Raw genomic sequence first — 56,218 nt, forward strand, 5'->3', positions numbered from 1 at the left:
TCATCCTGCCGCAGCTCATCGTTCCGGTGGTGATCATCGTCTACAAGCAGTTCTTCGACTCGGTGCCCAAGGAATACCGGGAGGCCGCCCAGATGGACAGCGCCGGCCCGTTCAAGATCCTGTTCCGGATCTACCTGCCAATGAACTGGGGCATTACCAGCGCGCTCGCCATCATCACCTTCATCGGTGCCTGGAATGCCTTTCTGTGGCCCTTCCTCGCCGCCACTGGCGAGGCCACCATGACGGTCCCGGTCGGCATCACCCAGGTCAAGGACGCCTATGGCATTGTCTATGCCCGCCTGATGGCGTCCGCCGTCATGGCTGGCCTGCCCGTGGCAGTGGTCTACCTGCTGTTCCAGCGCCGCGTCACCCAGGCCATCATGCTGTCGGCGGGTGTGAAGGGCTAACGTCGCCACGCGGCGCCGGACTTACCGGCGCCGACAATGGCCACTTACTTATAAGCGCTGCACGCGGCGGTGCCGACGCCATAATAGCCTTCGCATTCGTCCTTGGTGATGTCGGTCCGGCCCTTGAGATAGCCCGCCACATAGGAGGCGATGGCATCGAGTTCCGCAGGCTTGAGCGGCAGGCCCTTGACCGGCTTGTCGGCCCCGATATCGGCCGAAGTCATGCCGTAGCAGCGGTCGTCCGTATAAGCGAGCCGGTCATGCGACGGCATATTGGTGCCGGGCCGGCCGCACTGGATGACCTCGCGGATATCCACGAATTCCAGTTCGGTCGCCCGCAGCGAGGGGCCGGGCGGGACCGGGCCGGTATCGTGGCCATTGCCCGACCAGCCGTGGCAGCTGGCGCAATCCGATTTTTGCCAGGCTGCACGGTCGGTGGCGATCTGTTCGGGCGTCAGCGAGCCTGGCGCGACGTCGGTGATCGCCGCCGCAGCATCCTGAGCATAACTGCTCACGGTCAGCGGCAGCGCGCCCGCTCCCACAATCGCCAAAGCCCATAGAACGCGGACGGGTGCCGCTGCAAATCGCGCGAAAATCACTTTTCTCTCCTGGTCGACCGGACATCCGGTGCATTGCTGGCGCATCGGGAAAATCCCATGCGGTATCGTCTTACCTCGTCTGCCGCGCCGCCCTTCGTGGCCAACGCATCTGATCGTTCACCCCGGTTCAGGGATGCGTCGTGCCATCCGGCATTGTCACCCCGCTCAACACGGCCTGGTCAAACTTCGCTCCGGTGACATGGGCGCGGCGCAGGGTGGCGTCGTTCAGCTTGGCCCCGCTCAGATCGCTCCCGCGCAGATCGGCACTGTAAAGGCTGGTGCCGGTCATGGTGCTGCCTGCCAGGCTGGCCCCGCGCAAATCCGCCCATGGCAGCCGCGCATCCACCAGGCTCGCCCACGCCAGAATCACGTCGCGCAGGTCGCCATGATCGAACATCGAGCCATCGAGCTGCGCCGCGCCGAACTTGACCCCGCGCATCGCCGCTTCCGAAAAATCGGCCCCCACCGCGGTGACCCCGCTCAAGTCGGCCTGCGGCATCCGCGCGTGGCCCAGCATGCCCTGGCTCAAATCGGCACCGGTGAAATTCGCCTTGCTCAGATTGGCCGCGTAGAACATCGCCCCCACCAGATGGGAGCTACTCAGATCGGCCTGCGACAGATCTGTGCGGTTGAAATTGGCGCCATTCAAACTGGCCCCGTCAAACTTGGCATTGCGCAATTCGGCGGCATGAAAATTGCCATTCTGCGCGCTGGCGCGGCTCAGCACCGCCCCGGTGAGGTCGGCGCGTTTCAGCCGCGCTCCATCCAGATTGCATCCGGTGCAATCCGTGCCCACCAGTTTTGCCGCATAAAGATCGGCGCCCTTCAGATTTGCCCCCGCCAGATTGCCCCCGGACAGGTCGCGATGCTTGAGATCGGCATTGGCAAGCTCACACCCGACGCAGTCCTTGCTGGCGCCGGACAGGAATTGGCTCAGCGCATCGGCCTGTGCCGATACCGGCATCAGCCCGCTCCCCACCAGCGCCACGACCAATGCCATGGCTCTTGCGACACCGCTAATTTTCATGGATTTCAAACTCGGACGAGCTTTCAAACTGCCCGCGAACCACCTGTCCGGTAAACCGGTTGGTCTCGGTCTCGCCACGCCGCCGGAAGCGATGCGCGTTGACCGCCACGGTTGCGCCGTCCACCACCTTGCTGCAGCTCTTGTTGACATATTGCCCCGCCAGCGGCTCCTCGCCGCGGCTGGCCGGCACATCGACACAGGCCCAGCCCGCAAGGCCAAACCGGTTGAGCACGGCCTCGGCCATCTGATAGGCGGAGGCGCGGTTGCGCAGCGTCGTGCGATCGTCGGTGACGGCGCGGACCCCGCGCAACACGCCCTCGTCGTCAAACAGCGCCGAAGCGATCACCGCATAGTCGTAAACGCTGGTGCCGCCATTGGTTTCGGCACCGTGCAAATCGCGCCGCGCCAGCAGGCGATATTCCAGCTCGTCATCATAGCGAAACGCGACTTCGTGCAAGCCGTCCGCTTCGGGCGCGCACAGCGCGAAATCGACAAATCCACCCAGCGGCGTTCCCGGCGGTCCGCCATTGGTGCCGCAGGCGTAGTCGATAAAGGCCTCTTCCGGCAGATCCGCGGCGGCAGACCCCAGCTTGAGGTCCCAGATATCGAGGCGATGCTGGCTGTCCTCTTGCGCCTGCGCGGGGCCAACAGCGCCGCAAAGTGCCACGAGGACCGCGGTAAAAATCAACGCCAAGGACGCCCGGGCGCGGCGCACGCGCCACGGCTCAAGGCGCGAACGGTACGCCGCTAAACTTGAACCTGGAAACCGGCCGACAGGCATAAGACCTCAAAAAAATGGTAGGGGCGGCCATGGACCGGCCGCCCCCTTTGGATCACAGAGCGAAGAAATAGACGGTCGCGGTTGCCTGCATATTGGCGGCCGCGTCGGGATCGGCACCCTTGGCGGTGTAGCCCAGCAGAGCGTCGATTGGCGACGCGCCCACTTCGATGGCCACATATTGCTTGCCATTGACCGAGTAGGTGATCGGCGGCGCGCTGATCTGCGAGCCGAGGTTGACACTCCACAGCACGTCCAGCGTCTCGGCATCCATAGCCTCGAACGAGCCGTCGATCTGGCTGGAGAACAGCACATTGCCCGCCGTCGCCAAAACGCCGCCATAGGGTGCGAAGTCGGTGGCGCGCTTCTTGGTCACCTGACCGGTCACCGGGTCGAGTTGCACCACACTGCCGCGGATCACGTTATCGACCGTGGCGCCTGCGGTGCTGTTGAAGTTGGCACAGCCTTCGAAGGCCACGGCGTAGAGCCGGGCGGTCTTGGGGCTATACGACACTGGGAAGTAGTTGGTGCCGCCCTGCAGCATCGGGCAGGTTGGGTCGATCTTGCCATCCAGGCCGCCCGGACGCGTGGTCGGGATATAGGTCTGGACCGGCAGGCTGGCGTCATATTCCACCGGCATCCCGGTCTTGGGGTCGAGCCCCTTGGTCCAGGTCACCTTGTCGACATACTGGCCGCCATTGATGAAGGCGCCGCTGGCGCGATCGATACCGTAATAGAAGCCGTTGCGGCCGAAATGGGTGACCAGCTTGCGGCTTTCCCCATCGACGGTCGTATCGACCAGCACATGCGCGCCGATTTCGTCATAGTCCCAGGCATCGTTGGGCGTGTACTGGAAGTGCCAGTCGAGCTTGCCGCTGGTGGCGTCGAGCGCCAGCAGGCTGTTGGTATAGAGATTATCGCCGGGACGCGCTGCCGGATCATAGGCGGGGAACGGATTGCCCACACCCCAATAGGTAACATTGGTCGCCGGGTCGTAGGTTCCGGTGTTCCAGGGCGCGCCGCCGCCATTCTCCCAATTGTTGGTCTTGTCTTTCCAGCTATCCCCGCCCGGCTCATCGGGGCCGGGAATAGTGTTGAACTGCCAGTTGAGATCGCCCGTGGTAGCATCGCGCGACTGGATCCAGTGGCGCCCGCCACTATCGCCGTTCGCCGTGCCGATCAGGATGGAATTGCCGATCGCCAGCGGCGACATGGTGAAGGCCTGCTTGGGATCGGTCTGCACCAGCTGTTCCCAGACCACATCACCGGTCTCCGCATCGGTCGCGGTCAAACGGCCATCGAAGCTGAGCGAATAAACATTGTTGCCCAGCAGCGCCACGCCCTTGTTATTGGGGGGCTCGACCACGCCGGGAGCGAATTCCGCCTGCGGGTCCATGATCCATTCGATGGTGCCGCGCTTGCCGCTCGTCAGGTCGATCTTGTAGACCCGGCTCAGCCCGTCGGTGAGATACATATGGCCGTCGCGCACCAGCGGCGTGCCTTCAAGGCCGGCGAATTTGAAATTGCCCAGCGCGCCGGTGGGCGGCGCCAGCGCCACCGTATAGGCCAGCTTAAGGCCCTTGACGGTGTCGCGGTTGATTTCATCCAGCGGCGAAAACCGCTGCCCGTCATAGGTGCGGTTATACATCAGCCAGTTGGCGCTGTCGGAATTGGCATCCAGTAATTGCTGGGCCGTTACGCCCGCATCGGCCACCGGCGCGGCATCGGCAGCCGGGGCGGCGTCTTGCGCCAGCGCGGAGCCCGCGCAACTGGCGAGCAAGATTGCCGCCATGGCGCTGATGGAAAATCGTGTGTTTCGGCCTGGTGCTGCCAAGGTCCTGCTCCCATTTTTATCGACTTTTACCGGCGAAGATCAGCCCGCCGGACCTGCCATTCATGATCTCAAAGTCGCATTTGCACTATAGTGGGGAACCCAATGTGGCTCATAGGCAACCTATGGGATGTCTCAGCCCCAAACGCCCTCCGCGCCCGGGCCTGAACTGCCATGCTAGTGGGCCCCTGAAATTCTACGCCGGCCGGTTTGCGGCGGCCGCTGCAAGCTCTGCAACCGCTTGTCCATGTCTTCGGCTTCGATGCTGCTGAAGCGCCCCCAGCGGAAGCCCTCGACAATGGCGTCGATCTCGGCTGACCGTCGTCGGAGGTCGGCCTCCGATTCGCCTGGAAACGACTTGGTCTGGGTTTTTGACCACTTATGATAGACAGCCATTTTGCCTAAGGTGCGCCACTACTGGATACGATCTCACCTGCTTTGTATCATGACATACAATTGGTGCCAGCAGTTTGTATGCTACGCTACAGCCTTATGAACGCTTGCAAGGAAGGGACTCTGCCGTGCCGCAGGACAGACTCGAAAGCGCCGGCGCCGAAGCCATCCGGCTCAAGACGCTCTCCAAGCCCGGCTATGTGGAACACGAGGAGCTGTTCTACCTGATCGTGGAACTGTCCCGTCACATCAGCACCCAGTTCGACAAGCTGATGCTGCGACACCAGTTGACGCATTCGCAGTGGTGGGCGCTGGCGCACATCTACAAACAGGAAGGCCTGACCCAGTCGGCTCTGGCGACAATGATGCAGATGGGAAGGGCCTCGGCAGGCGCCTTATTGGAAAAGCTCTCGGCCGCCGGCTGGATTGAGCGCCGTCCCGACCCCACCGATAGCCGCGTCCGCCGCGTTTTCCTTACCCTGGGCGCCATCCCGATCTTCGAGCAGATGCAGGCCGAAGGCGAAGCCCAGTTCAAGGTGTTTCTGAAGGATGTGAGCCTGGCCCAAGAACGGCAACTCATCGATGTCCTGCGCCGTATCCGGACGAATTCAGAACAGCACTCTACCGCGCCGACATCCTAGCAGGCAGTCCGCCAGCTCAGAAGATGCCGGGGATCAGGCGGTACCGCACGCGCGCCGCAAAATCACGGTACTTGCTGTCGGCGCTCAACAGCTTCTCTTCGGCAAGGATACGGCCAATCTGGGCGATGGAGCACACCCCATAGGCCAGCGCGTTCCAGGCGCTCGGATTGGTCAGGAGGAAGCCGATATGGGTCATCAGGTAACCCGCATACATGGGGTGACGCACCAGCCGGTATGGGCCGCCGATCTTGACGCCGCGATTGGCCGCGACGGCCCCGAAGCTGCGGCGCAGCGTGAGCTTGGCGGCGAGCTGGACGATGAGGCCGGCCAACATCAGGATAGCACAGAACGCCGCCAGGGCGGCATTGCCGCCGGCACCAGTCGGCTGCACCAGCAAGGACGCGGACGAGCCCACCAGCGCCAGCCCCCAATCGGCGGGACGAAACGACACATTCTCGGTAAACCGGCGCAGGAGCACGAAGACCAGCACCGCCCCCTCTGAAACCAGCACGATCGCTGTGGCAATCGAGCCGCCTTCCAGCCAGTCCAGCACGAACGTCCACACCATATAGCCGAACAGCGCGGCCAGAATAATGCGCTCTCCGATGTCGAGCAGGCGCGGAAAACGCATGGCGCCGAGCGCGCGCAGAAAATGCGGCGAGTGACGGATAGCTGAAAGCATACGGCCTGTCCGGGTACTGATTCAGTCCAGACTAACCCGCAGAACTAAACAAAGCCGCCGAGGCCTCACCGAAATCGGCAATGATGTTGAATGAAAGTTTAACGACCCCGACCTCGAGGCCCGCAGTTGACGAGTGCCCAAGGCTTCGGCGAGACGACAGCGCCCAGCGGATCGAATATGGCCACGATCGCCACGAGACGTTCGAGGCTGGGCCGAATGGCAAGCCTTTCCTGCCCCGCAGTCTTCATTTCAATCTGTCCCGCACGCGCCAGGCGGCGATGGCGGCGATTTCCAACGCGCCCTTCTCAATTGAGGAAATCGTCCCGCCCCGGGTGTCGCCCCCGGCTCGAGGCGACTATGGTCGCGCCAGCCAAACCACAAAGTAGATTTATGTCCGCACTCGACACTCGCATTGCCGCCCAGATCGCCACCGAAGTCGCTGCCCGCCCCGAGCATGTGCGCGTCGCCTTGGAATTGCTCGATGGCGGCGCGACGGTGCCGTTCATCGCGCGCTACCGCAAGGAAGTGACCGGCGGGCTGGATGATACGCAACTGCGCCTGCTGGCCGAGCGCCTGACCTATTTGCGCGAACTGGAAGCCCGCCGTGCCGCGATCCTCAAATCCATCGACGAACAGGGTAAGCTCACCAGCGACCTCACCGCCTCCATCATGGGCGCCACCACCAAGGCCGAGCTCGAAGACTTCTACCTGCCCTTCAAGCCCAAGCGCCGCACCAAGGCCGAAATCGCCCGAGAACGCGGCCTCGGCCCATTGGCCGACGCCATCCTCGCCAATCGCAGCGCCGCCCCCCTGCTCCTCGCAGAAGCCTACCTCACCGAGGAGGTTCCGGGCACCAAGGAAGCGCTGGAAGGCGCGCGTGACATCGTCGTGGAAAGCCTGTCGGAAAATGCCGCCCTGCTCGGCCGGCTCCGCGCCTATATGCGCGACAAGGCCATGCTCAGCGCCAAGGTGCTCAAGGGCAAGGAGGAAGCCGGCGCCAAGTTCTCCGATTATTTCGATCACTCGGAACGTTGGGCCAAGGTCGCCGGCCACCGCGCCCTGGCCATGATGCGCGGCCGCACCGAGGACTTCCTCAGCCTCGATATCGAAGTGGACGCCGACGTCACCGACCCGATCAAGCCGGCGGAACGCTTTGTGGCCGGTGCGCTCAATGCCCAGGGCAATGGCGCTGGCGACACATGGCTGCGCGACGTCGCCGGCTGGGCTTGGCGCACGCGCCTGCGCGTTACGCTCTCCATCGACCTGATGGTCGAACTCCGCGAACGCGCCGAAGTCGAGGCCATCAACGTCTTTGCCCGCAATCTCAAGGACCTGCTGCTGGCCGCCCCCGCTGGCGCCCGCGCCACAATGGGGCTGGATCCCGGCATCCGCACCGGCGTCAAGATCGCCGTCATCGACGCCACCGGCAAGGTGCTCGATACTGAAACCATCTATCCCTTCCCGCCCCGCAATGACGTCATGGGCTCGCAGGCCGCCATCCAGGCGCTGATCAAAAAGCATGGCGTGCAACTGATCGCCATCGGCAATGGCACCGGCAGTCGCGAAACCGAAAAGCTGGTCGCCGACCTCATCGAGCGCCTGCCCGCGCCAAAACCCACCAAGGTCATCGTGTCCGAAGCCGGCGCGTCGGTCTATTCGGCCTCCGAACTGGCGGCGCTGGAATTCCCCAATCTCGACGTATCGCTACGCGGTGCCGTCTCCATCGCGCGCCGCCTGCAGGACCCATTGGCCGAACTGGTCAAGATCGAGCCCAAGGCCATCGGCGTCGGCCAATACCAGCATGACCTCGACCAATACCGCCTCGGCCGCTCGCTCGATGCCGTGGTGGAAGATGCCGTCAATGCCGTGGGCGTGGATCTCAATACCGCATCCGCGCCACTGCTCGCCCGCATTTCGGGTCTTGGCCCATCGGTCGCCGAAGCCATCGTCACCCACCGCGATGCCAACGGCCCGTTCCGCTCCCGCAAGGCACTGCTGGAAGTGCCACGCCTCGGCCAACGTACCTTCGAGCAAGCCGCCGGGTTCCTGCGCATCACCGACGGCACCGAGCCGCTTGACGCCTCCTCGGTGCACCCCGAAGCCTATGGGATTGCCCGCAAGATCGTCGCCGCCTGCGGTCGCGACCTGCGCACCATCATGGGCGACAAGTCCGCCCTGTCGGGCCTCGATCCACGCAGCTTCGTGGATGACCGCTTCGGCCTGCCGACGGTGCGCGACATCCTGGCCGAACTCGAAAAGCCCGGCCGCGATCCCCGTCCGGCCTTCAAGACCGCGACCTTTGCCGAAGGCGTGGACGATATCAAACACCTCAAGCCCGGCATGATGCTGGAGGGCACAGTGACCAATGTCGCAGCCTTCGGCGCCTTCGTCGACATCGGCGTGCATCAGGATGGCCTGGTCCACGTCTCCCAACTGGCCGACAAATTCGTCAAGGACCCCCACGAGGTCGTCAAGGCCGGCGATGTGGTCAAGGTCCGCGTGGTCGAAGTCGACGTCCCCCGCAAGCGCATTGCCCTCACGATGCGCAAGGAAATCGACACCGCCGCCCCGCGCGAACGCCCCCGCGACCCACCGCTCCGCGCCAACCAGCGCCCGCCCGTGGAAGCCCCCCGCAGCACCGGCTCCCTTGGCGACATGCTCAACGACGCCATGCGCAAGAAAAAATAGCCTGCGCGAATGGGTACACCTCAGCCAGGCGCGGCGCCGCATCGCCGATGTGACGCGTCAGCCGTAGGGGTAGGCGGGCACATGTGCACCGCGCAGGTATCGGCGATGGCCGCGTGCAGGACGCGCAGCGGCGAATGGCCGTGCGGAGGTCTTCAAGCGGAATGAGGTGACTGCGCAGCACCATTGCCTCGTCGACCTGTCCTGCCCGCAGCGCTTTCCATTATAGCCCATGACCTGGCCCAGCAGGTCAGCCGGATCGGGCGCCGTATAGACCCTGAGATAGACCATGAGTTCCTGGCTCGAAAAACACACGCCCGACGCCGACGGGACACTGTGACAGAATCCGTTTGCCGATTCGGTTCAACGCCAACAATTTCAATGAGGTAGAAGTGGCGGAGAGGGTGAGATTCGAACTCACGGTGGAGTCACCCCCACGCCGCATTTCGAGTGCGGTGCATTCGACCACTCTGCCACCTCTCCGCGAGGTCGTAACGCCCCCCTTGCGGCGGGCTCGGTCGACATGGCCGGGCTTATGGCATAGCAAACACAGACCTGCAACTCCCCATCGACACCCGCATCAAAACGAGATGGATTTTGAGCGCACGACCCCTCTTTGTCTACGGCACATTGCGCGATCCCGAGGTCCTGAACGCCCTCCTTGGCCGTAGCCTGTCGGCATCCGAATGCGCCGACGCTTGCGCGCCCGGCTTCCACGCCGTCCATTATCCGCAGCGCGTCTATCCCGCGCTGATCGCCGTACCGGACGGCAACGCCCCCGGCCTCCTGCTTCAAGACCTCAGCGCAACGGAGCTCGCCATCCTCGATGCCTTCGAGGGCGACGAATATCGCCGCGCTACCATTTCGGCGCTGGCGCCGTCCGGCATGGTGGACGCCGATGTCTACCTGCCGGTCATTGCCATCCCGGCCGATGCCGCGCCCTGGACGCTGGACAACTGGACCCTTTTGCATAAGCGCACCGTGCTGGATGGCGAACGCCGCACTGCCGCAGCCCTGCGCGAGCGCCTCAGCGCCCGCAAACCCAGCCTCTGAAGTCAACTTTTCGGGAGCCGGGGATTATTTTGCGCCCACAGGTGTTTCACTACCGGATAACCCTGCGCAAAAAAGGATTTGGACATGACCAACCGTCGTAACCTTGTCATCGGCATGGCTGCATTACCGCTCGCAACTTTAGTCGCCGGGGCACTGGGCCCCGTCTTTGCCCAAACGGAGGCCGCTTTGGACGGCGATACACTCACCACCTCCGATGGCGATGTCACCATCCATCCGGTCAGCCATGCCAGCCTCCTGCTCGGCTGGAAGGACCAGGTCATCTATGTCGATCCCGTCGGCGGCGCCGCAGCCTATGACGGCCTGCCCAAAGCCACCGCCATCCTGATAACCCACGGTCATGGCGACCATTTCGATGTGCCCACGCTCGAGGCCATTGCCGGCAGCGCCCCGATCATCACCACCAAAGAGGTGTTCGATAAGCTGCCCGAAGCCCTCAAGGCCAATGCCAAGGCGCTCGCCAACGGCGACAAGGGCACGCTGGTCGATATTCCAGTCGAAGCTATCCCGGCGCACAACACCACGGCCGACCGCATGCAGTATCACCCCGTCGGCGTCGGCAATGGCTACCTGCTCACCTTTGGGGACAAGACCGTCTACGTCGCCGGCGATACCGAACCCACCCCCGAAATGCTGGCGCTCAAGAACATCGCCGTCGCCTTCCTGCCGATGAACCTGCCCTATACCATGACCCCCGAGCAGGCCGCCGAGGCCGTCAACACCTTCAAGCCCGCCGTCGTCTACCCCTACCACTACAAGGGCAGCGACGTTGAAGCCTTCAAGGCCGCCGTCGGCCCCGACACCGAGGTACGCCTGCGCGAATGGTATCCCGCCGGGTCGGGTGCTTGACGCTTCAGAGTATTGACTCTTGGGGCTTTTGCCCCGATAAGCCGCCTCGGAATGCGTGCCAATTCAACTTGGCGCGCTTCTTTGGTTTATCAAACCGCTGCTTGAGGCTGCCCGCCGGACCCGTCCGGCACCAGTTCGAAGACCGCAGGACCGGACGAAAGTTCAAGGGCTCATCTGCGGCGCCGTAAAGCGCGACACAAAGGGACCGGGCGTTTGCAACGCCTGGCGCAGATATGACTTTCGCCGTGATCAAAACCGGTGGCAAGCAGTACAAGGTTGCCGCCAACGACGTTATCAAGATTGAAAAGCTCGATGCCGAAGCCGGCTCCATCGTCACCTTCGACCAGGTGCTGATGATCGGTGACGAAATCGGCGCTCCGCTGATCGAAGGCGCGCTCGTCGCTGCCGAACTGCTCGATACTAAGAAGCAGAAGACGGTCATCATCTTCAAGAAGAACCGTCGCCACAATTATCGCCGCCGCAACGGCCACCGCCAGTTGCTGTCGACCGTGCGCATCACCGAAATCCTGACCGGCGGCGCCAAGCCGACCGTCCAGGCCGCCGCCAAGGTGGAAGCCCCAGCGGCCGTTGTCTCGGTCAAGCCGGCCAAGGCCCGCGCAGCCGCCAAGGCCGCCGCTGCCCAGACCGAAGCTGCAGCACCCGTCGCAGCCAAGCCCGCCAAGGCTGCTGCCGCGCCCAAGAAGGCAGCGCCGAAGAAGGCCGCCGCCACTGAAACCGAAGCCGCCGCTGAAAAGCCGGCGAAGAAGGCCCCGGCCAAAAAAGCCGCTCCCAAGGCCGATCAGGAATAAGGAAGAAGCACCATGGCACATAAGAAAGCAGGCGGTTCATCCCGCAACGGTCGCGATACCGCCGGCCGTCGTCTTGGCGTCAAGAAGTTCGGTGGCGAAGCTGTCATCGCCGGCAATATCCTGATCCGCCAGCGCGGCACCAAGTGGCATCCCGGTACCGGCGTTGGCCTGGGCAAGGACCACACCATTTATGCACTCGTCGACGGCAAGGTTGCGTTCCGCACCAAGGCGAACTCGCAAGTCTTCGTGTCGGTCGAGCCGGCAATGGCCGCCGAATAACCCGGCTTGGTCTGACAAACCGCGGCCGGGTGACCTGTTCCCCGGTTTGACGTTTGCCAAACCCATTTGATTGAGGGGAACCGGTCACCGGTTCCCCTCTTTCGTTTTGGATGCATCCCATGGCGAGCCTGCGCGACACACTTCCAGCAACGATCCGCACCGAGCGGCTGCTTTTGCGCGCGCCGCGTTCGAGCGATCTCGCTGATCTGGTTGCGCTCGCGAACAACTGGAAGGTCATCGAGCCCACCGCCGTCATGCCATTCCCCTACGGCATTGCGGATGGCGAGCTGTTCCTCTCCTCGCTCGATGACCCCGCCAAGCCCCGCGCCTATGCGATGACCGGCACCGATGACCGCCTGATGGGCATCATCAGCCTCAAGATCGAGCCCGGCCAGCCGCCCGAACTCGGCTATTGGCTGGGTGAGCCCTTCTGGGGCCAGGGCTTTGCGCCCGAGGCCGCCATCGGCCTGCTCGACGCCGTGCGCGCCAGCGGCCTCGCGCCCGTGGTCAAGGCCCGCGTCCTCGCCAGCAACCCCGCCTCGGCTCGCGTGCTGGAAAAAGCCGGCTTCACCATCACCGAGCACACGCACAGCGTCGTCGAGCGCCATCGCGGCAAGCCCCTCCTGGTCCTGAGCTGGAGCGCCGCGCCATGACCAGCCTCGCCACCCGCCGCTTTATCCTGCGCCAGCCCGCCACGGGCGATGCCGAACCGATCGCGCGCTATCTCAACGACTTCGACGTTGCGGGAAACCTGGCGCGTGTGCCTTTCCCCTATCACCTGGCCGATGCCCGCGCCTGGCTCAAGACCCGGCGCCCCGGCCTGCCAATCGAAGAGACCAATTTCGCCATCGACCTGCCCGGCATCGGCTTTGCCGGCCAGATCGGCTTTCATCGCGGCGCCACCGGCACCATATTGGGCTATTGGCTGGGCAAGCCGTTCTGGGGCCAGGGCATCATGACCGAGGCGGTGATCGCCAGCCTCGACTGGTACTTTCGCGCCTCGGGCGCAGCCGAAGTGATTTCCGGCGTCTTTGCCTTCAACGAGGCGTCTCTCGCCATCCAAACCAAGCTCGGGTTTACCCAAACCGGACGCTCCACCCTGCTCTGCCTTGCGCGTAACGCCGAGGTGGAGCATATCGACACAATCATCACGCGGGCCGCGTGGACTGGAAGACCGCAATGAAATTTCTCGATCAAGCCAAGGTCTATGTCCGTTCGGGCGATGGCGGCGCCGGCGCCGTCTCGTTCCTGCGTGAAAAATTCGTCGAATTCGGCGGCCCCAATGGCGGCAATGGCGGGCGCGGCGGTGACGTCGTCATCGAATGCGTCGACGGCCTCAACACGCTGATCGATTACCGCTACCAGCAGCATTTCAAGGCCAAGATCGGCACCCATGGCATGGGCAAGGACCGCGCCGGCGCCCATGGCGAGGACACGGTGCTGCGCGTCCCCGTCGGCACCCAGATTTTCGAGGACGACAACGAAACCCTGATCGCCGACATGACCGAGGTCGGTCAGCGCGTCGTGCTGCTCAGTGGCGGCAATGGCGGCTTCGGCAATGCTCACTTCAAGACTTCCGCCAACCAGGCCCCGCGCCATGCCAATCCGGGCATTCCGGGGGTGGAAAAGTGGATCTGGCTGCGCCTCAAGCTGATCGCTGACGCCGGCCTCGTCGGCCTGCCCAATGCCGGCAAGTCGACCTTCCTCGCCGCCGTCTCCGCCGCCAAGCCCAAGATCGCGGCGTACCCCTTCACCACGCTCCATCCCAATCTGGGCGTCGTCTCCATCGGTGAGCGCGATTTCGTGCTAGCCGATATTCCCGGCCTGATCGAAGGCGCCAGCGAAGGCGCCGGCATCGGCGACCGCTTCCTCGGCCATGTCGAGCGCTGCGGCGTGCTGGTGCACCTGATCGACGGCACCGAAGCCGATATCAAGACCGCCTACACCACCATCCGCTCCGAGCTCGCCGCCTATGACGAGCGCCTGGCCGAAAAGCCCGAATTGGTCGTGCTCAACAAGATCGACGCCATCGATCCCGACGAGCTCAAGGAAAAGCTGAAAATCCTCAAGAAGGTCAGCAAGCAGGACGTCATGCTGGTCTCGGGCGTCACCGGCAAGGGCACCGACCTCGTGCTCTACGCCATCGTCGACACCCTCGACGCCACCAAAGCCGCCAAGCTCGAGGCTGCCCGGCGCAAGGCCGAACCCAATTGGGCGCCGTGATGCAAGATCGTGCCATCACGCCCTCCTACCTCCCCCATCGAGGGGGAGGTTTCTCTCCACTCTTAGGACTGGATCGGGCCACATCCACCGGCGGACACCTCCCCCTTGATGGGGGAGGCTGGGAGGGGGTGACTCGCGGTTCCCACTATATGCAATGAATCCCCTCGCCCCCTACCGCCGCCTGACCATCAAAATCGGCTCCGCTCTCCTCGTCGATAGCGCCAGCGGCAAACTCCGCTCGTCCTGGCTCGCCGACCTGTCCGAGGACATCGCCGCCCTCAAAGCCGCCGGCACCGAGATCGTCATCGTCTCCTCTGGCGCCATCGCCCTTGGTCGGCGCCTCCTCAAGCTCGACGCCATCGCCCTCCCCCTTGAGCAATCCCAAGCCGCCGCCAGCGCCGGCCAGATCGCCCTCAGCCAGGCCTGGGCCGAAGCGCTCGGCCGCCACGGCATCGTCACCGGGCAGATCCTGATCACCCCCAATATCACCGAGGAGCGCCGCTACTACCTCAACGCGCGCACCACCATCGCCACCCTGCTGTCGCTCGGCGCCGTCCCCATCATCAACGAAAACGACAGCGTCGCCACCGCCGAAATCCGCTATGGCGACAACGACCGCCTCTCGGCCCGCGTCGCCACCATGATCGAGGCCGATTGCCTGGTGCTGCTGTCCGACGTGGACGGCCTCTATACCGCCCCGCCCGCCAAAGACCCCAACGCAACCCACCTGCCCGAAATCGCCAGCATCACCCCCGCCATCGAAGCGATGGCGGGCGGCGCGGCGAGCCACCTGTCGCGCGGCGGCATGACCACCAAGGTCGAGGCCGGCAAGATCGCGACGCAAGCCGGTACCGCCATGATCATCGCCAAGGGCACCGAAAACCACCCCCTCAAGGCCCTGACCGAAGGCGCCCGCCACACCCTGTTCCACCCCGCCCAATCCCGTGCCCAGGCGCGAAAACGCTGGATCATGGGCACGCTGGCCGTCGCCGGCACCCTGCAAGTCGATGCCGGCGCCGCCCGCGCTTTGCTCACCGGCAAGTCGCTGCTCCCCATTGGCGTCACCCAGGTCAAGGGCGCCTTCGATCGCGGCGATGCCATCGCCATCACCGATCCCGATGGTCACGAAATCGCCCGCGGTCTCGTCGGTCTCGATAGCGAGGAAGCCCGCCTCGTCATGGGCAAGCGCGGCCCTACCGTGGTTGAACTGCTGGGCGTGGGCAATCGCAGCGAGCTTGTGCATCGCGACAATATGGTCATGGTATCAAAATCAGGAGAGGTTCTATGAGCGCAGTGTCATCGGTGACCGACATCGCCTCCACCATGGCCGAAATCGGCCGCAATGCCCGTGCCGCCGCGCGGGTGCTGGCCATTGCCTCGCCCGCCGCCAAGCGCACGGCCCTGCTCACCGCCGCCGGCGCCATCAATGCCCATCGCAAGAAAATCCTTGCCGCCAACGTCAAGGATATCGAGGCCGCCACACTCAAGGGCATTTCCAGCGCCTTCCTCGATCGCCTGACCCTCAACGATGACCGCATCGACGCCATGGTCGAGGGTCTCAAGACCATTGCCGAACTGCCCGACCCCGTCGGCACCGTCATCGCCGAATGGGACCGTCCCAACGGCCTGCATATTTCGCGCGTTCGTACCCCGCTCGGCGTCATCGGCGTGATCTTTGAATCGCGCCCCAATGTCACCGCCGATGCCGGCGCGCTTTGCATCAAGTCCGGCAATGCCGTCATCCTGCGCGGCGGTTCGGACAGCTTTCATTCCTCTCATGCCATCGTCGATTGCCTGCTCGATGGTCTTCACCTTGCCGGCCTGCCCACCGACGCCATCCAGCTCGTTCCCACCGTGGATCGCGCCGCCGTTGGCGAGATGCTCAAAGGCCTCGATGGCAATATCGACGTCATCGTCCCTCGCGGCGGCAAGACCCTGGTCGCCCGCGTCCAGGACGAAGCCCGCGTGCCCGTCTTCGCGCATCTCGAAGGCATCGTGCACATCTATATCGACGAGACCGCTGACCTGGAGAAAGCCGTCCCCGTCGTGCTCAACGCCAAGATGCGGCGCACCGGCGTCTGCGGTGCCGCCGAAACCATGCTTGTGCACAGGAACGTGGTTAGAACGCACCTCAAGCCCATCATTGATGCGCTGGTGGAAAAAGGCTGCGAAATCCGCGGCGACGCTGCAGTGATGCGGCTGATCCCCGAAGCCAAACCCGCCACCGAGGAAGACTGGCACACCGAATACGAGGACGCCATCATCTCGGTGAAGGTCGTCGATAGCCTCGAGGAGGCCATCGCCCACATCGAACACTATTCCAGCCACCACACCGAGGCCATCATCACCGAGGACCTGGGCGCGGTCGAAAAGTTTTTCAACGAGATCGACAGCGCCATCCTGCTCCACAACGCCTCGACTCAGTTCGCCGATGGCGGCGAATTCGGCTTTGGCGGCGAGATTGGCATCGCCACCGGCAAGATGCACGCCCGCGGCCCGGTCGGGGTCGAACAGCTCACCACCTTCAACTACCGCGTCCGCGGCGCCGGCCAGACGAGGCCGTGAGTGACTGCGTTAATGTTTGACGTCGATCCGCGAGAGCCCCGATCCGGTCCCCTCCCCCTTGAGGGGAGGGCTAGGGTGGGGGGAACTGACAGCACGAGTGGAGATACATCCAAGTTGCCGCCACTCCTGCCGAACCTTCCCCCACCCCAACCCCTCCCCTCCAGGGGGAGGGGCCAAGAGGCGTCCTGCCCCTTTGACCCACCGCCCCATCCTCCGCATTCCCGGCATCACCGAACTGCCGCCGTCTGGCGCCGGCATGCGCATTGGCCTGTTCGGCGGCAGCTTTAATCCCGTCCATGAGGGCCATCGCCTCGTCGCCGAGCAGACGCTGCAAAAGCTGCAGCTTGATGCCCTGTGGATTCTGGTCACCCCCGGCAACCCCCTCAAGAACCATGCCGATCTCGCCCCGCTGGCCGACCGCGTCGCCGCCACCCGCGCCATGATGGATCACCCCCGCATTCGCGTCACCGGCTTCGAGGCGGCCCACGGCTTCACCTATTCGTGGCAGACCATCATGTTCCTCAAAAAGACCATGCGGGACCGCCACTTCGTCTGGATCATGGGCGCCGACAACCTGGTCAATTTCCACCGCTGGGAACGCTGGCGCGATATCGCCGCCATGCTGCCCATCGCCGTCTATGTCCGCCCGGGCTCCTCGCGCCGCGCCCCCGCCTCGCTGGCCGCCACCGCGCTGGCGAAATACCGCGTCGACGAGACCGATGCCGGGCGCCTGGCCATGCATGACGCCCCCGCCTGGACCTACCTGCACGGACTGACCTCCTCGCTCTCCTCCTCGGCCATTCGGGCCCGTCGGCGCGGCAAGCAGACCATATGAGGCCGCCGCCTTGCACAAAGGCGCTAAAAAGCGCATATTGACGAAGTGTGACGATGATCACCAGAACGGGAACAGATCGCTTGTCGTTTGAAAAGACGCGCGTACATTCCGATCAACAACCAAGGATGCTACCCCAACGCATGACTCATGCTCTTATGGCATGGGCGGAAGGCCATTGCTGATGGCCGGTTTGCCCAACAATTCCGCTCCGGACACCGCGCCCACCATGGCGGCTCCCCTGCGCCCCCTGATCGATGTGATCCTCGACTGCCTTGACGATGCCAAGGCCGAGGAGACTGTTGCCGTTGATATCACCGGCAAGTCGTCGCTGGCCGACCATATGGTCGTCACCTCCGGCCGCTCGCAGCGCCATGTCGGCGCCGTCGCCGACCAGATGGTCACCGCATTGCGCGAAGCCGGCTACGGCAAGCCGCGCATTGAAGGCCTGCCCCATTGCGATTGGGTCCTGGTCGATGCGGGCGACGTGATCGTCCACATTTTCCGCCCCGAAGTGCGCGAGTTCTACAACATCGAAAAGATGTGGCAGGCCGATTTCGCCGCCGACGCCCACTGATCTAGCCGGTGCGTCTCAGCATCGCCGCCATCGGCCGCATGAAGGCCGGGCCCGAACGTGAACTGGTGGCGCGCTATCTCGATCGCGCCATCGGCGGCGGCAAGCCGCTGGCGCTGACCGGCTTCGACGTCATCGAACTCCCCGAATCCCGCGCTTCTTCATCGGCCTCCCGCAAGGCCGATGAAGCCAAGGCCCTGCGCGCCGCACTCCCCGAGGGCATAATCGTCGCCCTCGACGAACGCGGCAAATCCATCGGCTCCGAGGCTTTTTCCGCCCTCATCGCCCGCTGGCGCGACGACGGCCGCCCCGCTGCCAGCTTCATCATCGGCGGCGCCGACGGCCTCGATCCCGCCTTCGTCGCCTCCGCCGACATGACCCTGAGCTTCTCCCCCCTCACCTGGCCCCACCAGATGGTGCGCATCATGCTGGCCGAACAGCTCTACCGCACCACCACCATCCTGTCCGGCCACCCCTACCACCGCGGCGATTGACCACCCGAAATCCCCGCATGGTTAAATTTCATTAACCTGCGGTTTTCCTCGGTCTTGCTATGGTGCGAACACTGATTCGGGGCTGCGCCCCATGGATGGAGTAGGCATGTCGGTGCGTTCCGGCTTCAGGATTGGCATTGTGGCGGGCGTCGCGCTCGCCGCGCTGTCGGCCCTGCCACTGCTGGCGCAGACCGAGACCCCCGCGCCCGCCACACCGGCACAGGCCGAAACGGCCCCTGTCGCGGGGCCCCCAGCCGCGCCCCCCACGCCGGCCGCCTCTGAACCCGCCCCTGCTGCTGCCCCGGCGCCTGCCGCCGGCGCTGCGCCCGCCGCTCCTGCCACCACGCCACCCGACGCCGCCGCCAGCCAGGCCGATCTCGACGCCGTCATCTCCTCCATCAGTCTCAGCAAGGAGCGCTCCGACGCGCTCAAGAAAGAGATCGCCGATATGGAGGGCGATCGCACCAAGCAGAACGCCGCCCTGATCGCCGCCGCCCAGCGCGTGAAACTGGCCGAAATCGAGGTCGCCGATGTCGAGGAACGCCTGTCCGACCTGATCGTCTCCGAGCTTGAGGTGCGCGGCCGCCTCGATGGCGCCGATAGCCAGATCGCCAATGTTCTGGCCGCCTTGCAGCGCATCTCCCTCAATCCGCCGCCCGCTCTCATCGTCGATCCCGACGACGCCCTTGGCTCCGCCCGCAGCGCCATCCTGATCGCCGCCATCGTGCCGCAGTTGCGCGCCAAGGCCGACGCCGTTACTGCCGATCTCAAGCGCCTCACCGAAATCAAGCAGGCCGCGCTCGATGAGCAATCGGTGCTCGAAGCCAATTATTCCGTGCTCGAAGAAGAGCAATTGCGCATCGCCACGTTGATCGTCGCCCGCAAGCAGGGCGTCGCGGTGATGACCACCCAGCTCCAGGCCGAAGAAAAAGACGCCATGGCGCTCGCCGCCCGGGCCACCTCGCTCAAGGAGCTGATCGACACCCTCGGCCAACGCATGACCAGCGTCTCGACCGCTGCCGCCACCTCCAACTCCGAAGCCGCCGGCGTCGCCATGACCCCCGCGGCCATCCAGGTCGCCCTCGCCAATACCGCCCGCACCGAACCGGCTTTGCCCTTCGGCCAGGCCAAGGGCTACCTCACCCTGCCCTCCAACGGCGTCAACGTGGTGGAGTTCGGCGCCGGCGACGGCTATGGGGGCATCAGCCAGGGTCTCTCGGTGGTCACCCGCGCCCAGGCCCAGGTGGTCGCGCCCGCCGATGGCTGGGTGCTCTATAAAGGCCCTTACCTCAATTACGGCCAAATCATCATTCTCAATAGCGGCCAGAGCTACACCGTCCTTCTGGCAGGCCTTGATACAGTGAGCGTCGATATCGGCCAGTTTGTCCTGATGGGCGAGCCCCTGGGCACCATGGGATCACGCACAATTGGCCGCACCGTCACCACCAGTGCTGGCAACTCCCAGCCGACCCTTTATATAGAACTGCGACACGACAACGCGCCCATCGATCCGACCGGCTGGTGGGCCGCCCCGTCCAAAACGAGCTGAGAGTGGATAAACCCTGATGCGCTTTCCGACCATTCGCGCCGCCGCAATGACCTTGGCGCTGCTGCTGCCTGCGTCCACCCTCGTTGCCCAGGAGCAGCCGGCTGCGCCCGCACCGGCCACCGATCCCGCCGCCCCGGCCCCCGCTCCTGCTGGCGAACCCTCCACTCCCGCCCCCGATCAGGCACCGGACCAGGCCCCAGCGGCCGATCCTGCACCGGGCGGCGAAGAGCCCGCCCCGACCGCCGCTGAAGCCGCCGCCGCTCCGCGCGATCCGCTCCAGGTCTATTCGGACCTCAACCTGTTTGGCGAAATCTTCGACCGTATCCGCGCCGAATATGTCGATCCGCCGGATGAGCAGAAGCTGATCCGCGCCGCCATCCAAGGTATGCTGACTTCGCTGGATCCCCATTCCGGCTATCTGCCGCCGGCCGATTACGACGCCATGCGCGAGGATACTTCGGGCGAATTCGGCGGCCTCGGCATTGAGGTCACCATGGAAGAGGGCGTCATCAAAGTCGTCTCGCCCATCGATGATACTCCCGCCGCCAAGGCCGGCATCCTGTCCAACGACTTGATCGTCAAGCTCGACGACATCGAAGTGCAGGGCATGACGCTCGACGCCGCGGTCGACAAGATGCGCGGCCCGCTCGGCAGCTCCATCAAGGTCACCGTGATGCGCGAAGGCGTGGCGGACCCGATCGATTTCACCTTGCAGCGCGCCACCATCGCCATGCAGGCCGTCAAGTGGTCGATGGAAGGCGATGTCGCCGTGTTGCGCCTGTCGCGCTTCTCCGAACAAGCCTTTGTGGGCATCGAAAAGGCCATCAAGCGCATCTATGCCGATCGCAAGGATGTGCCGCCCAAGGGCATCATTTTGGATCTGCGCAACAATCCGGGCGGTCTGGTCGACCAGGCCGTGTTCGTCTCCGACGCCTTCCTCAAGCAGGGTGCCGTGGTGCTGACTCGCGGCCGCCTGCCGGCCGAAAGTGCCCGCTATGACGCCCAGCCCGATGCGCTCGACGCCTTGATCGCCGATGTGCCGCTGGTGGTGCTGATCAATGGGGGTTCCGCTTCCGCCTCCGAGATCGTCGCCGGTGCCCTGCAGGACCACAAGCGCGCCACCCTCATCGGTAGCCGCTCGTTCGGCAAGGGGAGCGTGCAGTCGATCATCTCGCTCGGCCCCGATGGCGCCATGCGCCTGACCACGGCGCGCTACTACACGCCGAACAACCGCTCGATCCAGGCCCTCGGCATCCAGCCCGATATCGCCATCCAGGAAGTCGTGCCCGCTGAATTCCAGGGCAAGGACACTATCGTTGGCGAAGCCGGGCTTGCCGGCCACATCACCATTGCGGGCCAGGAAGAAACCACGGCTGGCTCCTCGGTCTACGTGGCGCCCGAAAAGGCCGACGATACCCAGTTGCAATATGCCATCCGCCTGATCGACGGCAAGGAGACCGACCCGGCCTTCCCCGCCAAGGGCGACTAAAGCAACGAGCTTTCTGCCGAACTCGCTCCCTCCGCGTCGTCACCACCGGGCCTGTCCCGGTGGTCCAGGGCGCGCGGCAACATGGCTGGATTGCCCGGCCAGCCGGGCAATGACGGCAATCCGGGTTCGGGCGCCCTTGAACCCGCGATGCTCTAAGCCCAAGCCGGTCTGTGTTATGTTTTGAGGGGATGAAGCCGGTGATTCGCCGCCTCTTCCCTTCACTATCTGAACCCCCGTGGGACCCCCAATGGCCAATGATCTCAGCACGCCGCTGACCAGCCGCAAACGCAAACCCAGTTCGGGCAAGCCGCGCAGCTTCCCATTGGCCCGCGTTCTGCTGGGGGTCATCGTTCTGGCGGTCGGCGGCTTCGTGGCGCGCCTGATGCTGGTCGACGATCCCGATGGCGGCCGCCCCACCGAAGAGGTGAGCATCACCTCCACCCGCAACGGCAATGCGCTGGCCAATGATGTCGCCACCGGCCCGGTCACCATCACGGCCGACCCGCAGCAATATCCGGCCGGCGAGGCGCCGCTGACCCCACTGGCGCCCACCGCCTCCACCGGCGATCCCTACGCCGCCCTGCCCGATTTCAGCGAAGAAACCGCCAACGGCCCGATTCCGCGCATCTCCACCACGGGCGAAACCCCGTTCAAGACCTATTCGACGCCGCTCGCCACGCCCCTCGCGCCCGGCAAGCCCGCCATCGCCATCATCGTCACGGGCCTGGGCATCAACGAGCAGGGCTCGCTCGATGCCATCGACCAGCTTCCCCAAGCCGTGACCCTAGCCTTCGCGCCTTATGGCAAGACCCTGCAGTCGACCGTCTCGGCCGCCCGCTCAAGCGGCCATGAAGTGCTGCTCGAAGTCCCGCTCGAACCTTTCGATTATCCGCAGAACGATCCCGGCCCGCAGACCCTGCTCACCGGCGAGCAGCCGCGCGCCAATCTCGACAAGTTGTTCTGGCTGATGGCGCGCTTCGGCGGCTATGTGGGCCTGATCAACAATATGGGCGCGCGCTTCACCGCCTCGGCCGCCGACTTCTCCCCGGTGATGGAGGAATTGGGCTCGCGCGGTCTGGGCTATGTGGACGACGGCTCGTCCAATCGCTCGCTGGCCCCCCAGCTTGCCGCCGGCAACAAGGTGCCGTTTACCCGCGCTGACCTGGTGATCGACACCAATCCGGCCCGCACACCCATACTCGCTGCGCTTGGCAGCCTTGAGGCCAAGGCACTGCAGAATGGTTCAGCTATTGGTATTGTGAGCGCCCTGCCCATATCAGTGCAAAGCGTGGCCGAGTGGTCGCGCGAGCTGGAGGCGAAGGGCATTACGCTCGTCCCCATCAGCGCCCTGATGAAATAGAAAGCCGTTCGCCATGTCCGCACGCCCCGCTCGTGAAGCCTTGCCCTATCGTGATTGCGCGGGGATTGCCGTCTTTAACGCCCAGGGCAATGTGTTCATCGGCCGCCGCAAGTCCGAGGGAAATCCTGAAGCCAGCGCCGAGCATGGCGCGCCCTGGCAAATGCCCCAAGGCGGCATCGACAGGGGCGAGGACCCACTGAAGGCCGCATTGCGCGAGCTACACGAGGAAACCAATATTTCCTCGGTGAGCCTCCTCGCCGAAGCCCCCGAATGGATTTACTACGACCTGCCCGATGACGAGCTGGGCGTCGCCCTCAAGGGCAAGTATCGGGGCCAGCGCCAGCGCTGGTTCGCCTTCGCCTTCACCGGCAATGACAACGAAATCGATGTGCTGACCCCCGGCGGCGGCAAGCACCCCGCCGAATTCGATGCCTGGCGCTGGGAACGCCTCAGCCGCACCCCCGCCCTTATCGTCCCCTTCAAGAAAGACGCCTACGACAAAGTCGTCGCCGCCTTCTCCGACATCCCCCAGCGGTTTACCCACGCCTGAGGCGACGCACTTTCTTCACCTCTCCCTTTGGGGGAGAGGTCGACCCTCTCGGGTCGGGTGAGGGGGCCTTGCTTTGATCTTGGCCGACGATCGCTCATCCAGTAGACCTCATGGTGAGGTGCGCGTGAAACGCGCCTCGAACCACGAAGGTCGTGGTACCTAGGGCGGAACAACCATGAAAACCATCGGCCTCATCGGCGGCATGAGCTGGGAATCCACCGCCCACTATTACCGCGTGCTCAATCATGAAACCGCATCCCGCCTCGGCGGCCTGCACTCGGCCCCGCTCCTGATCCATTCAGTGGACTTCGCCCCCATCGCCGCCATGCAATCGGCCGGTGACTGGGACGGCGCCGGCGCTATCCTCGCCCAAAGCGCCAAGACCCTGGTTGCCGCCGGCGCCGAGATCATCGGCCTCGCCACCAACACCATGCACATCGTCGCCGATACCATCACCGCCGGCCTCGACGCCCCGTTCGTGCACATCGCTGATCCCACCAGCGACGCCCTGCTTGCCGATGGCTTCGACACCGTCGGCCTGCTCGGCACACGCTTCACCATGGAAATGGGCTTTTACCGCGAGCGCCTCTACGCTCGTGGCCTCAAGGTCCTCATTCCGGAGGTCGGCCGCACCAACCTCAACGGTATCATCTACGAAGAACTCTGCCTCGGCATCATCCGCGAGCAATCGCGAACCATCTATATCGACGCCATCGCCCAGCTCGCCGCCCGCGGCGCCCAGGCCGTCATCCTCGGCTGCACCGAAATTGGCATGCTGATCGACGACAGCACCAGCCCCCTGCCGGTCTATGACACCACCGACCTTCACGCCAAAGCCCTGGTGGCGGCGGCGTTGGCTTAGGCGACTTAGCTCGCCATCCGCTTATTGAGAGCCCCGATCTGGTCCCCTCCCCCCTTGAGGGGAGGGTTAGGGTGGGGGGAACTATCCCTAAGAGTGGAGCTTGGCTCAGCGAGGCGCCATTCCCGTGGCGCTCCCCCACCCCGACCCTCCCCTCAAGGGGGAGGGGAAGAAAGTCCTAAGCTGCGCGCCTCATCCGCCCACCCTGGGCATTGCCCAGCTTGAACACATCCACCACCCGATCCAGCTCGACGGCCTGCGCCTCGGTCTGCTCGATCGCCGCATTGGTTTGCTCCACCAGCGCCGCATTATGCTGGGTCATCTCGTCCATGGTGCGCACCGCTACGGTCACTTCCTCGATCGAGGAAGCCTGCTCGCGGCTGGCCCGGGCGATAGCGTCCAGCGCCTGGTGATTGTCGCGCACCGCCGACAGCATCTGCACCAGCTTGCCCGCCGCGTCCGAGACGAGCTTGGAGCCGCCCGCCACTTCCTGCGCGCTCTGTTCGATCAACAGCTTGACGTCCGCCGACGCACTGGCCGCCGATTGCGCCAGCCGCCGCACTTCCACCGCCACCACCGCAAAGCCCTTGCCCGCATCCCCAGCCCGCGCCGCTTCCACCGAGGCGTTCAGCGCCAACAGGTTCGTCTGGAAGGCAATGTCGTCGATCATGCCGATGATGTTGGAAATCTTGCCCGAACTCTGGGTGATCCGCTCCATCGCCTCGGTGGCCTTGGCCATCACCACGCCGCCCTCTTCGGCGGTGCGCGCCGTATTGCCGGCCTGCTTGCTGGCCATTTCGGCCTTGCCGGCATTGTCCATCACCGTGCCCGACAATTGCTCGATCGCCGCCGAAGTCTCCTCGATCGTCGCCGCCTGCTTGGTGGTACGTTCGCTCAAGTCATTGGCCCCCGACAGGATTTCCCCCGTCGCGGTCTTGAGCGCTTCCGAGGTGGTCTTGAGCTGGGTGACGATCTCGGTCAGCCGGTCGGCCACCGCATTGGTGTCGCCCTTGAGCTTGCCGAACGCGCCCTTGTATTCGCCCATCACCCGGCGATCCAGTTCCGCCCGCGCGATCGCGGCCAACACGCCGCTGGTCTCGGCCAGCCCCGTATCCACCGTCGCGACCAGGAGGTTAACCGCCTCGGCCACCGCGCTCAGTTCGCCATCCGCAAAAACCGTTTCCAGCCGCCGCGACAGGTCGCCCGCCGCCGCCGCGCCCACCACTTCGGCGAGACTGCGATTGAGATTGGCCGATTCTGCCGCCCGCTGTGCGTCGAGCCTGGCGCTTGCTTCGGCGCTCGAGGTCAGCTCGGCCCGGCTGCGCAAGGCTTCGGCAAACACCCTGAGCGCCCCGGCCATCGCGCCGATCTCGTCGATCGCCTGCTTGTCATTCGCTGTGACCGACAGGTCACCCTCGACCAGCCGGCCCATGCTTGCCGTCATGCCCACCAGCGGCCGGGTCACGAACTTGCCGCTCAGCAGCACCAGCATCAGCACCAGCAGCCCGATCAGCCCGGCACCCACCCAACTGGTGACGCTCGACAGCAATCCCACCGCACTGGCGGCCACGGTGGCACGGGCATTGTCCCCTTCGATCGTATCGGACACATCCGACATGCCGGTTTCCAGCGTTCCAAACGCCGCCTCGAAGGCCGGAAGTTGCGCCTCGGCATCGGCGACCTTGCCGGCACTGGCCAGCCCCACCAGCGTTTCGGCACTGGTGATATAGCCATCCAGTGGCACCGCAATGGCGTCGAGCGCGCTGCGAATATCGGCCGGCAGGTCAAGATCGCCCTGCGCATCGATGGCGGTGTGGAAGGCCTGCGAATATTCGGTCAATTCGCTCGTCGTCTCGGCCGCCATGGCCGTATCGGCAGCCAGTGCCGCATAGAGCGAGCGATAGACCACGCCCCGCATCGCGTCATGCATCATGTCGGCGGTCATCTGCTCGCGCATCGACACCATTAGCACCGAGGACGCCTCGCCCGCCTTGACGAAGGCATTGCCCACGTAAAAGCTCGAACCCGACATCAGCGCGCCAGTCAGCAAGACCGCGCCCGACAGGCACGCAACCATCGTTGCAAATTTCATGTCGCAGCTACCTCTATTGCTGGCAGCCCGAAGTGAAATTCAGGCCTTGCGAATAATGTACAGCGCGGAACTTAATGAAGTCGTAACCATACTTACTCGACCCGCCAGTCTCACGCGGCGCGACGGTTGGCCCGGCGTGCCTCATTGCGGCCGATCGCCGGCGCCTCTTCCAGCATGAACACATCGACGATGCGATCCAGCTCGCTGGCCTGCGCCTCGGTCTGTTCGATGGCCGCATTGGTTTCTTCCACCAACGCGGCATTATGCTGGGTCATCTCGTCCATCAGCCGCACCGCGATCGCCACTTCCTCGATCGCCGAGGCCTGCGCTTTGCTGGCCGCCGCAATATCGAGCAGCAGCGCATTGTTTTCGCGCACCGCGCCCTGCATTGCCGAAAGCTTGTCGGCCGCTTCCGCCACCAGCTTGCTGCCGCCCGCCACTTCGGTGGCCGAAATTTCGATCAATGCCTTGATCTCGGCCGAAGCGCCCGCCGCCGATTGCGCCAGCCGCCGCACTTCCACCGCCACTACGGCAAAACCCTTGCCGGCATCTCCTGCCCGCGCCGCTTCCACCGAAGCGTTGAGCGCCAACAGGTTGGTCTGGAACGCGATGTCGTCGATCAGCCCGATAATGTTGGAAATCTTGCCCGAGGACTGCGTGATCCGCTCCATCGCATGGGTGGCGCGGCCCATCACGGCCCCGCCATCTTCGGCGGCCCGCGAGACCATGTCGGCTTTGGTGCTCGCCGACGCCGCCTTGACGGCATTCTCGTTGACCGTGCCGGCCAGTTGCTCGACCGCCGCCGATGTCTCTTCGATGGTCGCTGCCTGCCGGGTGGTGCGTTCGCTCAGATCGTTGGCGCCCGCCAGGATTTCCCCGGTTGCGGTCTTCAGCGATCTCGAAGTCTGCCGCAATTGCCCGACGATATCGGTCAATTGTTCGCCCACCTTGTTGGTGCTGTCGCGCAGCGCGCCGAACGCTCCATGGTAGTCGCCCTGCATGCGCACGCTCAGATTGGTATCGGCCAGCGCCGACAAGACCGCCTGCGTCTCGTCCAGCCCGCGCTCGACCGTCGCCACCAGGTTGTTGACGCTGCTGGCCAGCAGGTTCAGCTCGTCATCGGGAAAATCGGCCATCACCCGCTGACTGAAATCGCCCGCCACAGCCGCGTCGACCACCTGGCCAAACGCCACCAGCAGCGAGCCCATCATGTCGGTGCGCTCGCCCTGCGCCCGTGCCTGCCGTGCCTGCTCGGCGCTGTTCATTTCGGCAACCTTGAGCCCGTTGTCGCGGAACACCGCAACGGCCCGCGCCATCTCACCCAGCTCATCCTGCCGCCCGGTGCCCGGTACCGTATCGACATCGGCCGGATCGGCCGCGATAGCGCTCGCCGTATGCACCAGCTTGCGCAGCGGTCCGGTAATGCCACCCCGCACGAAGGCATAGAGCCCAACCACCAGCAGCGCCATCAACCCCAGGCTGATCGCCGCATTGTTCAGCGCCGACTGGCTCTGGCGCGCCAAGGCCTCGCTCATGTCCCAGACGAACACCGCCGTGCCCACAATGGCCTTGTCCGGCCCGAAATGCGCCGGCACAGCCACGAATGTCATCGCGCCGGTGGTCATGTTCTGCACCGCGTCGGCGCCATTGGCGGTCTTGGCCAGGGCCGCCATGTTGGCCGCATAGGTCTCGGAGCCTTCGGTGGCGACGATCTGCTTCCCCTGCAGATCGAAACTGGCGCCGGCGGCGAATTGATCGCCCAGCAGATTCTTCAGCCCCGCATAGGTCGCCGTAATGGTCTCCGGCTTGCCAAAACGAATACCACCCGCCAGTTGCTCGGTGCTGGCCCCGGCGACGATCACATTGGCCCGCTCCAGTTCACCGCGCAGCAAGGCGCTGTTCTGGGTGCTCGATAGCCAGATATTGGCGCCCGCCCCCATCACCATGGTCAATATGACCAGACCGACGATCTTCTGGGTCAGCGAAATCTTCAGCGCCATGATGGCCTCAATTCGGGGAATAGGGCCGGCGCCTGAACGCCGGCCGGTTTATTACAAAGCAGAGACGTCGACGCCGACGGTGATCGCACCGATGACGGCACCCGTCGCGGGGTCGGAGATCGGCACGCTCACCTGGCTCTGGAACACTTGGGTGCTCTCGTCCTGCTCGACGTCGCCGAGATTGACCGCACCGGCGCCGGCACCAAAACTCTTGGTGAACTTGTCCTCGTCGCCCTGCCAATAGTCGGACGTCAGCGTGCTTTGCGCGACATTGAGCCCCTTGGCGTCCATGGCGAAGATTTCAGTATATTTACCCGCCGAGGCGTCCTGCACGCCCTTGAGATATTGCGAGGCGGCATTGCCCAGCGTCGCGTCGATCAGCGGCTTGCTGGCGGCGCCCACTTCGGCCTTCCACTGCGCGTCGAGCGCATCGATCTTGGCCTGGTCATAGCTGGCCGTAACCGCATTCTGCGCCACGATAGCGGCGACCAGCGCCGGGTCCGATGCGAGGGCCTTGATGTCGCCATTGGCCAGCGCGGTCAGCGGCGCGGTGAATTCATCGGCCTGGGCCGGCACAGCCAGCGTTAAGGCCAGCGCGACGCCGGCCATGCTCTTCAATACAACGGAAAAATGCACGTGTGCCCCCTGAGCAATCTCTGCCCAGGGCGATGCGGTAAACTGCCCTGGACTTGGGCAAATCATCCATTTTTAGCGTAAAGACTCGGTGAAGACCCGTAAGTAGCGCCCACAGAGCGGCGCAAACCGTTCACAGTACTCGAAAGAATTTACGCGACGCGGCGCGCCCCTACCCCACTATTGCGCCTTTGCTCGATGGCTGGCGCCACTTCGTCGAGCGTAAACACCGCCACGATCCGATCCAGCGTCGTTGCCTGCGTCTCGGTCTGCTCGATTGCCGCATTGGTTTGCTCAACCAGCGCCGCATTGTGCTGGGTCATTTCGTCCAGCGTATTGACCGCCACCGCGACCTCGCCGATCGCCGCAGCCTGCTCCTGGTTCTCGCGCACCATGGTGTCCATCATCGCCGTATTGGCGCGGGTGCGCTCCAGCATGGCCTGCAGCCGTCCGGCCGCGTCGGCGACCAGCTTGGAGCCCTTGGTGACCTCGGTCGCCGATTGTTCGATGAGCCGTTTCACGTCGGCCGAGGCGCTGGCCGCCGATTGCGCCAGCCGCCGCACTTCCACCGCCACCACCGCAAAGCCCTTGCCCGCATCACCCGCCCGGGCCGCCTCGACCGAGGCATTAAGCGCCAACAGATTGGTCTGGAACGCGATATCGTCGATCAGCCCGATAATGTTGGAAATCTTGGCCGACGAGGCTTCGATCCCGCTCATCGCCGCATTGGCCTTTTCCATCACCTCACCGCCCTCCTGGGCCGTGCGCGCGACCACGCCCGCATCGGTGCTGGCCTGCTGGGCCAGCTTGGCATTGCGGGCCACGGTCTGCGCCAGTTGCTCCATCGCCGCCGCGGTCTCCTCGATGGTCGCCGCCTGCCGCGTCGTCCGCTCACTGAGGTCATTGGCGCCCGACAGGATTTCGCCCGTTGCGGTCTTGAGCGACCGCGAAGTCGCCTTGATCTGGCCCACCACCGCGCCGAATTTGTCGACCGTATCGTTGAGCGCCGTGCGCAGGCCCTCGAATTCCGGCTGGAATGCAGTCTCGATCCGCGCCGTCAGGTCGCCCTCCGCCAGCTTCTCGAGCCCCGCCCCAACCGCCGCCACCGCCTGCTTGCGGGCCGTCACGTCGATGGCGAACTGCACCACCTTGTAGGGCGCCCCGTCGGTGCCCATGATCGGATTGAACGTGCTCTGGATCCACACCTCGTCGCCGTTCCGCGTCCGCCGGCGATATTCGCCGCTCTTGAAGGCGCCCGCCGCAAGCTCGCGCCAGAATTGCTGATAGCCGTGAGAGCTCGGATCGGCATCGAACAGGAATAGCGCGTTGGATTGCCCCCGCACCTCGGCGCCGCTATAGCCCACCAGCTTCAGGAAATTCTCGTTTGCGCTCAGCACCTCGCCGCTCAGGCTGAATTCCACCACCATCTGGGACATCGAAATGGCACTGAGCTGGCCCGCATGGTCGGCCGCGCGCTCCAGGTGCTGGTCGGTCTCAGCGCCCAGTTCGGCCACCCGCAGCGTATTGTCGCGGAACACCTCCACCGCCCGCGCCATGGTGCCGATTTCATTGCGCCGCTCGGTATAGGGCACCACGGTATCGAGGTCCCCCGCCGCAATCGCATTCATCACGCCCGACAGTTTCGGGATCGGGCGGGTCAGTTGCCGCGACAGCAGCAGGCCCAGCGCCCCGATGATCACCAGCGCCCCGCCGCCCACCATGGCCAGCATGCTCAGCGTCGTCCCAACCACCGCTTCGATCGGGCCGCGCGCCACCGCCACTTCCAGCGCCCCGATCACCGTGCCGTCCGCCATGCGGATCGGCTGGTGCAGGGTGTAATAGTCCACGCCGTTGAGCATGGTCTCCCCGCGCACCGGCGTGCCCGCCATCATCGCCTCGTAAAGGCCGTCACCCGCCACGATCGGCGCATCCAGCAGGCGCTCACCCGCAGCATCGAGGAGACTGGTGGTGCCAACAATAAAGTCGGGGCCCACTTCGGGATTGTACACGTAGATCGCCGCCTGCTGCGCCGTGGTGCGCGCAATGGTGTCGATCACGTCGTGGGTGCGGAAGCGCGGCATCGAGCGCATCTGCAGTTCGGCCACATTGCCGGCCTCGTCGGCTACAACGTCGAGGCTGGGCAGGTTGACCTGCAGGATTGCCGCCGTGATACGGGTCGCCGCCGCCACTTCCTTATCGGCATCGTCGCGCGCCGAGCCGGACAGGGTTATGAACACGCCCAGGGATACCGCCAGGATGGCGATGGCGATCGAACCCACCGCCATGGCGGCGATGGCGAAGGTCAGCCTTATATTGCCAAACACGCGTCCGAATAGCTTGCCCATGCCCAAAGCCCCACTTGGCCGCCATGTCCACCATGCCAGCGCGTCCACACTTGGGCGTCAGAGTGCGCACAAATCCTTAAGCAGGGGTTTATGTCGTGATAATTTCATAGGCTGCCCAATGACTTGCCTATTTGTTGGGCGGATTGTTCAAACTTGGTCGCGCAATCTCGCGCCAGCATAGTTCCAGCTACAAAAAAGCCGCCCCTTTTCGGAGCGGCCGTCTATCGCAGGGTGTGCCGAGTTTCAGGTCAGGCCGAGTCGAGACCGGCGGTTATCGAGAACTGGAGCGGAGCCACCTGAAAATCAATACACCCTAATGCACGTGGGCGCCGTTGAGCTGCCCCGCTTCGATGGCGAGGTTCAGCAAGCCGCTGACCACGTCTTGAGCATATGACTTGTCTTCGAACGACTGCGCCTGGGCCAACTGCTCTTCGGCCGATTTGATTTCGGCAGCCAGTTCGGCATGGTCGAACTCGGCATAGGGCGAAGCCTCTTCGGCCAGAATGGTCAACCCGTCGGGCGAGACATCGGCAAATCCACCGCGCACGAAATAGATCTCGTCGCGCCCGCCCTCACGATTGACCGTGATGAAGCCCGGCTTCAGCGTCGTCATGAACGGCGCATGGTCGTTCATCACCGTGAAATAGCCCTCGGTACCCGGGACCGTGACCGAGATCACGACTTCTGACAGCACCAGCCGCTCGGGCGACACGATCTCGATCTTGAGGCCTTCAGCCATTCACTCGGTCCTTTAGCAAGAAATCCAGCATGCTGGCTGGCCCGCCGCGAACGGCGGGCCGATTGGCGACAAATCAAGCGGCCTGCGCGGCCAGCTTCTGGGCCTTCTTGACCGCATCTTCGATGGTGCCGACCATGTAGAAGGCGCCTTCTGGGAGGTGGTCATATTCACCGTTCACCAGGCCCTTGAAGCCCTTGACGGTGTCTTCGAGCGACACGAACACGCCCGGAGTACCGGTGAAAACTTCAGCAACGTCAAAGGGCTGGCTCATGAAGCGCTCGATCTTGCGGGCGCGGGCCACGGTCACCTTGTCCTCTTCGGAAAGCTCGTCCATGCCCAAAATCGCGATGATGTCCTGCAGCGCCTTATACTTCTGCAGCACTTCCTGCACGCTACGGGCCACGCGGTAATGCTCTTCACCAACCACCAACGGATCCAGAATACGCGAGTTGGACGCCAGCGGATCAACCGCCGGATAAATTCCCTTTTCCGAAATCGCACGGTTCAGCACGGTCACGGCGTCAAAGTGGGCGAACGAGGTCGCCGGTGCCGGATCGGTCAAATCGTCGGCGGGCACGTACACGGCCTGCACCGAAGTGATCGAGCCCTTGTTCGTGGTGGTGATGCGTTCCTGCATCGCGCCCATGTCGGTGGCCAGCGTCGGCTGGTAACCCACGGCGGACGGGATACGACCCAGCAGAGCCGACATTTCGGCGCCGGCCTGGGTGAAGCGGAAAATGTTGTCCACGAAGAACAGCACGTCCTGGCCCTGGTCGCGGAAGTTTTCCGCAACGGTCAGGCCGGTCAGCGCCACGCGGGCACGCGCGCCAGGGGGCTCGTTCATCTGGCCGAACACGAGGGCGCACTTGGAGCCGGCGGCCGAGCCACCGTTCTCATGGGGGTCCTTGTTCACGCCCGATTCGATCATTTCGTGATAGAGATCGTTGCCTTCGCGGGTGCGTTCACCCACGCCAGCGAACACCGAATAACCACCGTGCGCCTTGGCGACGTTGTTGATCAGTTCCTGGATCAGCACGGTCTTGCCCACGCCGGCGCCGCCCATCAGGCCGATCTTGCCGCCACGAGCGTAAGGAGCGATCAGGTCCACGACCTTGATGCCGGTGACCAGAACCTGGCTTTCCGGGTTCTGCTCAGCGAATGACGGCGCGTCCTGGTGGATTTCGCGCCTGTCGGTTTCGCCGATCGGGCCGGCTTCGTCGATCGGCTCGCCGATGACGTTCATGATACGGCCCAGGGTTGCTTCACCAACCGGCACCATGATGGCAGTGCCCAGATCGGTCACTTCGGCGCCGCGCACGAGGCCTTCGGTGGTGTCCATGGCAATGGTGCGCACGGTGTTTTCACCCAGGTGCTGCGCCACTTCAAGAACCAGGCGCTGGCCATTATTGGTGGTTTCAAGTGCATTGAGAATCGCGGGCAGGTGGTCGTCGAAAGTGACGTCGACGACGGCGCCGATGACCTGCGATACGCGACCGGCTCTTTTGTCTGCCATTTGTTCGTCCTCGCTTGAGAGTTAGAGCGCGTCCGCGCCCGAATGAGAGTTAGAGCGCTTCCGCGCCGGCAATGATTTCGATCAGCTCGGTGGTGATCTTGGCCTGGCGCTGACGGTTGTAGCTCAGCTGCAACTGGCCGATCATTTCGCCGGCGTTCCGGGTGGCATTGTCCATTGCGGACATCTGCGCGCCGTAGAACGAAGCGCTGTTTTCCAGCAGCGCCCGCAGAATCTGCACCGAGATATTGCGCGGCAGCAGGTCTTCGACGATCGCCTCTTCGCTCGGCTCGTATTCGTAGGGGATCGCAGCGGCCGCAGCCTCGCCTTCGCCCTTGGCCGGCAGCTTTGCCGGAATGATCTGCAGCGCCGTCGGCACCTGGCTGATCACCGACTGGAAGCGGGCAAAGAACAGCGTCGCCACGTCGAATTCGCCGGCATTGAACATTGCCAACACTTTTTCCGCGACCTGGCTGGCCTGGGCGAACCCGACCTGCTTGATCTCGCGGAAATTGAAGGTGTCGACGATATTGTCCGGATATTGCCGGCGCAGGATTTCGTGGCCCTTGCGGCCCACGGTCAGCATCTTGACCGTCTTGCCCTGGCCGATCAGCTTGGCCGCATGCTCGCGCGCCAGACGGGCGATCGAGGAATTGAAGCCGCCGGCGAGGCCACGCTCGCCGGTTGCCACGATCAGCAGGTGCACCTGGTCCTTGCCATTGCCGCCCAGCAGTACCGGGGCATTGGCCTGGCCATCATAGACCGCGCCAAGCGCCGCCAGCACCTTTTCCATGCGCTCGGCATAGGGGCGCGCAGCCTGGGCCGCATCCTGGGCACGGCGCAGCTTAGCCGCCGCAACCATCTGCATGGCCTTGGTGATCTTCTGCGTCGACTTGACCGAGTCGATTCGGTTCTTGAGGTCCTTCAGCGAAGCCATGGGGCCCCTGCTCCTTATGTGGCCTTCGGAGCGTGACCGGCAAAAGTGGAGACCACTTCTGCCGTGCGATCACGCGACGACGAACTAAGCCGCGTAGCTCTTCTTGACTTCGTCGAGCGCAGCCTTGAGCTGGGCGCGACTGTCATCGGACAGCGCCTTTTCGGTCGCGATCGTGCCGAGCAGTGCAGCATACTTGCCGCGCAGCGCCGACAACACCGACTTCTCGAAATCCGCGACCTTGTTGACCGGCAGGCTGTCGAGATAGCCATTGGCGCCGGCAAAGATCACCGCGACCTGCTCTTCCATCTTGAGCGGGCTGAACTGAGGCTGCTTGAGCAGCTCGGTCAGGCGCGCACCACGATTGAGCAGACGCTGGGTCGAAGCATCGAGATCGGAACCGAACTGGGCGAAGGCGGCCATTTCGCGATACTGCGAAAGTTCGCCCTTGAGCGAGCCGGCAACCTGCTTCATCGCCTTGACCTGAGCGGACGAGCCCACGCGGCTCACCGACAGACCGACGTTCACCGCAGGACGGATGCCCTGGAAGAACAGGTTGGTCTCGAGGAAGATCTGGCCGTCGGTGATCGAAATCACGTTGGTCGGGATATAGGCCGACACGTCGTTGGCCTGGGTCTCAATCACCGGCAGAGCAGTCAGCGAGCCCGAACCGTGAGCTTCGTTCAGCTTGGCGGCGCGTTCCAGCAGGCGCGAATGCAGGTAGAACACGTCGCCCGGATAGGCTTCGCGACCCGGCGGACGACGCAGCAGCAGGCTCATCTGGCGGTAGGCAACGGCCTGCTTGGTCAGATCGTCATAGGCGATCACGGCATGCATGCCATTGTCGCGGAAGAACTCGCCAATGGCGCAGCCGGTAAACGGCGCAATGTACTGGAGCGGTGCCGGATCGGATGCGGTTGCGGCGATGACGACCGAATACTGCAGCGCGCCGGCTTCTTCGAGCTGGCGCACGAACTGCGCCACGGTCGAACGCTTCTGGCCGATAGCCACGTAGATGCAATACAGCTTGTCGGTTTCCGACGCGTTGGCGTCGTGGGCCGGCTTCTGGTTGAGGAAGGTGTCGAGAATGATCGCCGACTTGCCGGTCTGACGGTCACCAATGATCAGCTCACGCTGGCCACGGCCGACGGGGATCAGCGCATCGATGGCCTTGAGGCCAGTCGACATCGGCTCATGCACCGACTTGCGCGGCAGGATGCCCGGCGCCTTGACGTCGACGCGACGGCGTTCGGTGTGCTCGATCGGGCCCTTGCCATCGATCGGATTGCCGAGACCGTCGACGACGCGACCGAGCAGGCCCTTGCCGACTGGAGTATCCACGATCGAGCCGGTGCGCTTGACGACGTCACCTTCCTTGATCGAACGGTCATTGCCGAAGATCACGACGCCGACATTGTCGGTTTCCAGGTTCAGCGCCATGCCCTTGATGCCGCCCGGGAACTCGACGAGCTCACCGGCCTGCACCTTGTCCAGGCCATAGACGCGGGCGATACCGTCACCGACGCTGAGCACCTGACCGACTTCGGAAACCTGGGCTTCCTGGCCGAAATTCTTGATCTGGTCCTTGAGGATCGCAGAAATTTCCGCGGCTTTGATGTCCATTATCCGACCTCTTTCATGGCGATCTTCATCGCAGCGAGTTTTGTCTTGAGGGAGCTGTCGATCATCTGGCTGCCGACCTTCACCTGAAGGCCGCCAATCAAGGAGGAATCGACGAATTGGTTGAGCGTGACGGTCTTGCCGATCTTGGCCTTGAGCGTCTCGGCCAGGTCCGCGACCTGCGCGCCGGTCAGCGGCGTCGCCGAAGTCACGTCGGCGGTCACTTCGCCACGCGCCTTGGCGGCGAGTTCGCGGAAGCCCACGATGATCTGATCGAGTGCGAACAGGCGTCCGTTCTTGGCGACCAGCTTGAGAAAATTTGCCACCAGAGAGTTGGTCGTGGCCTTGGCGAGCAGCGCACCGAGCGCGTCTGCCTTGGCATCGCCGGTGATCACCGGCGAGCGCAGGAAGCGGGCGAAATCGTCGCTCTCCCCGATCAGCCGGGAAATATCGGACAGCGACGTCTCGACGGACGCCAACTGGTTCTCGCTCTCAGCGAGATCGAACAGCGCCGACGCGTAAGGTCGTGCGATCTGCACAAGCACTGAATTCTGCGCTGCCAATGCCGCATCACCCTCTTGGTTGCCGCCTGCCTCTTCGTCCAAAACTCGAAGGAATCCAGGCGGTCGCTGACACTTGTTGTTTTTATGAGAAAGAGGCCGTCTGGAGACCCCTTCAAAGTCGCGCCCGCTCTAACACGAGCATCGCGCGGCTTGCAAGGCTTGGGGGCGAGATTCAGGCGCGGTGAAAGTGTCGCAGGGGCGCGTAGCGACGAACTCGGCTTATGCCTGCTTCCTGGCACGCTTGAGGCTATCGGCTAAAACCGCATTCATCCGCGTCTGCCAACCTGGCCCATCTGCCTTAAATCCAGCCACCACGTCGGGATCGAGCCGCAAGCTTACAGACACCTTTGGCGACTCCGACTTCGGCCGACCCGGCATAGATAGGCCACGTTCGGCAAAGAATTGCGCTGCAGGGATGGACCGGCGCATCGCCTCTTCAGTCAATTCAGGATTTTCCTCGTCGGGAACGCCGTAAATGCGCTTGTCACTGTTCACTTTTGTCATAGCGCGAATACTCCTTGCTGTTGAATGGCCGAATGCTGATCACGCGCGTCGTTGGCCCACGCAACGTGAAGACGATTGAATAGCCCTGGCCGTCTAAAGCGTAGCCGCGTGCCAGAAAGCGATCCTCTCCATACTCGGCACGGTCATCGCGCTCGATCAAGGCGCCGCTCCAGTCGAAGCTGATGGCCAGCGTAAAGTCGACGCCATGCTTTGCTCTGTTCGACGCGTTCTTGGCTTCGTCCCATTCGAATTCCATCGAACCCCCTCGATGTAGTATCAAGCAACAGGCAAGTCAATTTCTGTATATACACAAACTACATAAAGCTCATCGGATCGATATCCACCTGCACGCGCAGGTTGCCGGTCACCTTCTCCGCCGATCCCAGCCAGAACCGGACGTAGCCGGACAAATCGAAATCCTTGCCGCTCTGCGCCAGCAGCCGCACCCGGTGGCGGCCGCGCACCATGGCCACCGGCGCGTCGGCCGGCCCGAACAGCTTTACTCCATCCGCCATCGGCGCCGCCGATAGCAGCTTCTTGGCAAACCCCATCGCCGCATCATGCTCGTTGGCCGAAACGATCAGCGCCGCCAGCCGCCCGAATGGCGGCAAGCCGCCAGCCTCGCGCGCCACTAGTTCATGGGCATAAAACGCCTCGCGGTCCCCGCTGACCATCGCCTTCATCACTGGATGGTCGGGATGATAGGTCTGCAAAAATGCCTTGCCGGTGCGTGAGGCCCGCCCGGCGCGCCCCGCCACCTGAGTCAAAATCTGGAACGTCTTTTCCGCTGCGCGCGGATCGCCATGCGCCAGTCCCAGATCGGCATCGAGCACGCCGACCACGCTCAGCTTTTCGAAATGGTGCCCCTTACTAACCAGTTGGGTGCCGATGATCAGGTCGAACTCGCCCTTTTCTATTTCCGAGAATCGATCGCGCAATTGCGCATTGCTGCCCATGTCCGAGGACAGGATCACCCGCCGCGCATCGGGGAACCGCGCCGCGGCTTCCTCGGCGACCCGCTCGATCCCCGGCCCCACCGCAGTCAGCGTATCGGCCTCGCCGCACTTGCCACACACCTTTGGCGTGCGCACTTCGTGCCCGCAATGATGGCACATCAACACGCCGCGAAAGCGGTGCTCCACCATCCAGGCCGAACAATCGGGGCACTGATACTGGTGCCCACAGGCCCGGCACAGCGTCAGCGGCGCATAACCGCGCCGGTTGAGGAACAGCAGCGCCTGTTCGCCCCGCTCGATCGCCGAAAACACTTCGCGCGCCAGTTGCGGAGCAATCCATTGCCCCTTTTCCGGCCCATCCACCCGCATGTCGATGGTGGTGATATTGGGCATGGCCGCCTCGGCGAAGCGCGAGGTCAGCAGCACATGCGCGTAGCGCCCCACATTGGCATTGTTGCGCGTCTCCACCGACGGCGTTGCCGACGACAGGATCACCCGTGCGTTGGCCAGGTGCGCGCGCACCACCGCCATATCGCGCGCGTGGTAATTGACGCCCTCGGCCTGCTTGTAGGCGCCGTCATGCTCCTCATCGAGCACCAGCATGCCCAGTTCGCGAAACGGCAGGAACAGCGCCGAGCGCGCGCCCACCACTGCCCGCACCGTGCCGTCCAGCACGCCGCGCCAGACCTTGCCGCGCTGCACCGGCGTCATGTCCGAATGCCACTCGGCCGGGCGCGTGCCGAACCGCTTGGTGAAACGCTCAAGGAAGGTATGCGTCAACGCGATTTCCGGCAGCAGGATAAGCGCCTGCCGCCCGGCCCGCAAAGTATCGGCCACCGCCTCGAAAAACACCTCGGTCTTGCCGCCCCCCGTCACCCCATCAAGCAGCGCCACGCCGAACGCATGCGGATCGAGCGCCGTGATCTGTTCCAGCGCCGCCTGCTGCTCCGCGTTCAGCGTGGCGATTGCGCTATCCGGATCTGGCGGCAACACGATCGGCGGCGGCGCCATTTCCAGCCGCTCCACCGCACCGGCCCGTTCCAGCCCTTCAATCACCGAGACCGAAACCCCCGCTGCCCCGATCAGTGCAGGTTTGGGCCAGGCCTGATCGTCATTGAGCACGTCGAGCACCCGCAACCGCGCCGGGGTCAGTTTGTCGGGCTCGAACCCGGTCCGGCGAAACGCCACCACCGGTTTGGGCGTGTCCAGCGCCTCGCTTGAGCGCAGCACCGCCCGCAACACCTGCCCCGGCGGCGCCAGCGTATAGCGCGCCACCCATTCCACCAGCTTCAGCAATTCCTCGCTGAGCGGTGGCACCTCATAGGCATAGCCAATGTCCTTGAGCCGGTTATGGGCAAAATTGTCCTTGGGCGGCCCCCAGACCACGCCCAGCGTCAGTCGCGGCCCCAGGGGCACCGCGACGATCGAGCCGCGCGTCACCGCCATGCCGGCCGGCACGCGATAGGAATACGGCCCCTCGACCGCCACCCCCACCATCACCGCAACAATGTCCGGACGATCCAGCATTAGTACCCGCTTTGTTCACTGCGCAAACATAGGGATTGCGCAGTGATTCTGCGAGCCGCCCCTACATCACCACCAGGGTCGAGCCGGTTTTCACCGAATCGGCCAGGTGGATGACGTCCTGCTGCAGCAGGCGCACACACCCGCTCGACACGGCCTTGCCGATGCTGGTCTCATCGGGATTGCCGTGGATGCGATAGATGGTATCGACCTGGCCCTGGTGGATATACATCGCGCGTGCGCCCAGCGGATTGCCGATGCCTGGCTCCATTCCGTGGCGGTATTGTTCCAGCTCCGGCTGGCGATCGATCATTTCGGATGGCGGCGTCCAGGTTGGCCACTTCTTCTTGTAGGCGATATGGGCGCGCCCGGCCCACGCAAAGCCATCGCGGCCGATGCCGACGCCGTAGCGCGTTGCCATCCCGGCCTCGCCCACATGATAGAGGAAGCGGTTGGCGGTATCGACCACCACCGTGCCTGGCTTTTCGCCGGTCGGATCGACAACCTGCTGGCGCCAATAGAGCGGATCGACCAGCGTCATATCTGCGGCGCGCAGCGCATAGCCCTCGTCTTCAAGCGGACCGTACATCATCTGCACATCGGGTGGCACCGCGTGACGCGGCGGTTCGGCGGCCACGACCAGGCGTTGCGGCGTGGTTGTGGCGCAACCTGCCATAGCCAGGGCCGAAAGGCTGGCAGCGCTCGCCAGAAACTGGCGGCGGCCAAGAGAAACATTGATCATGTGAATACTCGGATGAGCGGCCAGGGGCCGCGAAAAAAGGAAAATGGTGAACTGACTTGCGGCTCAGCCCAGCCTGGGCGGCGGCAATTCCGCCTCTGGCGTCGCGGCCGTCAGCGGAGGCACCATGGCCCGTGCGAGGTGGTGGCCGATCGATGGCCGCACGGTCGAAACTGTCGTCACCATAACGCCCAGGTCAGGATGACAGGGCAACAGGCGCTTGCCCCCCACAAGGTGGCACCCTACCACGATCCGTTGCGACGCCGATTCGGACACTGCGCTATCGCTGGGAATTGACGTCCATATCGGTCCACGCACGCCCGCGCCCAGCGAAACACTGGGTGCGCTCAGGGCAACCAGTGCCATGATCAGGGCCAAAATGCTGAGGAAACGCGTCATGCTTCCCCTGTATCGCGCGCCTCTGCCCCATGAAAGGTCTGTCACGCCGCCGTGTAGCCGCCTGGGCGCATCCCGGCGCGCAGTGGTGCAAATTGGCTACAGAAAGCACCCGTGCCAAGGAAACGAGAGCTAGTTTTCGCCGCAATGCTCGGCCCCGCAGACCTGCTGACAGGCTCTGACAGCAGCAGGGCGCATGCTCATTCTCCAAGCAAAGGAGGATGTCATGACCGCCATGACCGATCGTCTGCCAGCCCACAACGACCTCGTCGTCATCGCCGAACGCGCCAGCCTTTACCAACTGCTGCTCTCAGCCCTGCGCTACCAGCGCAAGCCCCAGCCCCTGCCAACTTGGCTCTATGCCGATCTGGGCCTGCAACCGAGCCGGGATCGGGAGTTTGTGCCCCGAGGGCGGTGAAGGGCGGCCTAGAAGCTGCCCTTCAGGCCCGCGGTGACGTCGATGGTGCGCAGGTCCAGCCCGCCGCTATTGCTGCCGTAAAACAGGACCGCGCCAGTGCCGGTGTCGCGCACATCGCTGGTGGCCTTTGTGGTGAAGACCTGACTATAGCGCGCCGCCACGAACAGCTGCGACGTGGGACCCAGATCGAAAGCCGCATTGGCGCCGATTGCCAGCGTCGGGGCAACATAGAGAGCATCGGAAAACCGCAGGTCGCGCTGCCAATGCTCATCGGTGGAGCGGCCGAACACCGTCACCCCGGCACGCAACATACCGCCCAAATGCAGACTGCCACTGTCCATCTGCCCGTCGACGCCCGCAAACACCGAGGGCAATTGTTGGCGATAGGTGACTACCGGCCCCGCCGGAATATTGAAGCCGTTGTTACGAAACCCGCCCGTGCTGTAGAGCGCGCTGCCGCCGGACGCCGTCCATTGCACATCGCTATATTGCAGCCCGCCATTGAGATTGATCGAGCCGGCCTCGCTCCGCACGAGATCGTAGCCCAAATCCGCGCTGCCGCTGGCGAAATAATCCAGTTGCGTATCGGGATGCTGGCTGCGATCGGTCCAGTCATCCGGCCCGTTGCCCGGCACGAAGGGACCGGCGCCGTCATAGTCCTGCCAGTCATAGTCCTCCATGTAGGAACTGCCCGATAGCGCCAGCGCCCCCTCGGCCTTGAGGGTAAATCCGCCGCCAAGCTGCACATCGGCGCCACTGCGCAAGACTGGCGCCGTGCTTTGCCAGGTCAACTGGCTCAGCGTGTGATTGCCGTCGAACACGAATTCATTGGCCTGCAGGCTCATGGCGCCGACGCTGGCCGAAAAGACCACGCGCTCATCCAGCGCATCGTTGCCGATATCCTGCGCCCCCGCGGGAGCGCAGCCGAGCAATAGCGTCAGCCCGACGCCACATCGCCATGATGATCGCAACATTATGGGCATTGGTGCTCCACGGTCCCTTACCTCGTGTATAAAGCCATTGTGGCGTTAAACAACGCTTTACCACCTGCGCCGAGACTGTTGGCCATGGCCGATTCTGCCTTCGCCACCGATGAAACCGTTCGCGCCCAGATCAATCTGTGGCAGCGCGACCTCGGCTCGGTGCGCCGCCTCGCTGACAATACGCTCGAAGCCTATAGCCGCGATCTCGATCAGTTCCTGACCTTCCTTTGCGCCCACACCGGGGGCCCGGTAACCCTGACAACGTTTCGCGAGCTGCGCGGCGCCGACATTCGCGCCTTCATGGCCCAGCGTCGCAATGACAGTCTGGGCTCGCGCTCACTGGCGCGGGTGCTGTCCGCGCTCAAATCCTTTTTCCGCTACCTTGAGCGTGAAGGCGTCGTCACCACCGAAGCGCTCAACATCATCCGCACCCCCAAGCTTGCCCGCTCGCTGCCCAAGGCCCTGACCGTGATCGAGGCGCGCAGCGCCATCACCACAACGGGTGAAATGGAGGAACGCCCTTGGGTCGCCGCTCGCGACATGGCGGTGCTCTCGCTGTGTTACGGCGCGGGCCTGCGTATTTCCGAGGCGCTCGCCATCACCCGCGGCGATCTTGAGGACACAGCGCTGCGCGTTACCGGCAAGGGCGGCAAAATCCGCCTCGTGCCGTTGATCGACGCTGTTCGCCGCTCTATCGATACCTATCTGGAAATCTGCCCGTTCAAGCTCTGGCCTGAAGAGCCGCTGTTTCGCGGCATCAAGGGCGGCGTGCTGTCGCCCCGCCTGATCCAGCTTCGTGTTGTTCAATTGCGCGGCGCCCTCGGCCTGCCGCCTTCGGCCACCCCGCATGCGCTGCGCCATTCCTTCGCCACCCATCTGCTCAGCCGGGGCGGCGACCTGCGTGCCATTCAGGAACTGCTCGGCCACGCCTCGCTTTCCACCACCCAGATTTATACCGCCGTCGATACCGACCGCCTGCTCGACAGCTACCGCAAGGCTCATCCCCGCGGCTGAATTGATTAGCATCCTATTGGCTTTACAGCCGCCCGCCCGCAATGCTACCAACTTGCCATGCACTCGTCCGCCAATCTCCTCCTTACGATCTGGCTTTCTGGCACCCTTCGGGCCCGGACCGAGCGCTGACGACCTAAGCGACTTCATGTTCACCGGCCCGCCTTCGTGGCGCTCCGGTGTGCTACAGGCGGGTCCTTCCAGGACTTCACACATGTCATCGCCTGCCGCAGTCCCAACCGCCACCAGCGCCGCCGATCCCCTGGGCTATGCTTTCGCCATGGGCGGAGCCATCCTGTTCTCGTCCAAATCCATCCTGATCAAGCTCGCCTATGCCGAGGGCGCGCCCACCGAAACGCTGCTCGCCTTGCGCATGCTGGTGGCGCTGCCGGTCTATGTCGTCATCTTTTTCGTGCTGTTGCGTCGCCAGCCCGAACTGAAAGCCAAGCTGACGCCGGCGCTGGTGGTACCCGCCATGGCCACCGGCATCTTGGGCTATTACGTCTCCAGCTACCTCGACTTCGCCGCACTGAACTACATCACCGCCCAATATGGACGGCTGGTGCTGTTCACCTATCCGTTCTTCGTGGTGCTGTTCGGCGCGCTGTTCTTCCGCGAAAAATTTGATTGGCGCATCGTGCCCGGCATGCTGGTGGCCTATGGGGGCATTGTGCTGATCTTCGGCTGGAGCTTTCTCGACCAGCCCGATGGCCTGCTGCACGGCACGCTGCTGGTGCTGACCGCCGCCGTCACCTTCGCGTTCTACCAATTGTTCGCTAAGGGCCGCATGCGCCAAATGGGCACCGGGCTGTTCACCTGTATCGGCATGTCGACCGCCGCGCTTCTCGCCATCGCCCAGAGCATGGTCATCGGCGGCCCCGATGCCTTCGTTCATCTGCCCCACATGGTGTGGGTCTATGGCTTGGGCTTGGGCGTATTCGCCACCGTGCTGCCCTCATTCCTGATGAATGCCGCCATCGCCCGGATCGGGCCGCGCGCCAATTCCTCGACCGCGGCCTTTGGCCCGATCGTTACAATTGCCTTCGCGGTGGTGTTTCTATCCGAACCATTTACGGTCTTCCATGCCGTCGGCACTGCCTTAGTCATCCTCGGTTCAGTAATGTTCAGCCATGCAGAGCGTCGAGAAAGAAACCGCCAAGTCTAAAACTTTGGGACAAGGCTTTTGAGCGCCGCAAAGCCGCTGTAATGTGCAGCCAGGCCTTGTGGACAGACCTTTGGGAGAACAATTGATGATCGCCACCAGAAAGCTGCTGACATGCACCTTGGCAGGGCTTGTCCTGTCGACCGGTCTGGTACTGCCGGCCTTTGCACAAAAGATCGGCGCGCCGACACCGCCGGCCGCCACTGCCACAACCGGTGACGTCGATTTCGGTGACGATAGCGGACAATGGCCCAAGGACACCGAATGCGACGACTCGCGTTTTACCGGCACCGGCATGGCAACCGAAATGGACGACAGCGCCATCCGCAAGGACGCCACCGATTGTAGCGCCGCCTTTGCCAAGGGCACCATCACCCTCAAGGACACCGGTACCGCCCCCGCCGATATCGCCATCGCGACCCCGATCGACGCCATCAATTTCGGCGACGACACCAGCGAATGGAACAAGGACGGCGAATGCGACGATCCGCGCTTCCAGGGCACCGGTTCGGCCAGCGAGCTAGTCGATGCCGACCTGATGAAGGACGCCACCGACTGCAAGGCCGCCTATGAGAAGGGCACCATCACCCTCAAGGATACAGGAACCACCACCGACACCCCGGTCGCCATCAACAATACCGATATCGACTTCGGCGACGATAGCAGCGAGTGGAGCAAGGACGGCGAGTGCGACGACTCGCGCTTCGACGGCACCGGCATGGCCTCCGAAATGGACGACAGTGCCATTTCCAAGGACGCCACCGATTGCAGCGCGGCCTTCGCCAAGGGCACCATCACCCTCAAGGACACAGGCACCACGACCCCAGTTGCCAATGCCGATGTCGATTTCGGCGACGACAGCAGCCAGTGGTCCAAGGATGGCGAATGCGACGATCCGCGCTTTACCGGCACGGGCTCCGCCAGCCAGCTGCTCGACGAAGACAAGCTGCATGACGCCACCGACTGCAAGGCCGCCTTCACCGCCGGCACCATCACACTCAAGACCGACGGCACTGACGGCGGCGACGTTCCAGTGGTCGCCACCGGCGACATCGTCTTCGGCGACGATGCCGGCGAATACAACAATGACCAGGAATGCGACGATCCGCGCTTCGAGGGCACTGGCGTTGCCAGCGAACCTGTTATCGAAAACCGCATGCACGACGCCACCGATTGTCAGGCCGCCGTTACCGCGGGCACCGCGACCATGAAGGCCGGCGAGACCAACGAGGCCGCCGCGTTCGATTACGGCACCGACAATTCCAAATATGCCAATGATGGCGAATGCGACGACAAGCGCTTTGTCGGCACCGGCATGGACAAGAAGCTGCTCGAGGAAGACGTCTCCAACGACGCCACCGATTGCCGCACCATGGTCGAATCGGGCGCCCTGAGCATCATCCCGGTCTACGATCCCGCCTATCTTGCCGGCGCTCCCTACGACAGCAAAGGCATCAACTTCGGCGACAACACCTCCGAATACGCCAATGACGACCAGTGCGACGACCCGCGCTTCCAGGGCCCGGGCACTGCCTCGACCCTGCTCGACGGCGACCTGCGCCACGACCGCGACGACTGCAAGAAAGCCTATGAAGCCGGCACGGTTATTTTGATCGACTAAGCTGGGCTGATCTCAAATGCGAACGGCGGGACTTGGGTCCCGCCGTTTTTGTTTCTAAATCGGGGCTAACCGTCACCCCCTCCCGACCTCCCCATCAAGGGGAAGTGTCTGCCGGGGGGTTGAACTGGATCGAACGTCAAGAGTGGAGAGAAACCTCCCCCTTGATGGGGGAGGTAGGAGGGGGGTGTTCTCGATTGACCACTATGCTGGCAATCCCGCTCCGCCCCCGTGACCCTGAGTCTGTGGTGACCTTGGGACGTCAAGCGGCCCGGCGTTCGACCATCATCTTCTTGATTTCCGCAATCGCTTTGGCCGGGTTCAGGCCCTTGGGGCAAACCTTGGCGCAGTTCATGATGGTGTGGCAGCGATAAAGCTTGAAGGGGTCTTCCAGGTCATCCAGCCGCTCGCTCTGGCTCTGGTCGCGCGAATCGATCAGCCAGCGATAGGCCTGCAGCAGCGCAGCCGGTCCGAGATACTTCTCCCCATTCCACCAATAGCTCGGGCACGAGGTCGAGCAGCAGGCGCACAGGATACACTCGTATAGCCCGTCGAGCTTGGCGCGCTCGGGAACACTTTGCGTCCATTCCTTGTCGGGCGCCGGCGTCGTGGTCTTGAGCCAGGGCTCGATGGCGCGATGCTGGGCGTAGAAATTGAACAGGTCCGGGATCAGGTCCTTGACCACCGGCATATGCGGCAGCGGGTAGATTTTGATCGGCCCGCTCGAGTCATCCATGCCCTTGGTGCAGGCTAGGGTATTGAGCCCGTTGATGTTCATCGAGCATGAGCCGCAGATACCTTCGCGGCAGGAGCGGCGCAGCGTCAGCGTTGCATCGACCTTGTTCTTGATCCACAGCAGGCCATCCAGAATCATCGGCCCGCAATCATCGAGATCGACGAAATAGGTATCGATGCGCGGATTGTCGTCGCTATCGGGGTTGTAGCGATAGATGTGATACTCGCGCAGCCGCTTGGCGCCAGCCGGCTTGGGCCAGGTCTTGCCCTTTGCGGGCCGCGAATTCTTGGGGAGCAGCAGCTCGACCATCTCGGTATTCCCTAGTCCTGAAACTCAGTAGTTCGGCTTGCAGATCTGATTGCTGTGCGCGACGTAATCGTTGTAGCGGACGGCATATTTGGGATCGAGCGTCTTGCCACCCATGGAGGCGATCACCACCGTCATGAAGTCGCTGTCGATCAGCTTGGCCGTCGCCTCGGCCTTGCATGAGCACAGCGTCTCATCCTGCGCGATGCCCATGCAGGTGGCATGAAACTCGGCTTTCTGCTCCGTCGATGGCGGCGCTGCCATCGCGGCACTCGCGCCCAGGCCCGTCAGCAACAGCCCAATAACCAACGCCGTCTTCATCTCAATTCCTTCCGGATCACCAACCTCAGGCTCGACCAGATCGCGTCGACCGCACAAACCTTCACATCCACCAGCCCGATCGGCAGCATCACCTCGCGGATCGTATCCTCGGTGATGTCGGTAGGCACTTTGCTTGCCTTTTTCGGCCAGCTCACCCAGATCGCCCCGTCCCGGTCGATACTATCCAGCAATGGTTTCGTCGCCGTCTCCAACTCGTGGCGCGACGTGGTAAAACCATGGATCACGTCATATCCTGGATCACCATCGGTAAAACTCGCCCACCCCGCCTGCGCCATCTCGACAAAATGCCGCGACACGCGCAGATCGTTCAGGCTCGGCGGCAGGTTGACGAACAACACCCGCTGCCCATCCTTGAGCCCGAGCTTCTGCGCGAGCGGCGTGCCGGAATATCCGGCGTCTGGCGTGGCCCCGGCCATCAATGCCCCACCACCATTTCCCCGCCTCGCGCCGGCGCGCTCAGCCAGTTGTTCCTTGGCGCCAGCGGGCACACCCAGCGGGGCGAATAATAGCAGGAGGGATTATAGGCGAAGTTGAAGTCGAGGATGACGCGGCCATCGGCATCAGCGCCGAGATCGGCACTCTTGATCGAATCGATCAGGTAACGCCCGCCGCCATAGGTTTCGTGCCCCGAAGTGCCGTCGCGGAACGGCAGGAACACGCCGCCGCCATAGCCACCCAGCCAATAGAGCGTCAGTTCGCCCCCGAAACGTTCGCGCAGTCCGCGTGTCGTCGCGAACGGCGTCAGCGCCGCATCGCCATCGGCACCGGCCGACAGAAAGAGCGGCTCATGGGTTTCAGCATCGCCGAGGTCAACTACGAACCGCAAGGTCGGATCGTAGTCGAAATAGATCGGCAATGGCGCGCCCGGCTCCAGCGGCGTCTGCGCGTGGTTGGCAAACAGGTCGGCCTTGGTATCTTTCCACACTTGCCAGGCGGCGCGTGGATCAGGCTCCGCCCGTACCTGCGCAAACAAATCCGCTATCCGCCGCCGCCAGTCCCACAGCGAGGCGGTCGAAGCCAAGTGTTCTGCGCCGACCGCTGCCATGGCTCAGTATACCCGAGCTTTCGGCGCAATCTTCTTGAGGTCGATCCCGCCCTGGTCATAGGGCGTCAGGGGATCGACATGCACCGGGCGATAGCCCAGCGTCACCGCGCCGGTATCGGTATCGATCCAGCTCAGCGTGTGCTTGCGCCAGTTGACGTCGTCGCGGCTGGGGAAATCCTCATGCGCATGGGCGCCGCGGCTTTCGTGGCGGGCTTCTGCGCTCACGACCGTGACCATGGCATTGGCCATCAGGTTTTCCAGCTCCAGCGTTTCCACCAGGTCCGAATTCCAGATCAGCGAGCGATCAGTCACCCGCACATCCGGCAACTGGCTGTAGATTTCGCTCATCCGCTTGACGCCGCTTTTGAGCGACTCATCGGTACGGAAGACCGCGGCGTCTTCCTGCATGGTGTGCTGCATGGCATCGCGCAGTTCTGCCGTCGGCTTGGAGCCATTGGCATTGCGCAGCCGGTCGAAGCGGGCGAGGATTTTCTCGTCCTGGCCCGGATTGATCGCCGGAATCGGCGCCGAGCGGTCCATCACCACGCCTGCGCGCAAGGCGGCGGCGCGGCCGAAGACCACGAGATCGGTCAGCGAATTGGAGCCCAGCCGGTTGGCACCGTGCACTGAGGCGCAGGCGGCTTCGCCCACAGCCATCAGCCCCGACACGATCGCATCGGGGTTTTCCGGCGTCGGGTTGAGCACTTCGCCATGATAATTGGCGGGGATGCCGCCCATATTGTAATGCACCGTCGGCAGCACCGGGATCGGCTCGCGCGTCAGATCGACACCGGCAAATATCTTGGCGCTTTCGGTAATGCCCGGCAGCCGCTCATGCAGCACTTTCGGGTCGAGATGATCGAGGTGCAGGTAGATGTGATCCTTCTTCGGGCCAACGCCGCGCCCCTCGCGGATTTCCAGCGTCATGCAGCGCGAAACGACGTCGCGCGATGCCAGGTCCTTGGCATTGGGCGCATAGCGCTCCATGAAGCGCTCGCCTTCCGAATTGGTCAGGTAACCGCCCTCGCCACGTGCGCCTTCGGTGATCAGCACGCCGGCGCCATAGATGCCTGTCGGATGGAACTGCACGAATTCCATGTCCTGCAGCGGCAGGCCGGCCCGCGCCACCATGCCATTGCCGTCGCCGGTGCAGGTATGGGCGGAGGTCGCCGAAAAATACGAGCGGCCATAGCCGCCGGTCGCCAAAACCGTGGTCTTGGCGCGGAAGCGGTGCAGCGTGCCGTCATCCAGCTTCCAGGCCATCACGCCTTCGCAGGCGCCGTTCTCGCCCATGATCAGGTCGAGGGCGAAATATTCGATATAGAACTGCGCATTGTGGCGCAGGCTCTGCCCATAAAGCGTGTGCAGGATGGCGTGGCCGGTGCGGTCGGCGGCGGCGCAGGTGCGCTGCACCGGTGGGCCATCGCCATATTCGGTCATGTGGCCGCCGAACGGGCGCTGGTAGATCTTGCCGTCTTCGGTGCGCGAAAACGGCACGCCGTAGTGTTCCAGCTCATAAATGGCCGCTGGCGCTTCCCGCACCAGATATTCCATGGCGTCGTTGTCGCCCAGCCAGTCCGATCCCTTGACGGTATCGTACATGTGCCACTGCCAGCTATCGGGACCCATATTCTGCAGGGACGCCGCGATGCCGCCCTGCGCCGCTACGGTGTGTGAACGGGTGGGAAACACCTTGGTGATGCAGGCGGTGTTGAGCCCCTGTTCGGCCATGCCCAGCGTGGCGCGCAGCCCGGCGCCGCCGGCACCCACGACCACGACATCGAATTCATGATCGATGATTTCGTAAGCAGAAGCCACGGCGCTAACCCCAGAAGACCAGTTTAAGGATCGAGGCGACACCAGCCACCGCGATGATGATGCAGAACAGGGTGTTGAGCATCATGATGAGGCTGTAGACGCGCCCGGCGAAGTAATCCTCGAGTACGTCGCGCATGCCATTGCGCATATGCACCGTGGCGATGACCAGCAGCACGGCCAGCGGAATGCCGATCCAGCCATTGCCAATGGTGGCGACCATATCGACCCGATCCTGACCGGCCAGCTTCATCACCACGTAGAGCAGCAGGATCAGGAAAACGATATTGATCGCCCCGGTCGTGCGCTGGATGATGAAGTGGCGCGTCGAGGCTTTGGCGTCGCCGTATTTGCTTTTGGGATCGGCGATGATGTCGCGGGTAATGATCTGTTCGCGCATTACGCCACCCACACGAAAATGGTCCAGATCGCCAGCGTCAGCACGACCGAGAGCACCAGGTTGGCCCAGGCCAGCATTTCGCGCTGCCCCGGCTCCATGCCCTGGATAAAATCCCAGATGAAATGGCGGATGCCGCCCAGCATGTGATGCACCAGGCTCCAGGTATAAAGGAACAGCACCAATTGGCCGAACCAGCTGCCGTAGACCAGGTTGACCACATCGAGCGGCCCCTGCCCCCAGGCCGCCGCGCCCAGCCAGATGACGAGGAATGCGGTGCCGACATAATTGGCGATGCCCGTGGCTCGATGCACGATCGACATCGACATCGTGATGGTCCAGCGATAAATCTGCAGGTGGGGAGATAGGGGACGGGGTCGAACCGGCATAGGGCCTCGCTGTTACGCGGCGGGCGCCGCTACAGTTTGGAATGGTTCGAGACTTCTAGCCCCCCAATGTTACAAAATCAAAGCCGTAAAACGCATGGCGCCATAAACTTTGGCTGCAATCAGCGTGTCGCGAAGTGGAGGCCCAGGGCTGCGGCCGAAATCGGCGGCAGTTCGGCGCTCTGCACCGGGGCGTGGACCCACAGGTTCATCAGCAGGGTGAAGGCCGCGATACCGATGGCGGATGCGAGATAGTCCATGAAAATTCTCCCGGATTTGGCGCCCGCCGGCCGCTATTGCCGGGTCGCCGTAATGTTGGCCCCTCCTACGAAGCCGCGCCCCACCCCGGCGTGAATTGCGCGTTAAGTTTGCATTCATGACTGCCAACGCCACCGACCGAGCTTGCGCCCACCGCACTTGTCGACTGCGGCCAAGCCTGCCATTGGCATCGGCAACACGCCGCGAACGAGGACGAACATGGACGAGCGCATCAAACTGATCGGCATCGAGACTCTGTCCAAAGCGTGGGGCACGCTGACCCGCGCCACGCTGGATTATCGCCGCCTTGATGGCACCTGGCTCACCCAGAGCCGCGAGGTCTATGACCACGGCAATGCGGCCGCGATTCTCCTGTTCGATCCAGCCCGCCGCACCGTGCTGCTGACCCGCCAGTACCGCTACCCGGTCAGCCTCAATGGTGATCCCGCTTGGCTGATCGAAGCCTGCGCCGGCCTGCTCGATGGGGATGACAAGCTGGTTGGCGTCATGCGCGAGGCGCTGGAGGAAACCGGCCACCAGCCGCGCGACGTGCAATTCCTGTTCGACGCCTATATGAGCCCCGGCTCGCTAACCGAGCGCCTCTCGCTGTTCGTCGGCCACTACGACGCCGACACCAAGATCGCCGCTGGCGGCGGGCTTGAATCGGAAGGCGAGGAAATCGAACTGCTCGAAATGAGCCTCGATGACGCCATGGCAATGGTACGCGATGGCCGGATCATCGATGCCAAGACCATCATGCTGCTGCAGTGGGTGGCGCTGAACCGTTAGGTTCGCTCCGGGCGCTTAAAAATCCACCAGCTTCTTGTCCGGATCATACGGCTGATCCTTGGCCACCCGCGTTACCGCCTGCCCGCACCGCATCTTTTTGGTGAACCCGTCATAGGCGTAGCTCGGCGAGCCATGCAGCACCCAGCCCTCGGACAATGCCTTGGTCACCTTGTGGCAAAAGCTGACGTCGTCTTCGCCCGACAAGAAGCGGTAAATCTGCATGCATGCCTCCAATGCGGCGCCCACCAATGCGCCGGTGTTGATCTTGTTGCCTCTTAGCGCTAATCGAGTGCCCATGCATCGGTTTCCTGAAGAACTGCTGACGGGTCACGCCAATTTCATGGCCGGGCGCTATGCTCGTGAACGCGACCGGATTCGCGACCTGGCCGCCCAGGGCCAAAACCCCACCACCATGATCATCGCCTGCTGCGACAGCCGCTCGGCCCCCGAGACGATTTTCGACGCGGGTCCCGGCGAGCTCTTCGTGCTGCGCAACGTCGCCAATCTGGTGCCCACCTACCAGCCCGATGGCGGCCAGCACGGCACCTCGGCGGGCATCGAATTTGCCGTAAAGGCCCTGGCGATCAAGAACATCGTCATCATGGGCCACGGCCGTTGCGGTGGCATCAAGGCGGCGCTTAATCCCGACTCGACGCCACTGGATTCCGGCGACTTCATCGGCAAATGGATGGCCATGCTGGGCGACCTGCCGGACCAGGTCGGTCAGAACGACCTGATGACGCCCGCCGAACGCCAGACCGCGCTGGAGCGCATCTCCATCCGCTCCTCGATCCACAATTTGCGGACATTTCCATACGTCGCCGAACTGGAAGCCGCCGGCAAGTTGGCTGTGCATGGCGCCTGGTTCGATATTTCGACGGGCGAGCTCTGGGTCATGGACGGCGATACCGGCGACTTCGTCCGCCCCCTGATCTGAGCGTGCGTGACCGCCGGGCGCTAGACTTGCCACACACAAACAAAGCCTGCTCGTTCACGCGCCCGTGAGCGACCAATAGTCCGTCGGGCTTCGATCGCGGGGCAGCAACTCTTGCCTGCCACAAAAAAGCACTTGGCAGCAAGGCTAACAGTGCCGGCACGATTCCGCGCGACGATAATAGCGTGCAAGTTCTATATCGCGACGAACCAAAAAACTTTGGTTTATCTTGCAATTGCCTGCAAAATCCATTGCCCAGAAATGACCCGATTGTGTCCGGATCAGCACCAATTTTTGGGCCGCTGCGGACCACATTGGGCTTCCATTGTTCTGGTCACGGGCCGCAGGAGAGCGGGCCGTCGGGAGCCGGCTAACCGGGTGCCGTTTTTATCTCCACCAACATGGAGCTTAACCGCCATGAAGAAGATCATCTTGTCCTCGTTCATCGTTCTCGGCCTGTCCACTGCAGCCTTCGCGCAGGCAGCCACCGATTTCGCCACTGTCGATGCCGATGCCAGCGCAGGCGTATCCTGGGCTGAAGCCTCCGCCGCTTGGCCGACGCTGACCGAAGACGCCTTCAAGACCGCCGACGCGGATGCCAGCGGCGAGCTGTCCGCCGAGGAATATGCCGTCGTGACGACGCCTGCCGCTCCCTAAGGCGCGCCGACCAGCGGAGTCGCCCCACGCCCGGGGCGGCTCCGCTCCTCTATCGATCCAGCCCTGCCGCCGCCTTTGGCGCGGCTCATGAATGGAGATATCCCATGCACAAGATTGCTTTGACGCTCGCCGTATTCGGCCTTTCCGCCACCGCTGCGTTCGCGCAGGCGCCCACCACCTTTGCCGATCTCGATGGCGACGCGAATGGCGAGCTGTCCATCACCGAAATCCAGGTGGCCTGGCCAGATCTCGGCCAGGATGAGTTCACCACGGCCGACGCCGATGCCAGCGGCGGCCTGTCGACGGCCGAACTGAGCACGCTACAGCCTTCGGGCGGCGCTCCGGCGGCCGAAACCCTGCCGGCTCCAACCCTGGCGCCGAGCGATAGCATGGCCCCGGCCGATGCCGCCGCTCCCCCGGAGCCCGCCGATTCGCTGATGCAATAATCGCGGTCGGCTGAAGCCTTAGCCGCCCCGGTTCGCCGGGGCGGCTTTACGGCGTCGATGAAACCCGCGCTGCAAACAGGCGGGGGCCAAAGACATTGAGCAAGAGGCCAATAAAGACCAGCAGGCTGCCAAGGATTTCCAGGGTACTGACGGTTTCCCCGAGCAGCACGATTGTGCTGGCAATCCCGGCCACCGGCACCAGCAGTGAAAATGGCGCGATCAGGCTCGCCGGATAGCGCGCCAGCAAATAGCTCCAGAGCCCGAACCCCAGAATTGTCGCCGCATAGCCGTTGAAGGCGATCACAAAGATCGTGCGCATGTCGATGCCGGTCATCGAGGCGATGATCGCCGTTGGCCCTTCCACGACGAGCGACAACGCAAACAGCGGCAGGATCGGCACCAGGCTCCCCCAGACGACAAAGGACAGCATATCGATCTGTCCCGCCTTTTTGGAGGCGATATTGGCGACGCCCCAGAAGAAGGCGGCTAGGACGACCATCAGCAGAGGCACCAGCGCGGTGACTTCGAACCGCTCGGAGGCAATGGCGACGATGCCCACAATAGCGACCAGTGCACCGAGCGCCTGATAGCGGTTGAGCTTCTCGCCAAGGAAAACCAGGGCCAGCGCGATGGTAAAAAACGCCTGCACCTGGATGACAAGCGAGGCAAGACCGGCGGGCATGCCCAGCTTGATGGCGGTAAACAGCAGGCCGAACTGGGCAAAGCCGATGGCGAGGCCATAGGTGATGAGGATGGCGAGCCCAACCTTTGGCCGCTTGATGAAAAAGACGGCTGGCACCGCCGCGCAGAGATAGCGCAGCCCGGTCAGAAACAGGGGCGGCACTGTCTCGACACCCCATCTGATGAAGACGAAGTTGACCCCCCATATTGCCACGACAAGCAAAGCCAGGAGCAGGTCGCGGACGGAAAGCATGGCGGTGGCCTTGGATGAACCCCGGCATCGAGCCGGGGTGACATGTGCGTCGTTGCTCGGTCGAGCGCTGCTGCGCTTTACGCCGCCGCGCGCTTGTCCATCAGCCCACGCTCGATCAGCGTCTCGGCGATCTGGATCGCGTTGAGCGCAGCGCCCTTGCGCAGGTTGTCCGACACCACCCAGATGGCGAGGCCGTTTTCGACCGTATTGTCTTCGCGGATGCGCGACACGAAGGTGTCGTATTCACCAACCGCGTCGATCGGGGTCGCGTAGCCACCCGGCTCGCGCTTGTCGAGCACAGAAATGCCCGGCGCCTCGCGCAGCAGGTCACGCGCTTCATCCGCCGAAATGGGGTTCTCGAACTCGATATTGACCGCTTCCGAATGGCCCACGAACACAGGCACGCGCACGGCCGTGCAGGTCACGCGTATCTTGGGATCGAGAATCTTCTTGGTCTCGGCCAGAACCTTCCACTCTTCCTTGGTGTAGCCGTCTTCCATGAACACATCGATATGCGGGATGACGTTGAAGGCGATCTGCTTGGGGAACTTGCCGACCGTGGCGGTATCGTTGACGAAAATGCCCTTGGTCTGGTTCCACAGCTCGTCTACGCCTTCCTTGCCGGCGCCCGAAACGGACTGGTAGGTCGACACCACGATACGGGTGATCTTGGCGAAGTCATGCAGGGGCTTGAGCGCCACGACAAGCTGAGCCGTCGAGCAGTTCGGATTGGCGATGATATTGTTGCGCTTGGGGTTGGCCATATAGCCATCCAGCACATGCGCGTTCACTTCCGGCACGATCAGCGGCACGTCCGAATGATAACGCCAGAAGCTGGAATTATCGATGACGATGATGCCCATGGCGCCAAGCTTGGGCG

The 56,218-nt window shown here is 63.6% G+C and carries 59 protein-coding genes and 1 tRNA gene (1 of these 60 cut by a window edge); 28 read left to right on the forward strand and 32 right to left on the reverse strand.

Annotated features, from left to right (window positions below; genetic code table 11):
- Positions 1-407, forward strand: a 407-nt coding sequence (locus tag JWP26_RS19490; protein ID WP_299731771.1) for a carbohydrate ABC transporter permease, incomplete at its 5' end; no start/stop codon positions are given.
- 44 nt (positions 408-451) lie between these two features.
- Here JWP26_RS19490 and JWP26_RS19495 read toward each other — a convergent pair.
- The 4 genes from JWP26_RS19495 to JWP26_RS19510 form a co-directional block, all read right to left on the reverse strand.
- Positions 452-1,006 carry a c-type cytochrome gene (locus JWP26_RS19495; protein ID WP_299731774.1) on the reverse strand — a complete coding sequence of 185 codons (555 nt, stop codon included), beginning with the start codon at positions 1,004-1,006 and terminating at the stop codon, positions 452-454.
- A gap of 127 nt (positions 1,007-1,133) precedes the next feature.
- Positions 1,134-2,006, reverse strand: a complete 873-nt coding sequence (locus tag JWP26_RS19500) for a pentapeptide repeat-containing protein (RefSeq protein WP_299731777.1) — start codon at positions 2,004-2,006, stop codon at positions 1,134-1,136.
- Between the two features lie 16 nt (positions 2,007-2,022).
- A complete protein-coding gene (locus JWP26_RS19505) occupies positions 2,023-2,727 on the reverse strand; it encodes a hypothetical protein (RefSeq protein WP_299731780.1) in 705 nt (234 codons plus the stop codon).
- Between the two features lie 139 nt (positions 2,728-2,866).
- A complete protein-coding gene (locus JWP26_RS19510) occupies positions 2,867-4,645 on the reverse strand; it encodes a PQQ-binding-like beta-propeller repeat protein (protein ID WP_299731783.1) in 1,779 nt (592 codons plus the stop codon).
- A gap of 518 nt (positions 4,646-5,163) precedes the next feature.
- Here JWP26_RS19510 and JWP26_RS19515 point away from each other — a divergent pair.
- The gene (locus tag JWP26_RS19515; RefSeq protein ID WP_299731786.1) at positions 5,164-5,676 is read left to right on the forward strand and encodes a MarR family transcriptional regulator; all 513 of its coding nucleotides are present in this window, start codon (positions 5,164-5,166) and stop codon (positions 5,674-5,676) included.
- Positions 5,677-5,692: 16 nt separating this feature from the next.
- Here the strand turns inward: JWP26_RS19515 and JWP26_RS19520 are convergent, their stop codons facing one another.
- Entirely contained in the window at positions 5,693-6,358 is a 666-nt protein-coding gene (locus JWP26_RS19520; RefSeq protein ID WP_299731789.1) for a methyltransferase, read from the reverse strand.
- Between the two features lie 390 nt (positions 6,359-6,748).
- On the opposite strand from JWP26_RS19520, the gene JWP26_RS19525 reads away from it, so the two are divergent.
- Complete coding sequence (locus tag JWP26_RS19525; protein WP_299731792.1) at positions 6,749-9,046, forward strand: Tex family protein; 2,298 nt, start codon at positions 6,749-6,751, stop codon at positions 9,044-9,046.
- Between the two features lie 390 nt (positions 9,047-9,436).
- Here JWP26_RS19525 and JWP26_RS19530 read toward each other — a convergent pair.
- A tRNA-Ser gene (locus JWP26_RS19530) sits at positions 9,437-9,526 on the reverse strand.
- A 114-nt stretch (positions 9,527-9,640) separates the two neighbouring features.
- Here JWP26_RS19530 and JWP26_RS19535 point away from each other — a divergent pair.
- The 17 genes from JWP26_RS19535 (at position 9,641) to JWP26_RS19615 (ending at position 24,549) form a co-directional block, all read left to right on the forward strand.
- Positions 9,641-10,096, forward strand: coding sequence for a gamma-glutamylcyclotransferase family protein (locus tag JWP26_RS19535; RefSeq protein WP_299731795.1), 456 nt, complete (start codon positions 9,641-9,643; stop codon positions 10,094-10,096).
- A gap of 84 nt (positions 10,097-10,180) precedes the next feature.
- Positions 10,181-10,963 carry an MBL fold metallo-hydrolase gene (locus tag JWP26_RS19540; protein WP_299731798.1) on the forward strand — a complete coding sequence of 261 codons (783 nt, stop codon included), beginning with the start codon at positions 10,181-10,183 and terminating at the stop codon, positions 10,961-10,963.
- A 233-nt stretch (positions 10,964-11,196) separates the two neighbouring features.
- Positions 11,197-11,772, forward strand: coding sequence for a 50S ribosomal protein L21 (rplU, locus tag JWP26_RS19545; protein ID WP_299731801.1), 576 nt, complete (start codon positions 11,197-11,199; stop codon positions 11,770-11,772).
- Positions 11,773-11,784: 12 nt separating this feature from the next.
- Complete coding sequence (gene rpmA / locus JWP26_RS19550; protein ID WP_299731804.1) at positions 11,785-12,051, forward strand: 50S ribosomal protein L27; 267 nt, start codon at positions 11,785-11,787, stop codon at positions 12,049-12,051.
- Between the two features lie 119 nt (positions 12,052-12,170).
- Positions 12,171-12,704, forward strand: a complete 534-nt coding sequence (locus tag JWP26_RS19555; RefSeq protein ID WP_299731806.1) for a GNAT family N-acetyltransferase — start codon at positions 12,171-12,173, stop codon at positions 12,702-12,704.
- The gene (locus tag JWP26_RS19560) at positions 12,701-13,234 is read left to right on the forward strand and encodes a GNAT family N-acetyltransferase (RefSeq protein ID WP_299731808.1); all 534 of its coding nucleotides are present in this window, start codon (positions 12,701-12,703) and stop codon (positions 13,232-13,234) included. Before JWP26_RS19555 ends, JWP26_RS19560 begins: the two co-directional genes overlap by 4 nt.
- The gene (gene obgE / locus JWP26_RS19565) at positions 13,231-14,274 is read left to right on the forward strand and encodes a GTPase ObgE (RefSeq protein WP_299731810.1); all 1,044 of its coding nucleotides are present in this window, start codon (positions 13,231-13,233) and stop codon (positions 14,272-14,274) included. The genes JWP26_RS19560 and obgE overlap by 4 nt, the downstream gene beginning before the upstream one ends.
- Positions 14,275-14,428: 154 nt before the next feature.
- A complete protein-coding gene (proB, locus tag JWP26_RS19570; protein ID WP_299731813.1) occupies positions 14,429-15,562 on the forward strand; it encodes a glutamate 5-kinase in 1,134 nt (377 codons plus the stop codon).
- Positions 15,559-16,839: a glutamate-5-semialdehyde dehydrogenase gene (locus tag JWP26_RS19575; protein ID WP_299731816.1), complete on the forward strand. Its 1,281-nt coding sequence runs from the start codon at positions 15,559-15,561 to the stop codon at positions 16,837-16,839. The genes proB and JWP26_RS19575 overlap by 4 nt, the downstream gene beginning before the upstream one ends.
- A gap of 193 nt (positions 16,840-17,032) precedes the next feature.
- Entirely contained in the window at positions 17,033-17,674 is a 642-nt protein-coding gene (locus tag JWP26_RS19580) for a nicotinate-nucleotide adenylyltransferase (RefSeq protein WP_299731820.1), read from the forward strand.
- Between the two features lie 226 nt (positions 17,675-17,900).
- Positions 17,901-18,248 (forward strand): ribosome silencing factor, encoded by a 348-nt coding sequence (gene rsfS / locus JWP26_RS19585; protein ID WP_299731996.1) that lies wholly within the window; start codon positions 17,901-17,903, stop codon positions 18,246-18,248.
- A gap of 8 nt (positions 18,249-18,256) precedes the next feature.
- Positions 18,257-18,739 carry a 23S rRNA (pseudouridine(1915)-N(3))-methyltransferase RlmH gene (gene rlmH, locus JWP26_RS19590; protein WP_299731823.1) on the forward strand — a complete coding sequence of 161 codons (483 nt, stop codon included), beginning with the start codon at positions 18,257-18,259 and terminating at the stop codon, positions 18,737-18,739.
- Between the two features lie 106 nt (positions 18,740-18,845).
- Positions 18,846-20,288 (forward strand): peptidoglycan DD-metalloendopeptidase family protein, encoded by a 1,443-nt coding sequence (locus tag JWP26_RS19595; protein WP_299731826.1) that lies wholly within the window; start codon positions 18,846-18,848, stop codon positions 20,286-20,288.
- 16 nt (positions 20,289-20,304) lie between these two features.
- Positions 20,305-21,777 carry a S41 family peptidase gene (locus JWP26_RS19600; RefSeq protein WP_299731828.1) on the forward strand — a complete coding sequence of 491 codons (1,473 nt, stop codon included), beginning with the start codon at positions 20,305-20,307 and terminating at the stop codon, positions 21,775-21,777.
- 247 nt (positions 21,778-22,024) lie between these two features.
- On the forward strand, positions 22,025-23,137 hold the full coding sequence (locus JWP26_RS19605; protein ID WP_299731831.1) for a divergent polysaccharide deacetylase family protein: 1,113 nt from the start codon (positions 22,025-22,027) through the stop codon (positions 23,135-23,137).
- A 13-nt stretch (positions 23,138-23,150) separates the two neighbouring features.
- Positions 23,151-23,687, forward strand: coding sequence for an RNA pyrophosphohydrolase (locus JWP26_RS19610; protein WP_299731834.1), 537 nt, complete (start codon positions 23,151-23,153; stop codon positions 23,685-23,687).
- 175 nt (positions 23,688-23,862) lie between these two features.
- Positions 23,863-24,549, forward strand: coding sequence for an aspartate/glutamate racemase family protein (locus JWP26_RS19615; protein WP_299731837.1), 687 nt, complete (start codon positions 23,863-23,865; stop codon positions 24,547-24,549).
- A gap of 175 nt (positions 24,550-24,724) precedes the next feature.
- On the opposite strand, the gene JWP26_RS19620 is transcribed toward JWP26_RS19615, so the two are convergent.
- From JWP26_RS19620 to JWP26_RS19685, 14 genes are all read right to left on the reverse strand, one after another.
- The gene (locus tag JWP26_RS19620; RefSeq protein WP_299731840.1) at positions 24,725-26,638 is read right to left on the reverse strand and encodes a methyl-accepting chemotaxis protein; all 1,914 of its coding nucleotides are present in this window, start codon (positions 26,636-26,638) and stop codon (positions 24,725-24,727) included.
- Positions 26,639-26,748: 110 nt separating this feature from the next.
- On the reverse strand, positions 26,749-28,638 hold the full coding sequence (locus JWP26_RS19625; RefSeq protein WP_299731842.1) for a methyl-accepting chemotaxis protein: 1,890 nt from the start codon (positions 28,636-28,638) through the stop codon (positions 26,749-26,751).
- A gap of 51 nt (positions 28,639-28,689) precedes the next feature.
- A complete protein-coding gene (locus tag JWP26_RS19630; RefSeq protein WP_299731845.1) occupies positions 28,690-29,274 on the reverse strand; it encodes a hypothetical protein in 585 nt (194 codons plus the stop codon).
- A 149-nt stretch (positions 29,275-29,423) separates the two neighbouring features.
- A complete protein-coding gene (locus JWP26_RS19635; RefSeq protein WP_299731848.1) occupies positions 29,424-31,616 on the reverse strand; it encodes a methyl-accepting chemotaxis protein in 2,193 nt (730 codons plus the stop codon).
- Positions 31,617-31,929: 313 nt separating this feature from the next.
- Positions 31,930-32,355 carry a F0F1 ATP synthase subunit epsilon gene (locus tag JWP26_RS19640; RefSeq protein ID WP_299731851.1) on the reverse strand — a complete coding sequence of 142 codons (426 nt, stop codon included), beginning with the start codon at positions 32,353-32,355 and terminating at the stop codon, positions 31,930-31,932.
- Between the two features lie 73 nt (positions 32,356-32,428).
- Positions 32,429-33,868 (reverse strand): F0F1 ATP synthase subunit beta, encoded by a 1,440-nt coding sequence (gene atpD / locus JWP26_RS19645; protein WP_299731854.1) that lies wholly within the window; start codon positions 33,866-33,868, stop codon positions 32,429-32,431.
- A 49-nt stretch (positions 33,869-33,917) separates the two neighbouring features.
- Positions 33,918-34,802 (reverse strand): F0F1 ATP synthase subunit gamma, encoded by an 885-nt coding sequence (locus tag JWP26_RS19650; protein ID WP_299731857.1) that lies wholly within the window; start codon positions 34,800-34,802, stop codon positions 33,918-33,920.
- Positions 34,803-34,886: 84 nt separating this feature from the next.
- On the reverse strand, positions 34,887-36,422 hold the full coding sequence (atpA, locus tag JWP26_RS19655) for a F0F1 ATP synthase subunit alpha (protein WP_299731860.1): 1,536 nt from the start codon (positions 36,420-36,422) through the stop codon (positions 34,887-34,889).
- Entirely contained in the window at positions 36,422-37,024 is a 603-nt protein-coding gene (locus tag JWP26_RS19660; protein WP_299731863.1) for a F0F1 ATP synthase subunit delta, read from the reverse strand. Before JWP26_RS19660 ends, atpA begins: the two co-directional genes overlap by 1 nt.
- Before the next feature lie 177 nt (positions 37,025-37,201).
- Positions 37,202-37,486 (reverse strand): BrnA antitoxin family protein, encoded by a 285-nt coding sequence (locus JWP26_RS19665; protein ID WP_299731866.1) that lies wholly within the window; start codon positions 37,484-37,486, stop codon positions 37,202-37,204.
- The gene (locus JWP26_RS19670; RefSeq protein WP_299731869.1) at positions 37,467-37,742 is read right to left on the reverse strand and encodes a BrnT family toxin; all 276 of its coding nucleotides are present in this window, start codon (positions 37,740-37,742) and stop codon (positions 37,467-37,469) included. Before JWP26_RS19670 ends, JWP26_RS19665 begins: the two co-directional genes overlap by 20 nt.
- Positions 37,743-37,800: 58 nt before the next feature.
- The gene (locus JWP26_RS19675) at positions 37,801-39,969 is read right to left on the reverse strand and encodes a primosomal protein N' (protein ID WP_299731872.1); all 2,169 of its coding nucleotides are present in this window, start codon (positions 39,967-39,969) and stop codon (positions 37,801-37,803) included.
- 61 nt (positions 39,970-40,030) lie between these two features.
- A complete protein-coding gene (locus tag JWP26_RS19680) occupies positions 40,031-40,708 on the reverse strand; it encodes a L,D-transpeptidase (RefSeq protein ID WP_299731875.1) in 678 nt (225 codons plus the stop codon).
- Between the two features lie 63 nt (positions 40,709-40,771).
- Positions 40,772-41,104 (reverse strand): hypothetical protein, encoded by a 333-nt coding sequence (locus tag JWP26_RS19685; RefSeq protein WP_299731878.1) that lies wholly within the window; start codon positions 41,102-41,104, stop codon positions 40,772-40,774.
- Positions 41,105-41,327: 223 nt separating this feature from the next.
- Here JWP26_RS19685 and JWP26_RS19690 point away from each other — a divergent pair, with 223 nt between their 5' ends.
- Entirely contained in the window at positions 41,328-41,519 is a 192-nt protein-coding gene (locus JWP26_RS19690) for a hypothetical protein (RefSeq protein ID WP_299731881.1), read from the forward strand.
- Positions 41,520-41,527: 8 nt separating this feature from the next.
- Here JWP26_RS19690 and JWP26_RS19695 read toward each other — a convergent pair whose 3' ends face one another.
- Complete coding sequence (locus JWP26_RS19695; RefSeq protein ID WP_299731884.1) at positions 41,528-42,502, reverse strand: omptin family outer membrane protease; 975 nt, start codon at positions 42,500-42,502, stop codon at positions 41,528-41,530.
- An 84-nt stretch (positions 42,503-42,586) separates the two neighbouring features.
- Here JWP26_RS19695 and JWP26_RS19700 point away from each other — a divergent pair, with 84 nt between their 5' ends.
- The 3 genes from JWP26_RS19700 to JWP26_RS19710 all read left to right on the forward strand — a co-directional run bounded on the left by JWP26_RS19700 (position 42,587) and on the right by JWP26_RS19710 (position 46,296).
- Complete coding sequence (locus JWP26_RS19700; RefSeq protein WP_299731887.1) at positions 42,587-43,516, forward strand: tyrosine recombinase XerC; 930 nt, start codon at positions 42,587-42,589, stop codon at positions 43,514-43,516.
- Between the two features lie 211 nt (positions 43,517-43,727).
- A complete protein-coding gene (locus tag JWP26_RS19705) occupies positions 43,728-44,678 on the forward strand; it encodes a DMT family transporter (RefSeq protein ID WP_299731890.1) in 951 nt (316 codons plus the stop codon).
- An 85-nt stretch (positions 44,679-44,763) separates the two neighbouring features.
- Positions 44,764-46,296, forward strand: coding sequence for a hypothetical protein (locus JWP26_RS19710; protein WP_299731893.1), 1,533 nt, complete (start codon positions 44,764-44,766; stop codon positions 46,294-46,296).
- A 259-nt stretch (positions 46,297-46,555) separates the two neighbouring features.
- On the opposite strand, the gene JWP26_RS19715 is transcribed toward JWP26_RS19710, so the two are convergent.
- The 8 genes from JWP26_RS19715 to JWP26_RS19750 form a co-directional block, all read right to left on the reverse strand.
- Positions 46,556-47,338: a succinate dehydrogenase iron-sulfur subunit gene (locus JWP26_RS19715; protein WP_299731896.1), complete on the reverse strand. Its 783-nt coding sequence runs from the start codon at positions 47,336-47,338 to the stop codon at positions 46,556-46,558.
- 24 nt (positions 47,339-47,362) lie between these two features.
- Positions 47,363-47,656, reverse strand: a complete 294-nt coding sequence (locus tag JWP26_RS19720; RefSeq protein WP_299731897.1) for a hypothetical protein — start codon at positions 47,654-47,656, stop codon at positions 47,363-47,365.
- Positions 47,653-48,093, reverse strand: a complete 441-nt coding sequence (locus tag JWP26_RS19725) for a DUF3052 domain-containing protein (RefSeq protein ID WP_299731898.1) — start codon at positions 48,091-48,093, stop codon at positions 47,653-47,655. The genes JWP26_RS19720 and JWP26_RS19725 overlap by 4 nt, the downstream gene beginning before the upstream one ends.
- Positions 48,093-48,722 carry a DUF1684 domain-containing protein gene (locus JWP26_RS19730; RefSeq protein WP_299731899.1) on the reverse strand — a complete coding sequence of 210 codons (630 nt, stop codon included), beginning with the start codon at positions 48,720-48,722 and terminating at the stop codon, positions 48,093-48,095. The genes JWP26_RS19725 and JWP26_RS19730 overlap by 1 nt, the downstream gene beginning before the upstream one ends.
- 3 nt (positions 48,723-48,725) lie before the next feature.
- The gene (gene sdhA / locus JWP26_RS19735) at positions 48,726-50,540 is read right to left on the reverse strand and encodes a succinate dehydrogenase flavoprotein subunit (protein WP_299731900.1); all 1,815 of its coding nucleotides are present in this window, start codon (positions 50,538-50,540) and stop codon (positions 48,726-48,728) included.
- A gap of 4 nt (positions 50,541-50,544) precedes the next feature.
- A complete protein-coding gene (gene sdhD, locus JWP26_RS19740; protein WP_299731901.1) occupies positions 50,545-50,937 on the reverse strand; it encodes a succinate dehydrogenase, hydrophobic membrane anchor protein in 393 nt (130 codons plus the stop codon).
- On the reverse strand, positions 50,937-51,323 hold the full coding sequence (sdhC, locus tag JWP26_RS19745) for a succinate dehydrogenase, cytochrome b556 subunit (RefSeq protein ID WP_299731902.1): 387 nt from the start codon (positions 51,321-51,323) through the stop codon (positions 50,937-50,939). The genes sdhD and sdhC overlap by 1 nt, the downstream gene beginning before the upstream one ends.
- 119 nt (positions 51,324-51,442) lie before the next feature.
- On the reverse strand, positions 51,443-51,580 hold the full coding sequence (locus tag JWP26_RS19750) for a hypothetical protein (protein WP_299731903.1): 138 nt from the start codon (positions 51,578-51,580) through the stop codon (positions 51,443-51,445).
- 217 nt (positions 51,581-51,797) lie between these two features.
- Here JWP26_RS19750 and JWP26_RS19755 point away from each other — a divergent pair, with 217 nt between their 5' ends.
- Positions 51,798-52,367, forward strand: coding sequence for an NUDIX domain-containing protein (locus tag JWP26_RS19755; RefSeq protein WP_299731904.1), 570 nt, complete (start codon positions 51,798-51,800; stop codon positions 52,365-52,367).
- 15 nt (positions 52,368-52,382) lie between these two features.
- Here the strand turns inward: JWP26_RS19755 and JWP26_RS19760 are convergent, their stop codons facing one another.
- Entirely contained in the window at positions 52,383-52,589 is a 207-nt protein-coding gene (locus tag JWP26_RS19760) for a DUF1737 domain-containing protein (RefSeq protein WP_299731905.1), read from the reverse strand.
- A 73-nt stretch (positions 52,590-52,662) separates the two neighbouring features.
- Here JWP26_RS19760 and JWP26_RS19765 point away from each other — a divergent pair, with 73 nt between their 5' ends.
- From JWP26_RS19765 to JWP26_RS19775, 3 genes are all read left to right on the forward strand, one after another.
- Positions 52,663-53,304, forward strand: coding sequence for a carbonic anhydrase (locus JWP26_RS19765; RefSeq protein WP_299731906.1), 642 nt, complete (start codon positions 52,663-52,665; stop codon positions 53,302-53,304).
- A gap of 414 nt (positions 53,305-53,718) precedes the next feature.
- The gene (locus JWP26_RS19770; RefSeq protein ID WP_299731907.1) at positions 53,719-53,958 is read left to right on the forward strand and encodes a hypothetical protein; all 240 of its coding nucleotides are present in this window, start codon (positions 53,719-53,721) and stop codon (positions 53,956-53,958) included.
- 104 nt (positions 53,959-54,062) lie between these two features.
- Positions 54,063-54,404 (forward strand): hypothetical protein, encoded by a 342-nt coding sequence (locus JWP26_RS19775; RefSeq protein WP_299731908.1) that lies wholly within the window; start codon positions 54,063-54,065, stop codon positions 54,402-54,404.
- Between the two features lie 46 nt (positions 54,405-54,450).
- On the opposite strand, the gene JWP26_RS19780 is transcribed toward JWP26_RS19775, so the two are convergent.
- Complete coding sequence (locus JWP26_RS19780) at positions 54,451-55,338, reverse strand: EamA family transporter (protein ID WP_299731910.1); 888 nt, start codon at positions 55,336-55,338, stop codon at positions 54,451-54,453.
- A 77-nt stretch (positions 55,339-55,415) separates the two neighbouring features.
- Positions 55,416-56,218, reverse strand: partial view of an aspartate-semialdehyde dehydrogenase gene (locus JWP26_RS19785; protein WP_299731912.1) — the 3' portion only. Its footprint extends 241 nt past the window's final position; 803 of the gene's 1,044 nt are visible here — the last part of the coding sequence; the start codon falls outside the window, past its right edge; it ends in the stop codon at positions 55,416-55,418.

The organism is Devosia sp. (assembly GCF_028290435.1).
Taxonomy (GTDB): Bacteria; Pseudomonadota; Alphaproteobacteria; order Rhizobiales; family Devosiaceae; genus Devosia.

Coding starts and splice junctions, on each gene's coding strand:
- JWP26_RS19500 (WP_299731777.1), bottom strand. CDS start 2,006: ATGGCATTGGTCGTGGCGCTGGTGGGGAGCGGGCTGATGCCGGTATCG.
- JWP26_RS19520 (WP_299731789.1), bottom strand. CDS start 6,358: ATGCTTTCAGCTATCCGTCACTCGCCGCATTTTCTGCGCGCGCTCGGC.
- JWP26_RS19525 (WP_299731792.1), top strand. CDS start 6,749: ATGTCCGCACTCGACACTCGCATTGCCGCCCAGATCGCCACCGAAGTC.
- JWP26_RS19540 (WP_299731798.1), top strand. CDS start 10,181: ATGACCAACCGTCGTAACCTTGTCATCGGCATGGCTGCATTACCGCTC.
- rplU (WP_299731801.1), top strand. CDS start 11,197: ATGACTTTCGCCGTGATCAAAACCGGTGGCAAGCAGTACAAGGTTGCC.
- rpmA (WP_299731804.1), top strand. CDS start 11,785: ATGGCACATAAGAAAGCAGGCGGTTCATCCCGCAACGGTCGCGATACC.
- JWP26_RS19555 (WP_299731806.1), top strand. CDS start 12,171: ATGGCGAGCCTGCGCGACACACTTCCAGCAACGATCCGCACCGAGCGG.
- JWP26_RS19560 (WP_299731808.1), top strand. CDS start 12,701: ATGACCAGCCTCGCCACCCGCCGCTTTATCCTGCGCCAGCCCGCCACG.
- obgE (WP_299731810.1), top strand. CDS start 13,231: ATGAAATTTCTCGATCAAGCCAAGGTCTATGTCCGTTCGGGCGATGGC.
- proB (WP_299731813.1), top strand. CDS start 14,429: ATGAATCCCCTCGCCCCCTACCGCCGCCTGACCATCAAAATCGGCTCC.
- JWP26_RS19575 (WP_299731816.1), top strand. CDS start 15,559: ATGAGCGCAGTGTCATCGGTGACCGACATCGCCTCCACCATGGCCGAA.
- rsfS (WP_299731996.1), top strand. CDS start 17,901: ATGGCGGCTCCCCTGCGCCCCCTGATCGATGTGATCCTCGACTGCCTT.
- JWP26_RS19595 (WP_299731826.1), top strand. CDS start 18,846: ATGTCGGTGCGTTCCGGCTTCAGGATTGGCATTGTGGCGGGCGTCGCG.
- JWP26_RS19600 (WP_299731828.1), top strand. CDS start 20,305: ATGCGCTTTCCGACCATTCGCGCCGCCGCAATGACCTTGGCGCTGCTG.
- JWP26_RS19605 (WP_299731831.1), top strand. CDS start 22,025: ATGGCCAATGATCTCAGCACGCCGCTGACCAGCCGCAAACGCAAACCC.
- JWP26_RS19610 (WP_299731834.1), top strand. CDS start 23,151: ATGTCCGCACGCCCCGCTCGTGAAGCCTTGCCCTATCGTGATTGCGCG.
- JWP26_RS19615 (WP_299731837.1), top strand. CDS start 23,863: ATGAAAACCATCGGCCTCATCGGCGGCATGAGCTGGGAATCCACCGCC.
- JWP26_RS19620 (WP_299731840.1), bottom strand. CDS start 26,638: ATGAAATTTGCAACGATGGTTGCGTGCCTGTCGGGCGCGGTCTTGCTG.
- JWP26_RS19625 (WP_299731842.1), bottom strand. CDS start 28,638: ATGGCGCTGAAGATTTCGCTGACCCAGAAGATCGTCGGTCTGGTCATA.
- JWP26_RS19635 (WP_299731848.1), bottom strand. CDS start 31,616: ATGGGCAAGCTATTCGGACGCGTGTTTGGCAATATAAGGCTGACCTTC.
- JWP26_RS19640 (WP_299731851.1), bottom strand. CDS start 32,355: ATGGCTGAAGGCCTCAAGATCGAGATCGTGTCGCCCGAGCGGCTGGTG.
- atpD (WP_299731854.1), bottom strand. CDS start 33,868: ATGGCAGACAAAAGAGCCGGTCGCGTATCGCAGGTCATCGGCGCCGTC.
- JWP26_RS19650 (WP_299731857.1), bottom strand. CDS start 34,802: ATGGCTTCGCTGAAGGACCTCAAGAACCGAATCGACTCGGTCAAGTCG.
- atpA (WP_299731860.1), bottom strand. CDS start 36,422: ATGGACATCAAAGCCGCGGAAATTTCTGCGATCCTCAAGGACCAGATC.
- JWP26_RS19665 (WP_299731866.1), bottom strand. CDS start 37,486: ATGACAAAAGTGAACAGTGACAAGCGCATTTACGGCGTTCCCGACGAG.
- JWP26_RS19670 (WP_299731869.1), bottom strand. CDS start 37,742: ATGGAATTCGAATGGGACGAAGCCAAGAACGCGTCGAACAGAGCAAAG.
- JWP26_RS19675 (WP_299731872.1), bottom strand. CDS start 39,969: ATGCTGGATCGTCCGGACATTGTTGCGGTGATGGTGGGGGTGGCGGTC.
- JWP26_RS19680 (WP_299731875.1), bottom strand. CDS start 40,708: ATGATCAATGTTTCTCTTGGCCGCCGCCAGTTTCTGGCGAGCGCTGCC.
- JWP26_RS19685 (WP_299731878.1), bottom strand. CDS start 41,104: ATGACGCGTTTCCTCAGCATTTTGGCCCTGATCATGGCACTGGTTGCC.
- JWP26_RS19690 (WP_299731881.1), top strand. CDS start 41,328: ATGACCGCCATGACCGATCGTCTGCCAGCCCACAACGACCTCGTCGTC.
- JWP26_RS19695 (WP_299731884.1), bottom strand. CDS start 42,502: ATGCCCATAATGTTGCGATCATCATGGCGATGTGGCGTCGGGCTGACG.
- JWP26_RS19700 (WP_299731887.1), top strand. CDS start 42,587: ATGGCCGATTCTGCCTTCGCCACCGATGAAACCGTTCGCGCCCAGATC.
- JWP26_RS19705 (WP_299731890.1), top strand. CDS start 43,728: ATGTCATCGCCTGCCGCAGTCCCAACCGCCACCAGCGCCGCCGATCCC.
- JWP26_RS19710 (WP_299731893.1), top strand. CDS start 44,764: ATGATCGCCACCAGAAAGCTGCTGACATGCACCTTGGCAGGGCTTGTC.
- JWP26_RS19715 (WP_299731896.1), bottom strand. CDS start 47,338: ATGGTCGAGCTGCTGCTCCCCAAGAATTCGCGGCCCGCAAAGGGCAAG.
- JWP26_RS19720 (WP_299731897.1), bottom strand. CDS start 47,656: ATGAAGACGGCGTTGGTTATTGGGCTGTTGCTGACGGGCCTGGGCGCG.
- JWP26_RS19725 (WP_299731898.1), bottom strand. CDS start 48,093: ATGGCCGGGGCCACGCCAGACGCCGGATATTCCGGCACGCCGCTCGCG.
- JWP26_RS19730 (WP_299731899.1), bottom strand. CDS start 48,722: ATGGCAGCGGTCGGCGCAGAACACTTGGCTTCGACCGCCTCGCTGTGG.
- sdhD (WP_299731901.1), bottom strand. CDS start 50,937: ATGCGCGAACAGATCATTACCCGCGACATCATCGCCGATCCCAAAAGC.
- sdhC (WP_299731902.1), bottom strand. CDS start 51,323: ATGCCGGTTCGACCCCGTCCCCTATCTCCCCACCTGCAGATTTATCGC.
- JWP26_RS19750 (WP_299731903.1), bottom strand. CDS start 51,580: ATGGACTATCTCGCATCCGCCATCGGTATCGCGGCCTTCACCCTGCTG.
- JWP26_RS19755 (WP_299731904.1), top strand. CDS start 51,798: ATGGACGAGCGCATCAAACTGATCGGCATCGAGACTCTGTCCAAAGCG.
- JWP26_RS19760 (WP_299731905.1), bottom strand. CDS start 52,589: ATGCAGATTTACCGCTTCTTGTCGGGCGAAGACGACGTCAGCTTTTGC.
- JWP26_RS19765 (WP_299731906.1), top strand. CDS start 52,663: ATGCATCGGTTTCCTGAAGAACTGCTGACGGGTCACGCCAATTTCATG.
- JWP26_RS19770 (WP_299731907.1), top strand. CDS start 53,719: ATGAAGAAGATCATCTTGTCCTCGTTCATCGTTCTCGGCCTGTCCACT.
- JWP26_RS19775 (WP_299731908.1), top strand. CDS start 54,063: ATGCACAAGATTGCTTTGACGCTCGCCGTATTCGGCCTTTCCGCCACC.
- JWP26_RS19780 (WP_299731910.1), bottom strand. CDS start 55,338: ATGCTTTCCGTCCGCGACCTGCTCCTGGCTTTGCTTGTCGTGGCAATA.